The organism is Capnocytophaga sp. CM59, assembly GCF_000293175.1.
In the GTDB taxonomy this organism is placed as follows: domain Bacteria; phylum Bacteroidota; class Bacteroidia; order Flavobacteriales; family Flavobacteriaceae; genus Capnocytophaga; species Capnocytophaga granulosa.
In genome coordinates, this window is the sequence record NZ_ALNN01000015.1 from 115,343 (window position 1) to 173,013 (window position 57,671).

A 57,671-nucleotide genomic window follows, 5' to 3' on the forward strand; every position below is an offset into this window, starting at 1 on the left:
GTACTCCTATTATCCTCTTACATGGGCTTATGGGAGGGCTTAGTAACTTTGATAGTACTATTGAGTTTTTTTCAAAAAAATATAAGGTAATAGCCCCAGAACTACCCATTTATGACTTGCCGTTGCTCTCTAGTACGGTAAAGAGTTTAACCAATTGGCTTACGCGCTTTATCACTTACAAAGAACTAGAGCAGGTGATTCTCTTGGGTAATTCCTTGGGCGGACATATTGCGCTGCTTTACACCAAGCTGCACCCTAGAAAGGTCAAGGGACTCATCCTTACAGGTAGTTCTGGCCTTTATGAGAGCGCTATGGGTGATAGTTATCCAAAGCGTGGTAGCTATGAGTTCATCAAAAAGAAGTGTGAGGATGTATTCTATGACCCTAAAACAGCTACCAAAGAACTGGTAGATGAGGTCTTCGCCATTGTCAATGACCGTACAAAGGTGATCAAAACACTCTCCATTGCCAAGAGTGCTATCCGCCACAATATGGCTAAGGATCTGCCTAATATGAAGACTCCCACTTGCCTTATATGGGGAAAGAATGACCCTGTAACGCCCCCTAAAGTAGCTGAGGAGTTTAGTGAACTACTGCCCAATGCGTCTCTCTATTGGATAGACAAGTGTGGCCATGCTCCTATGATGGAACATCCCGACACTTTCAATGAGTTACTAAACAATTGGTTAACGACTAATAAGTTATAAATATGGAGATCAAACAAGCCTCCTTTGTGGTGAGCAATACACAAGTGGCCAAATGCCCTACGCATAAGCTACCTGAGTATGCCTTTATCGGGCGATCCAATGTGGGGAAATCCTCCCTTATCAATATGCTAACCAACCACAAAGGGCTTGCTAAGACCTCTTCCAAACCAGGAAAAACACAGCTAATCAATCACTTTCTTATCAATAAGAATTGGTATTTAGTAGATTTACCTGGATATGGCTATGCACAGGTGTCCAAGCAATCTAAGAAGACTTTCCAGCAGTTTATTACTGACTATTTCAAGAAGCGCAAGGAATTGGTCTGTGCTTTTGTGTTAGTAGATATACGCCATGAACCCCAAAAAATAGACTTGGAGTTTATGCTATGGTTGGGGGAGAATGCTATTCCCTTTGCTATCATCTTTACTAAGGCAGACAAGCTTGCTCCCAAAGTCATTGAACAACACGTACTTACCTACCAAAAAATCCTCTTAGAGAGTTGGGAGGAGATACCTCCCTACTTTATTACTTCTTCCGAGAGCAAATTGGGAAAAGAGGAGGTACTTGACTATATAGAAAATATCAATCTTTCACTCAACTAAGGCCTGCTATGATCCCTGAAATAGAACAGCAAGACCCCACAACAATTCGACTATTCCAAGAGGAGAGACTCCGAGTGCTTCTACAATACCTCCACGCTCATTCTCCTTATTACCAACGTATATTCAAGGAATATCATATTGATATTAAGGAGATACAAACCTTGGACGACCTCCAGAGACTCCCCACCACTTCCAAAGATGACCTCCAACGTTATAATGATGATTTCCTCTGCGTACCCAAAACAGCCATAGTGGATTATGCTTCTACCTCCGGGACTTTAGGAAAGCCTGTTACTTTTGGGCTTACTGACAAGGACTTAGACCGCTTGGCTTACAATGAGGCTATTTCACTGAGTTGTGCTGGCATTCAAAAGGGAGATGTAGTACAACTGATGACCACTATTGACCGTAGGTTTATGGCTGGACTGGCTTATTTTTTAGGCATTAGAAAACTTGGTGCCAGTATTGTACGTATAGGTGCAGGAATCCCTGAACTCCAATGGGATTCTATAGATTCCTATCAGCCTAAGTGGCTCATTGCAGTGCCTTCTTTTCTACTTAAGCTCATAGAATATGCCGAAAAAACTGATATAGACTATCGCAATTCCTCAGTCAAAGGCGTAATATGTATAGGAGAAACCCTCCGCAGACAAGATTTTTCTGCTAACCTACTCACTCAGAAAATCATGGAAAAATGGCCTGAACTAAAACTCTACTCTACTTATGCCTCTACCGAGATGAGTACCACCTTTACCGAGTGTGAACACCAGCAAGGGGGGCATCATCACCCAGAACTTATTATCACTGAGGTATTAGATGATGAGGGAAAGCCTCTTCCCATGGGTTGCTTGGGAGAACTGACCATTACCACCCTTGGTATAGAGGGTATGCCACTATTGCGCTTCCGTACAGGAGATATGGTTACCCTACACCAAGCACCTTGTTCGTGTGGGAGAAATACACTAAGGGTTAGCCCAGTGGTCGGAAGAAAACAACAGATGATTAAGTACAAGGGAACCACCCTATACCCGCCTGTGCTTATGGACTTACTCACCCAATTTGCCCAAGTGGAGAACTACATCATAGAGATCAGCAATAACGAAATCCTCACCGATGAGATTCTTATCAAAATAGGAACTACCTCCCCTTCCGAGGCACTTCGTGAAGAGATTACCAACCACTTCCGTGCTAAAATGCGCGTTGTTCCCAAAATAGAGTTCCACCCAGTGGAAATCATAGAACAACAACTCTACCCTAAGGGAAGCCGCAAACCTGTGAAGTTTATTGACCACAGAACTTCAATAAAGTAAAAGATAAAAAGTAAAAGGTAAAAAGTTTTCCTGCCTTGCTTGTTTTTTTCCGATATATCTTTTGATCATGAAGTTTTTAATGCGAATCAATAGTAAAAAAACTATTAGCTAACTATCTAAGACGCAATAAATTGCGTCTCTACACATGCGCTGGCTAAGACAATTACTGATAAGCATAGTCTTCTGTAGAGACGCAATTTATTGCGCCTTAACGAATTAGACTATACAATTGTTCTTCTACTATTGATTTGGATTTTTCATCAAAAATAAAAGGGAGTTCTCTTAGTCTGTTTTATTTCTTTTTACCTTTTATTTTTCACCTTTCACAAAGTGTTTCCATACTATAGACCTTATGGTATAATACTGCTGCAAACTAGGGTTTTGTCGTTTGCGATAGAAATGACGAAAATACCTATAAAAGGAAAAGTGTGCCCTTATGATAGCCCAAGTACTTTTGAACTTTCCTTGAAAGAAAAAGCGCGCCCCTGCTACCCCATCTAAGACCATTCTAAGGAAAATGGTCAGTGGCCAATAGGGCTTAGGCAAGTTCTTCAGTAGCATAAAAAGACTGTTGCGAAAGTTTAAATATACTTTTTGTGGACTTCCTTCGGTAAGAGTAGCCCCTCCTAAGTGGTATATCTGTGACTGAGGGGTATAATAGACCTCATACCCCTTATTCTTTGCTCTCCAACAGAGATCTATCTCCTCCTGATGGGCAAAAAAATCTTCGTCAAAACCTTTAAGCTCATCAAAAACAGCTTTTCTTATAAAAAAGCATGCTCCCGAAGCCCAAAAAATAGGAATTTGCTGGTCATATTGTCCCTTGTCCTCTTCTATACTATCAAAAACACGTCCTCTACAATAAGGGAAACCATATTTATCTATATAGCCTCCTGCTGCTCCTGCATATTCGAAATAGTTTTTCTGTTTATAGGACTTTATTTTAGGTTGTAATATACTTATTTCGGGTTGCTGGGCAAAAATTTCTATAGGCGCTTTAAGCCAATGCTGAGTTACCTCCACATCGGAATTAAGTAGGCAATATACATCGGCAGGGATATGCTTTAGCCCCTCATTGTAGCCCTTAGCATAGCCATAGTTTTCAGGATTTTGTACAATTTTTATTTGAGGATAGTGAGCACAGAGGAAAGCAACACTCCCATCGGTAGAAGCATTATCAATTACATAGAGTTCAGCCTCAGTGGAATAAGCTACCACTGAGGGGAGAAACTGTTCCAATAAGTGTTTTCCGTTCCAATTGAGTATAACGACAACCATAGATAGTGACTAATGACTAGTGACTAATGACTAATGAGTAATCATTGACAATTAACCATTAACAATTAAAAATTAACAATTAAAAAAGTGTGTTTTTCCTCCTTATATACATACTGCAAGCGGATATGTTGGTACAAATCCACTATAGACTTTACAATTGCTAAGCCTAATCCTGTGGAGGTACTGTCTTGTTCTCCCTTATGAAAGCGTTTGAATATCTTATCAGCGTCCAAAGGAGTTGGTTTTCCCTCATTGGCAATAGAAAATACGTGTTTGTCTATCTCTATTAGTATTTTCCCTTTGGGATACGTATATTTTATAGCATTTCTAAGGAGGTTAGAGAGGAGAATGACCGCTAAATCCTTATTCATCTCCACTGAGAAAGGTGATTTTTCCGTTATAGAAAGAGTAATTTCCTTGAAAGCTATCAGGTCTTGGTATTCCTCGATAAGGGTACGAAGCAATGAAGCAAAACAGATAGGAGAAACCTCTTCGTATTGTCGGTTTTCTATACGCGCTAAAGTGAGCAAAGACTTATTGAGTGTAGCCATACGGATAAGTGAGGCCTTCGCTCCAGAGAGTTGTTGAAGCTGTGCTTGAGAAAGCGTTTCATCCTCCATAAGCAATTCTAACTTATTGATAGTAATTGCGATAGGAGTTTGTAACTCATGAGCAGCATTGCCTATAAAAGTACGCTGCTGATCAAAAATAGTTTCCGTACGATGCCACATACGCTGGATGGTCTCATTGAGCTGAGCAAACTCTCTCACTTGAGTGGTTATAGGAACTACCCCCTGACGATTGCCCAATTCGTAAGCATTGATGTTATGAAGCAACGTATTGAAAGGCTTCCACACACGCCGAATGAATAACAAATGAATGATATACATACTTACGACTAAGACCAAGTACAACACCCCAATCCCTATAGCTAAATTGGCCATTAAATCATCTTCCTCTACCGTAGAGGTACGTATCTCCAAGGTATAACAACGGTCTTGGTCATCACAAAAACCCGTTTTCAGCACTCGGTATAGCTCCTTTTCATCACCTGAGGGTTCGTAGAGAAACTCATTGTTGATACTATTTTTCTTAGATACCTTACCTTGGGCAGGACGTATTCTAAACTGCCCTATCCCATATTCACTAACAGAGAGTATACGCTCTGGATATTCCTTAGAGAGGGCTATGATTTCCTTTTTCCTATCCTTGAGACCATCATCTACATTGTCATAAACTTCCTCTAAGATAAATATATAAATCACTACTAACCACACTACCATAATAGGTAAAAAAGCCAGCGCTACCTGTCTTAGCGTATAATTTTTTAGAGAAACACTCATTTGCTTAACTCTTTTACTCCTATTTCTCACTATAATAAGCAAATGCTTGTTCTATAAGAGCATCCTCCACTTCTATATTCCACTTAGGTTGTCCTATCGCCTCCAATAGTACAAAATAGACATGGCCATAAGCATTCTTTTTGTCATACTTGAGTAGTTCCTGTATAGCTGCTATCTCTTGAGCCGAGAAATCCTCCTGAGGGAAATAGTCCAAGAGGACTCTCTTTATCTCTACTGTCTTTTCCCAAGGGAAATGCAAGAGCTTATGAGAGAGAAAAGCCGCCAAAATCATTCCAATAGCGACTGCTTCCCCATGCAACAAACGCTTAGAGCGGTGTGCTAAGCAATAAGATTCTATAGCGTGACCCAGCGTATGGCCAAAGTTGAGTATCTTGCGCAAACCTTGTTCCTTAGGGTCTTGCTTTACTACCTGATGCTTAATCACTACCGATTCATAGATAATCTCTTCCAAATCATCAGTGGTCAGGGCGGAGAGCTGTTTCATCTTCTCCCAATAAGCGGGAGACTGTATCAGCCCATGCTTGAACATCTCGGCCAAGCCACTACGAAACTCCTCTTTGGGGAGGGTTGCTAAATAATTCACATCTATCAATAGGAGTTGAGGGTTATTAATTACCCCTATTTGGTTCTTGAGTACGCCCAAATCTACACCCGTTTTTCCTCCAATGGAAGCATCTACCATAGCAAGTAGTGTAGTGGGAACATTGATAAAGTCAATCCCACGCTTGAAGGTAGAGGCAACAAAGCCCCCCATATCGGTAACCACTCCCCCGCCTACATTAATCAGTAAGCTCTTTCTGTCGGCCTCCAAGTCGGAGAGCGTTTGCCAAAGAGAAAGACAGGTATCCAAATTCTTATGCTCTTCTCCTGCTTCTACTTCTATGATTTCTACCTCAAAAGGAAATTTCTGCAAGAATGTATATACACAACACTCATGGGTATGGGTATCGGAGAGAACAAATATCTTAGAATATTTCTTCTCTTTTACATAGTCTGCTAAGTATTTATAACCCTCCTCCGAGAAATAAATGGTATAGTCGGTTGTATCAATTTTTTTCAAATCCATATTCTGTTATTTTAGAATTTTCTGAAAAGCTTCACGTTTTCCATCGCGTACCTGAATAATACCACAATAGACAAAGCCTTCTTTTTCCAAGATATGCTTCATGGCAAGATTGTCATAGTTGGTATCGGCTCGTAGCGAATGGAATCCACGAACAAGGGCGATCTCTTCTGCCTGTTGTATGATATAGCTGGCCAGCCCTTTACCCTTGCCCCTCTCACTCACAGCTATTCTATGGCCTACTATATAGGGATCATCACTGAGCCATGCCCCCTCTATCTTTTGATAGGTAGGCTCACCATCACCACTGATTGCCGCATAAGCCACAATCTCACCAGACTCTTCCACTACATAGGCATAGTGATGCGCTATATCTTGCTCAATAGTTTCCCTAAAGGGATAACCATCTTGCCACTGCTCACTTCCTCTCTGGCGCATGGTTTCTTTAGCATAGAGGATAATTTGCCATATAGCCTCTAAGTCTTCTATCTGTGCTTGCCTAAATAACATATTAGTTTTGAGTTTTGAGTTTTGAGTTTTTTATCCCCAAAAAGGAACTTTTACTGATCGCTGATAACAGACTTCTGGCTACTGCTCTACTTCTCTATTGCTGAGATAGTTACGCCACTTTTCTATACACTGCTGCATATCTTGAGGAATCTCACTATCAAAACGAAGCATCTGTCCTGTGGAAGGTTTCTCCACTCCTAAGGTCTTGGCATGGAGCGCTTGGCGTGGGAGGATCTTAAAACAGTTCTCTACAAACTGTTTATACTTAGCCGAGGTAGTTCCTTTGAGTATCTTGTCCCCTCCATAGCGCTCATCATTGAAAAGAGGGTGACCTATATAGGTAAAGTGGGCACGAATCTGATGCGTACGCCCTGTCTCTAACCGACAGGAAACGAGGGTTACATAACCGAAACGTTCCAATACCTTGTAATGAGTGATGGCCTCCTTTCCCTGGCTTCCGTCGGGGAAGACTGCCATTTGGAGGCGGTTCTTAGGGTGTCTTCCGATATGCCCTGTGATCGTCCCCTCGTCCTCAGTGAGATTACCCCATACAAGAGCTACATACTCCCGCTCACTGGTTTTATTGAAAAACTGTTTAGCCAAGTGGTTCATGGCCTCTTCCGTCTTGGCCACTACCAATAATCCACTGGTATCCTTGTCTATTCGGTGCACCAAGCCAGGGCGGTCAGAACTGTTCATAGGCAAGTGCTGAAAATGGTATATCAGCCCATTGATAAGAGTTCCCTGATAATTTCCATGCCCTGGATGTACTACCAAGCCCGCAGGCTTATTGATAATGATTAGTTCCTCGTCCTCATAGACAATATCCAAGGGGATAGGTTCAGGTACTAACAGATATTCGTGAGGCGGATGAGCAAACATGACCTTAACCTCATCATTGGCCTTCACCCTATGATTGGCCTTCACCGCCACCCCATTGACAAATATATTGCCGTCCTTAGCCGCCTGTTGTACCTTATTGCGGGAAGCATTCTCTACAAAGTTCATCAGGAACTTATCCACCCGTAACGGTTCTTGTCCTTTTCCCGCCTTAAAACTATAGTGTTCGTACAGCTCATCGTCTGTAATCAAATCATCGTCTGCCATTTGTTTTCTAAATTGTTAATTTTGAGTTGTTTCTTAAAACAATACAAGTAATTGATTTTTCAATTGATTATTTATACTTCCTCAATAAAAAGAAAGAGAGTGAAAAAATAATAATATTGAGCGGGATAAATGTAAAAAAATTTATAGCCCCTACTATTATGAATAGAACAATATTCTCAGCTAAGAGACTTATTATATATTCATTTTCAACTAAATCAATATAACCGTCTGAATAAATAATCTCAAAATAAGAATATATAGTGGCTATTATTACCAAAGTAAGCAGGTGCCAACAACTATAAAAAAGTAAATAAAAATATTTTCTCTTTTTTCTATACTCAAATAAAAATAGAAATATGGGAAATAGAATTGATGATACTATCACATAGAGGAAATAAGGATCTCTTTTATTAAAATAATACTCAATATCAGAAGTAATTGTCTCATAGATTAGATAAATTACTAAATTAGATATAGCAAATATACTCCCTAAACATATATTCTTCACCCATTTAGGGTATTTCTTTCCCTGAAGCATAAAAATCATTATCAATTATTCATCACTAAGCATCATTTTTCGCCACCTTTTTCTTGTATTTATATAGTTTTCCAATTCCCTTTTAGCATTTTTCTCTAATGCATGAGCTTCATATTCCTGCATTACTTCCTTTTGGTATCTTGTTTTGAGCTTTACCGAAGGTTCTTTGTAGGTGAATCTGTGTTTTTCATCAGAAATCATAATTGTATCACACTTAAATATACCTTCTCTTGTATTGTCTGCTAAAAGAAATTGGAAGAATGCATCTTTGCGCTTACCTCTTAGGTTCCCTTCAAAGAAAGTCATAAAAAATATACGCCCTTTTCCCTTTTTTCGTTCTCCAAAAAAGAGACTTATCTGTGTATTTCTTTCTTTAGTAGGAACACTTTGCAGCATTTTGCGATATATGGACTCTAATTGGGCTACTTTTGAACTGTCTCCTATCACAGGACTTTTGGCTATAGCTTCAAAATCCTTAGTACAGAAGGCATATACGAAATCGGTAAGTGTATTTTCCCTATATGCCCATTGTTTTTCACCTTCTACATAGAGCTTATAAGTATGTTGGGCAGAAGCTACAAAGGTAAAGGTCAAGAAAAGAGATAAGAATAGTATTTTCTTCATGGTAATATATGTAAAAAACACCAATTGCATTGTACAAACAAATGTAATTGGTGTAAAACAAAAAAGTAGCTCTTTGTTTAGCTTAAAGCATTGATTTTCGCTATGATAGCATTTACTTCTCCTTCAAAGTTCTTAAGAAGCTGTTTGTAGAAAGCTCCTTTATTTTCTGTAGGATGGTTGATTTGCTCAAGGTATTTGTCATAAGTAAGGTAGATTTCCTCTACAATACCTCTTGACTGCTCATTTCTCTTATCGGTAACCAATTCCCAAATAATAAGAGTATCTACCAATTCCCCTAAAACAGAAGCAACATTCTTTTTTAAACGTCTTACGCTTGCCATAAAATTTATTTTTACAAAATTATTTATACTTATTTTCCGAAAAGGACATCCTTCATGGAGAAGACTCCTTTTTTTCCTATAATCCACTCGGCTGCCAATACAGCGCCCAAGGCAAAACCATCGCGGCTATGGGCGGTATGCTTGATCTCAAGTGTATCGACCACACTCTTATAGGTAACGATATGGGTGCCAGGTACATTTTCTATACGTTTGGCAGTAATAGGAATTTTATCCTCGGTAGTCTCTCCTAGCTCCCAACCTACCTTATCTGTCTGCTCTATGATCTCTTGCGCCAAGGTAATGGCCGTTCCACTGGGGGCGTCGAGCTTTTGGGTATGGTGTATTTCCTCTATAGCAACCGCATATTCAGGATATTTTCGCATAAGTTGGGCTAAGGTCTTGTTCAGTTCAAAGAAGATATTCACCCCTATACTAAAGTTGGAAGCATACAAAAAGGCCGCCTCATGCTCCTTGCACAAGGTTACTGCTTCAGGATAGTGTTCTAGCCAACCTGTGGTACCTGCCACTGTGGGCAATCCTAAAGAGAGCGCTCGGCTGATGTTGGCAAAAGCACTCTGTGGCGTACTGAACTCAATAGCTACCTCTGCCACAGAAAGATCATAATCACCTGGGGCATCTACTTTTAGGACAATCTCATGGCCTCGCTCCTGAGCTATACGCTCTATGGTCTTACCCATTTTCCCATAACCTAATAGTGCTATTTTCATCTTTGAGCCTTGCTTTTAATACCCCGCAAAAGTAAGAAAAAAAATACTATGCGGCAAATTTTCTTATCAACAATTATTTAGAATTTTCGTTTGATATGGCGCCAACGGTAAGCTCGTATCCACTTACCTTCTTCAGGAGTTACCAAAAAGGGCTGTTTCTCTTTCTTTGCCTTGAAATACCCTTTCATATAATCCCAGAATAAGCGAAGGCTACGCTTCTTGTAAGCCAGCTTAGCGCTAGCCAAAAACGAGAGCACTCCCCCATAGCGCAAGCGGTAGAACATCCCCCCTTGCATATATTGTGCTTGTGGGTTGTAGCGGCTTGCAGTAGGGCGCAAGTGCTTTACTACCAAGTCCTCCACGACAAGCAACTCCCAACCGTGATACTGTGCTAATAGCTCATCTACTGTGTCCCAACCCATTGCCTCTTTCAGCCCTCCAATAGCCTCGAAACATTCCTTGCGGTAACTCTTCAGTGCGCCACGCAAGTGGTTCTTATTGGTTAGATTTTCCTTGAGCCACTTCCCTTCCTTCTCTATACTACAGACGCCTCCACACATCCCCAATTGTGGGTTTTGGAGGTAGTAGGTCTGTAGCGTCTCTAAATAGTTGGGAGGGAAAATAAGATCTGCGTCATACTTACAGATAATATCCGCCTGCCCCACAAGAGGCAAACCTGCATTGAAGGCTTGTACAATCTTAGCCCCAGGTAGGCGCTGCACAGAGGAGCTTCGGTAGAGGGTTTTCACCTGAGGAAAGCGCCTGCAATAATCGGCCACTATTTCAGCTGTATGATCGGTAGAATTATCATCTATCACCACAATGCTATGGGCAGGGAGCGTTTGCCCCAAGAGACTATCCAAGGTTTGCGCCAAGATGTCTCCCTCATTATGAGCGGGGATAATAATTCCAAAACGTAAATGTTCTTTCAAAACTATGGTAATAGAGTGAAGTTAGGATAAGCAATCAGTTCTTTTTTCTGGTTTTCAAACTGTTCTTTGCTTATGGCACGGGTACAATGTTCATGTAGAAATACCTTATAACCTAAGTTGAGTGCATCTATCATAGAAAAATACACACAATAATCAGCCGCCAAGCCTGCAAAATGGAGTTCGTCCAAGTGTAAGCCTTTTAGATAGCCGTCAAGACCTGTTTCTTTGAGCTTTTGATTGTCAAAAAAAGCGCTATAGCTATCTATATCTGGATTAGTTCCTTTGCGAAAAATTGCATTGATTGCATTGGTTTGTAGTTCAGGGAAGAAATTAGCCCCTTCGCTTCCTTGTATGCAATGAGGAGGCCAAAGGGTCTGCTGGTAATTATCCTTAGTGATAGATTCAAAAGCTTTCTTACCCTCATGAAGCGTAAAGAAGCTAAAATGATTTGCCGGATGCCAATCTTGGGTAGCTATCACATGGGAGAACTGTGGGATAAGGTGATTGACAGGCTCTATGATAGACCTAGCATCAGGAACAGGAAGTTCTCCTGTAATAAAATCATTTTGAATATCTATAAGTATCAATATGCCATTCATCTTGTATAGATTTTTTTTATTTCAAATATGAAGGAAAATTCTGCTTGTAGTCCTATTGGTGAAAAATTGGGTATATAATACCTCTCTGCTATAACACTATAATCCATCGGCTGCTTTCATAAGCATAGCAACTCCCTCCTTATAGAGCTACTTTTTCTTGTTGTATGTTTTGTATTTGGAGAGATAATGAACTCCACATATTGTTATGTGAAATTCATTATCTAAGCTCCTTGTTTAGGCAAGTATAAGTATTAGAGTAATCACTACTCCTGTAAGTGCACCCCATTGGAATCCTATCCAAAACCGTTCTTTATCCTTAATAGTCATAAGATCGTCTAACGAGTTTCCTTGTATTTTTTCAGGAATCTTTCAATAGGGTTTTCACAAGCATCTACCCCTTCTTCGAAGGATTTGAATTGTTTTTTGACCACGAAGCTATCTCCTGGTACATTTACCTTTATTTCCACTATCTTATTTTCTTTGACAGTGGTATTATCTAACTTTAAATAGACATCGGCATCAATAACCCTATCGTAGAAAAGGTCTAATTTGTCCATTTTTTTCTGGATGAAGTCAACCAATTTTTGATCAACTGTAAAACCGACATTGTGTAAATTTACTTTCATAATCTGAAAAATTTAAAATTAGTACTATTTGTTTGTCATCCTCGGATGCGCATTGTTGTATTGTTTTTTTAGCTCTGCTATACTACTATGAGTATAGACCTGTGTAGCCGCCAGCCCTGCATGGCCTAAGAGTTCTTTTACAGCATTAAGGTCAGCCCCATTGTCCAAGAGGTGCGTAGCAAAGGAGTGCCGCAGCACATGCGGGCTTTTCTTCTGCTTTGTTGTGGCACTGCTAAAATACGAATTTATTATATTATACACAAGTTTTGGGTACATTTTTTTACCACTATCTGTCAAAAATAAATATAATTCGTTAGTATCTAATTCCTTACGCATAGACAAATATTGTTCCAAACACACCCTAACCGAAGGGATTAAGGGAATGATACGCTCTTTACTGCGCTTCCCCAATACCTTTATCGTCTGCTGAGAGAAGTCTATATCACTTATTTTCAGTTCTATAAGTTCCGCCCGACGCATGCCTGTAGCGTAAAACAACTCTATAATTGTCTTATTGCGTACTTGGGGGTAGTCCCCGCCCTCTTCTGCCTGAGAGAGTACCGTCTCTATCTCCTTCTGAGAGAAGGGAATAGACACTTTCTTCTGCGTTTTCAGCGGAATATGCTGCAAAAAGGGACTACTACTGATAACTAAGGAGCGTACCAAAAAAGCATAATAAGCCTTCAAAGAAGCTATTTTCCGATTGATAGATCTATTGGTAATACCACTCTCCACCAAGTGTATAATCCAAGAACGAATCAAGGGATAATTCACTTGGGAGAGTTCCACAGTAGCATCTTTTTCCTTAAGGTAAGCAGCAAACTCCTCCATATCAGCAAGGTAGGCTGTTATGGTGTGGGGAGAATACTTCTTCTCCAAAGATAGGTAGTTCTTGAATGTCTCCATTTCCTTTAGAATAAAAAACCACCATTGCGAATAGTACTGCCCAAAATAAGCAAGGTTACCGCAATCAGAGTAACACATAGGATGTGTACCGCCATTTCGGGGAGCTTCTGGATTTGTCCCTTGGCGAGTTTTGGAAGTACCCTTGTTTGGGCACTGATGGCAAAGCAAATGGTCGTGAGTAGCCCAATAATTTTCAGTGATACCACTGTCTCCACTCCTGTAGCAAAGGAAAACCAAGAAGATAGTGGTGCATTCAGGTCATAGGCCATAAAAATACCTGTAATGACCAAAAGGAGCAATGAGGGCATTCCTATAGGCTCATAAGTCTTCTCAAAACGAGAGATAAAGTCAAAATTCTTATGCTTAAGCGCCTTTGGCAAAAAGCCCAAGAGCAAGACCAAATGCCCTCCTACCCAAACAGTTGCACTGATTAGGTGAATGATGAGTAGTATATGATGTTTGTCCATATAACAGCTTATTACTATTTGTTCTTAATAGAAGAGCAAATGTACGAAATAATTTAAGACAAATGAAACTTTTACTCAAAAAAATTCTTCCTTGATTATTAGTCAATTATTTATATCTTTTTCGTATATTTGTCCCTTGATAAGAAATATTCCATTATAATGAACAGACATCTTCTTTTGTTGTTATTGTTTGCTTGCTCTTGGGTAAGTAAAGCCAATATGGCAAAACCATATACAGATGGGACTTCTCATACTTGTCTTATTCTTACCAATGATTGCAGCGTAACCCATGAGAAGATTCTTGCGGAAATCATCAAAGATGATAAGAACTCCTTTAATGATTATATCATCCGCTTTAGGGCAAAATATCATATCTCCTCCCCTAAAGAACAGTCTATGCCACTGCTCTTTATGGCTTCCAACTATCTGAATGACCAGCAAGTTTTTGTAAATGGACAAGCTATCTCCTCAAACTCTATTGACCAAGAACAGGACTATCCTTTTCTGAGAAAAGAAGAAATCATTGACACCCTACAATATTCTGATGGTACTCCTACCCGATACAATACTTATACTAAGTACTATATTTCCTATGATGGAAAAGAAGAAGAAGAGGTAACCCCCTCAGATCTTATCTACTTTACAGCGCCTCTTAAGACAGGAGAGAATGTGATAGAGGTTAGCTATAGTGCTTTCCCTACTACTTTCCGTTATGGGTTTCTTCCCCCTTACCGGTTTGAATACAATTTATATCCTTCCAAATTTTGGAAAACTTTCCCTGAGATAGAGATTGAAATCCACTTTCCAAAGGAATTAGAATTTGAGCAATCCTCTATGGAAAAAGAGGAATATACAGTAAGTGACCAACTTTTTAAGGGAAAGATCAAGGATATTACCTATGGTAACTACTATTGGCGATTTTCTCCTAAACCTTCTTGGTTTGGTCGTATCGTCCTTACAATAAATCCTTTAGGCTTTGGAGCTATTCTCTTTTTAGTTGCCGCAGGGCTGCACATTTATACTATCAGAAAAAAAAGCAAATGGGGCTTATGGTTAGGTGTATTCTTAGCTCCCATGCTTTTCTATGTAGGACTTTTTGCTGCAATCCCTTTTATTGACTGGGTTTTAGGTCGTCCAAGTGATCAAGGATATGTTTTTCTTATAGCTTTCACTTATCCCATTTTTCTTATATTCTATGGGATATTCACTTTTATTTACTACCATCTAAAGAAATCCAAAGGATTTTAGTAATTTTTTCCATAAAAATAAACCTATGAAAAAATTTTTATTTTTCCCATTTCTATTACTCTTAATCGCTTGTCCCAGAAAACAAGCACCACCCCAATTATCAAAGGAGACAGTTCCTCCCCCTGTAGAAGATACCCTCCAATCTCTGTGTAAAATTCCTAAAAATATTGCCTCTTATATAGAAGCCAACCAAGATACTTTTACTCCTATTGACATAGAAAAACGGTTTTCTAAAGAATTTTGGGAATATTACCAAATTCATCAAGAAAGAGGGTGTCCCATCATTTGTTATGGAGATTTTAATACTGACGGTCAGCAAGATGTCGCTCTTATGATTGATTACAAGGGAGTAGGAGACATAACATACCCTGACAATACCCCCTTTTTAGCAATCTTCCACAGCTATGAGACCAAGGTAGAAGATCCTTTTATCATCTATCAGTTAGATAGTTATAAAGAGCATAATCACTCTGTCATCTATGAGCAACCAGAAGGAATTGAATGCTATATAGAAAAAGGCAGGAGAAATGGAAAAGATATTATCAATCTGATACTACCTGAGAAGTCAGGATTTCTAATATACTGGAATGAAGACACTTACCGATACCGATATGTAAATGTCTTAGATGAAATAGAAAACCCCTTTCCCAGAACCACCCTTACTCCAGAGGTAGAGGAGAATTTGTATCAACTCCTAAAATGTGATCATTTCTCGTGGAGAGAAGGATATTATCAAATTCCTGATTATGGCTGTTGGAGTCAAATTCAGCAATTAGGGATGGCAAATGTCATCTTAATTCCACGAACATCTGCCTTTGACACCCATCTTGCTTGGGAGAAAGAACTTCAGAAAGAAGGATATATCAAGGCTTTAGAGAATAGAATCGAGTCCCTATCCCTCGAAGAAATCAAAAAGCACTTTTGCGCTGTTGTCTTTCTGACTAACCCCTACTATTTAGATTATACCCCTTACTTGGATAGTTCTTACAATCCTACTTACCCATACTATGAAGAAACTTTTCTACTAACCAATGGGAAATGGAGCAAAGGAAAAACTTATCTGATAACCAAAGATACAGATACTCAAATATATAAGCAACAAGAAAAATATATAGATAGCTTATCTAAAAGATATCAATCTAAAATAACAAAATAAATACAAAGATATATGTCATTAATCAAATCTATTTCAGGTATTCGTGGTACCATAGGAGGCAAGGTAGATGAGAACCTTACCCCTATTGATGCGGTCAAGTTTGCCGCTGCTTATGGCTATTGGCTCAAAGGACAAAGTGGCAAAGAACACGTCAAAGTAGTCATCGGGCGGGATGCTCGCATCTCTGGCGAGATGATCCAAAATTTAGTGCAATACACTCTTATTGGCTTAGGGATTGATGTAGTTAATATAGGCCTTAGTACTACCCCTACCGTGGAAGTAGCTGTTCCTATGGAAAAGGCCGACGGAGGCATTATCCTTACCGCCAGCCATAACCCTAAGGAATGGAATGCCTTAAAACTCCTCAATAACAAAGGAGAATTTGTCTCTGACCAAGATGGTAAGGCTATTTTGAAAATCGCTCAAGAGAATGATTTTTCCTTTGCTACAGTAGATCACTTAGGTAAGCTCACCCATGATGACCAGTATATTGACCTTCATATAGAAAAGGTACTTGCCCTCCCTTTAGTTACTCCTGAAGCTATCCAGAAAAAGAAATTCCGAGTAGTAGTAGATGCAGTCAACTCCACTGGGGGGATAGCTATCCCGAGACTCTTGGAACGATTGGGTGTAGAGGTTGTCAAACTCTATTGTGAGCCTAATGGACACTTCCCACACAACCCCGAACCACTAAAGGAACATTTGGGTGATATTTGCAAAAGAGTCGTAGAAGAAAAAGCTGATTTCGGTATTGTGGTAGATCCTGATGTAGACCGCTTGGCCTTTATTACTGACAAAGGAGAGATGTTTGGTGAAGAATATACCTTAGTGGCTTGTGCTGATTATGTATTAGGCAAAGCTAAGGGCAACGTTGTCTCCAACCTTTCTTCCTCTCGTGCCTTGCGCGATATTGCTCAAAAGCATGGCGTTAGCTACTCAGCAGCAGCAGTAGGAGAAGTGAATGTCGTTACCGAGATGAAACGCGTAGAAGCTATTATCGGCGGTGAAGGCAATGGAGGAATTATTTACCCTGAGCTACACTATGGGCGAGATGCCTTGGTAGGAGTTGCTTTATTCCTATCCCTTTTGGCAGAGAGAGAAGGCAGTGTACAGCAACTCAGAGAGAGTTATCCTGCTTACTTTATGAGTAAGAACAAGATACAACTGACAGAGCAAATCAATCCTGACCAAATCCTCAAGGCAATGGAACAGAAATATGCTCATGAACAGACCACCACTATTGATGGTCTTAAAATAGATTTTGCCGATAGCTGGGTACACTTGAGAAAATCCAATACAGAACCCATTATCCGTATCTATACTGAGGCAAAAAGCCAAAAAGAAGCCGATGCGCTAGCACATCGCTTTATAGAGGAGATGCAAGCGCTTATCTAACCTAATCCCTTGCTTATGACTATGTACATTACCTTGGCTATCCTTGTGATTGCCTCCGCCTTCTTTATGATGGGAAAGATCCGTTCGGACTTGGTAGCGCTTTCCTCCCTGCTCCTACTGGTACTCTTTGGTATCCTATCGCCAGAGGAAGCCTTATCGGGCTTTTCTAATTCGGTAGTGGTGATGATGATAGGGCTTTTCGTAGTGGGAGGGGCTATCTTCCAAACAGGTTTGGCTAAAATGATTAGCAACAAGCTACTGAAGCTCGCTGGCAAGAGTGAGCTGAAGCTCTTTGTGCTAGTTATATTGGCCACCTCCTTCATTGGTGCCTTTGTGAGCAATACAGGAACGGTTGCTCTGATGCTTCCCATTGTAGTGAGTATGGCCATGAGTGCGAATATCAACTCTTCTCGCCTACTCATGCCGCTAGCTTTTGCCAGTAGCTTAGGGGGAATGATGACCCTTATCGGGACACCTCCCAACCTTATTATTAATGAAGAACTAATAAAGCATGGTTTCCCTTCCCTGACCTTCTTCTCCTTTACCCCTGTGGGACTGGTAGCACTTGCTGTGGGACTGTTATACCTTATTCCTGTAAGCAAACGCTTTCTAAACAAGACTGACCCTCATCAAGAAAGCAAGAAAGACGGCAAATCTCTTTCTGACCTTATGGACGAATACCAACTCTCCAAAGATATCCACTTGGTGATGGTAGGAAAAAATGCTCCTTTTATAGGAAAAACCCTCTTGGAAAGCCATATAGCGGACAAATATGAAGTACATGTAACCGAAATCTTGCGCAAACCAAGCCTTAACAGCTCTATTTTTCAAAATCCTAATCGCGAATTGGCACAAGCCAATACAATTCTCCATGAAGGAGATATCCTCTTTGTACAAGGAGATATTCGCAAGATAGAGGCCATGGCTTGGGAGAAGTCCTTGAGCCTGATAGAAGACAAATTTACCTCTCAAGAAGAGCTAATGAACTCCCAAAAGCATGGGATTGCCGAGGTGCTGATCACCTCCACTTCACGCCTGGTGAATCTGCCTATCAAGAAATCAAAGTTCAGGGAACAATTCTCTCTCAATATCTTGGGTATGCAGCGCAATGAAACCTATATCCTGAAAAACCTGAAAGACCAACGTATTCATTCGGGAGATATACTCTTGGTACAGGGTTCTTGGAAGGACATCGCAAGGCTCAATGACCAACATAGACACCTGATTGTATTGGGACAACCCCTGAAGGAGGCCTCCAAGGTAACCCTAACGTATAAAGCACCTATAGCGGGGATCATTATGCTACTTATGGTAGTGAGTATGATGTTTGATTTTATTCCTATACAGCCTGTAACAGCTGTTTTGGTAGCCTCCTTGCTCATGGTCTTCTCTGGAGCACTGCCCAATGTGGAGGCTGCTTATAAGACTATCAATTGGGAAAGTGTTGTCCTGATTGCCGCTATGCTCCCTATGGCCTTAGCCTTAGAGAAAACGGGGGCTTCGGCATGGGTATCCGAGATGCTTGTAGGCAAGCTGGGCGGCTATAGTCCTTATATTCTTTTGGCAAGTATCTACTTTACCACTTCGCTACTTACCATGTTCATCAGTAATACCGCTACAGCTATTCTGATTGCCCCTATAGCTATGAGTGCAGCCACTAGTATGGGAATCAATCCATTGCCCTTGCTCATTGCCGTATCGGTAGGTGCTAGTATGTGCTTTGCCTCCCCTTTCTCTACACCTCCCAATGCCTTGGTGATGTCGGCAGGGCGTTATACCTTCATGGATTATGTAAAAGTAGGGCTTCCCTTACAGATACTTATGGGAATTGTAATGATTTTGGTACTGCCTATTCTCTTCCCCTTTTAGATAAAGTTAGAGGCTATCCCGCGGGGATAGCCTCTAACCATTTTGAATTAAATATCACTATTTAATATCTTCAAAGTCATCAATAGTGAATGATGATGACGCCTCTTGTTCCTTATGAGAAGAGAATGTTTTCTTGAAATCCTTCTGATGTTTTTCAGAGATTACTTCCTCTCCCTTTTCTTCAAAAACATAAGAAGTCATCTCGTCCAAGATTTCTCTAAAGGCATTAAAATCTTCCTTGTAAAGATAAATCTTATGTTTCTGATAATGGGATGAACCATCATCATGTGTGAACTTTTTGCTCTCTGTTATCGTCAAATAATAATCACCGGCCTTGGTGCCGCGTATATCAAAGAAATAAGTTCGCCTACCTGCTCTTAGAGCTTTTGAGAAAATCTCATTGTTTTCTCCTTCATTTTCATACATATGTTCTATATTTTTAGGTATAATAATTATTTTTACAGTATTGTATTTATTTTATAGTATCATATTCTATGATAAAAATATCTTCGTTTTCTCTCTTAAAATAATAGTGCTCACGTCCAAATTTCTCTCTACCTTCAGGGGTATTAATTTCCTTGATGGCCTCCCTGTCTTTGGCTATTTCCTTTTGGAGAAACTCCTTTTGACGCTTAAGGGATTCTATTTCCTTATTCAGCTTTCTTTGGGAAAGCAAAGAATTGGAGTCAAAGAAAAGCATCCATATTCCAAAAGCAGCGATGCCAATGAAGTAAGCATATTTCTTGATATAGGCCTGAAGATCTATCATTATTATTGGATTCTGTTATGGACAATGGTCTTGACAATATCAATAGCTACCTTGTTATGTCGGTTATTGGGAATAATGATATCGGCATATTCCTTGGTGGGCTCTATAAACTGCTGGTGCATTGGTTTAAGAGTAGTCTGGTATCGGTTGAGCACCTCCTGTATATCCCTTCCGCGCTCGGTGGTATCTCTTTTGATACGGCGAATAAGACGCTCATCGGAATCGGCATGTACAAATATCTTAATATCAAACAAATCTCTCAGATCTGGATGAGAAAATATTAAAATTCCCTCCACTATAATCACCTTACAAGGAGCTATAGGTATCACCTGTGGCATTCTGTTGTGTTCTACAAAGGAATAAGTGGGTTGCATAATTGTTTTTCCTTGCTTAAGCAGGGAGAGATGCTCCCTGAGCAAATCAAAATCCAAGGACTTAGGGTGATCAAAGTTCACCTTGGTTCTCTCTTCAAAAGTAAGGTGTGACAAATCCCTATAATAAGCATCTTGTGAGATGACACTCACCTCTCCTGGTGGTATTTCTTGGACAATCTGATTGACTACTGTTGTCTTACCACAGCCCGTTCCTCCTGTTATTCCTATGAGTAACATTCATTTTAAATTTTTGCAAAAGTAATTATTTTTCTTGACTTGAAAAAATTGTTTTTCTTAAAATATAACCCCTATTAAGGTTAAAAATCGTCCATGAAAAAGTCCTCATACTCTTGCCAAAAACATTCTACTTGTTGCATCTTTTCATTTAAGAACACCATAGCTTGTTGCCAAGTATCCTTATTATAGATACATACCCCTTGCTTCTCTACCCAAATACGTGCTATTTCCTTACCATTCTCCAAGTAATAGTGCTCTTCAAATAGAATTTCAGGTAGGAACTCTGCCAATATGGATTTTAAGGATAGGAATTTATTGTAATATTTTTCTATTTCCTGCTGATCTCCCTCTATATCCATACATACCATCGCCTTTTTATTATCAAAATAGAATTTGAATTGGATAGGTTTCACCTTCGTCCTATACAAAATCCACTTATGAGGGAAAGATTTCCCAAAAGACACCCAAAAATCTTGTCTGAGCTTAGCTGCTTCCTCTTTGCTATACATTTATTGGTGATGATAAGGTTCGTTATTAAGAATAGTAAAAGCCCTATAGAGTTGTTCTACAAAAAATAAGCGTACTATCTGGTGAGAGAATGTCATCCTAGAGAGCGAACACATATTGTTAGCTCTCTGATACACCTGTTGAGAAAAACCATAAGGCCCTCCTATGACAAAGACACACTGCTTAACCCCCGTATTCATAATTTTCTGTAACTGCGCAGAAAACTCTACAGAGGTATATTCCTTTCCTCGCTCATCCAAAAGCACTAAGAAGTCATTGTCTGCTATTTGCTTAAGCAGCAAGACACCTTCTTTGTTTTTTTGTTCTTCTTGTGAGATGTTTTTGGTGTTTTTCAAATCAGGAATCGTCTCTATTTCAAATTTTATATAAAATCGTATTCTTTTCTTATAGTCTTCAATTATTTTTTCTAAAAGGGACACATCTGTTTTTCCTACTACGAGTAATTTTATGGTCATTTTACCTTATTTTTTTCTCATCATCATCCAAAATTCGCTTGATAGCATAGAGATTATGTGTGATTTCTTGAATATCTTCGTCAAAAATTCCCTCTGGGGTAATACGATCTACACGTACCTTCCCATAAGCATGAATGATATAGCCCGATTGGATCAGAAGTCCCACATGAATGATACGCCCCATGTTATCATTAAAGAAAAGCAAGTCCCCTACTTCGGCATCTTCCAAAGTAGCCACATCACCACTTTCAATAATTTCATACTGGGAAACCACCTCTCGAGGAAGAGTGATTCCCATAAGCTTATAGACCATTTGTACCAATGCTGGACTATCAATTCCAAAAGGAGATTTCCCGCCCCATGAATAAGGCGTATTGAGGTATCTCAGCGCTATCTCTACTACATTCTTACGCAACACCTTTCTCTGCACTTCTCCAGAGAAGAGATGTCCCATAAAGGGGGCATTGCTCACGGTAGCCCCTATACAAATGGGTAAGAGATCATATTCTTTATCACTAATCTGCACATAATCCACCATATCTGAAGCATAACGAGGGAGCACTTTCTTGGTTTCCTGGTAAGTAGCTTCGCTTATGGGAGATAATTGTTTGGCATCTATCCAACCTTCATAGTTATCAAAATCAGTACGTACATAACACCAGCCGTCTTCTTCTTTCATTATAAAGCACAATTCTCCGTATAATAACTGAGAAATCTGTTCGCTCTTATGAGAGGCTTCATCTCGCATCGGTACTATACTCAAATGACATATAGCATACATAATTTATTCCTTATAAAGAGTACAATATTACGATATTTTTTCGTATTAAACAAATTTATTGCATAGTAAAAGAAAAGAGGCATGTGGGATTATGCCTCTTTCTCAATAAATATATATAATTGCGTTACATACGGTTCATACTATGCCAACATAGTAACAGGGTTTTCTATGTAAGCCTTCAAGGTTTGCAAGAATTGTGCACCTGTAGCCCCATCTATAGTACGGTGATCGCAAGCAAGGCAAAGCTTCATAGTGTGTCCCACTACAATCTGTCCATCCTTTACAACAGGTTTCTCTACGATAGCCCCTACAGAAAGAATAGCAGAGTTAGGTTGGTTAATGATAGAAGTAAATTGTTCTACTCCGAACATACCCAAATTAGAAACTGTAAAGGTGCTTCCGTCCATTTCAGCAGGTGTTAGCTTCTTGTTACGTGCTTTTCCAGCCAAATCTTTCACTAATACACCTATCTGAGAGAGACTCAAGTTGTCAGCGAACTTAAGTACAGGTACTACCAATCCGTCCTCAATAGCCACAGCTACTCCTATATGTACATGCTTGTTATACACAGTAACATCTCCTTTCCAAGAAGTATTCACTTGTGGATGTTTTCTAAGAGCCATAGCACAAGCCTTCACTACCATATCGTTGAAAGACACCTTAGTATCTGGCAAGTTATTGATTTGGCTACGTGAGGCCATCGCATTTTCCATATCTACCTCAATGGTAAGGTAATAGTGAGGTGCTGTAAACTTAGATTCAGAAAGGCGCTTAGCGATTGTCTTACGCATTTGTGAGTTCTTCACTTCTTCAGTAACTTCTTCTCCTACAGGAACATAAGCTACAGGAGCAGCAGCTTTCTCAGTAGAGGCAGCGGCAGCAGGCTTAGCTGATGGAGTGAATCCTTCTACATCTTTGCGTACGATACGGCCATTTTCTCCACTTCCTTTTACTTCAGATAGGTTGATACCCTTATCCTGAGCTATTTTCTTAGCCAAAGGAGAAGCAAATACACGTCCGTCGGTAGTGGTTGCAGCTGGAGCAGCAGGGGCAGCAGCCGCAGGAGCTTCTGCCTTAGCAGGAGCAGCAGCGGTTGCAGGGGCACTACCACCTTTAGCAGCGGCAAGTACAGCATTTACATCGGTACCTGCAGGGCCTATAATAGCCAATAATGAGTCAATTGGAGCTGATTCCCCTTCTTTGATACCTATATACAATAAAGTACCAGCATAGAATGATTCAAACTCCATTGTGGCTTTATCTGTTTCTATTTCGGCTAAGATATCTCCTTCTTTTACTGTATCACCTACTTTCTTAAGCCAAGAGGCTACAGTCCCCTCGGTCATAGTATCACTTAGGCGTGGCATGGTAACGATCTGTACGCCTTCAGGCATAGCAGCAGCGGGTGCACTTGTAGCAGCAGCGGCAGGTGTCTCAGCAGCAGCTGGAGCAGCAGCGGCAGGCGCAGCAGCTGCACCACCACCTATAAGTGCTGAAATATCTTCACCTTTCTCACCAATGATAGCCAAAAGGGTATCCACGGGAGCGGTTTCTCCTTCTTTTAGACCAATGTATAATAAGGTACCTGAATAGAAAGATTCAAATTCCATAGTCGCCTTGTCGGTTTCTATCTCAGCGAGAATATCACCTTCCTTTACAGTGTCTCCTACTTTTTTGAGCCATTTTGCTACGACTCCTTCTTCCATGGTGTCGCTTAATCGCGGCATATTTACTATTTCTGCCATTTTGTTTTATAATTTATGAGGTAAAAAAGGATAATTTTCTTGTTCGTATACTACATCATACATTACATTCTTTTCAGGGAATGGAGATTCATTAGCGAATTTTTCGCACTCTGCTACCAAGTTCTTTACGCGTTCGTCTATGGCTTCTATTTCAGCATCAGTAGCATATTTCTTTTCTTTGATTACGTCAAGAACTTGAGTGATAGGGTCTATCTTCTTATATTCTTCCACTTCCTCTTTAGTACGATAATGTTGAGCATCAGACATAGAGTGTCCTCTGTAACGATAGGTACGAATATCCAAGAAAGTTGGGCCTTCTCCACGACGAGCGCGTTCTACAGCTTCGTATACCTTTTCAGCTACTGAAACAGGGTTCATACCATCTACAGGTTCACAAGGCATTTCATAACCTAAACCTAATTTCCAAATATCAGGATGGTTAGCGGTTCTCTCCACAGAAGTACCCATAGCATAGTGGTTATTCTCACAGATGAATATCACTGGAAGTTTCCAGTTCATAGCCATGTTAAAAGTCTCATGAAGGGTTCCCTGACGCGTAGCTCCATCTCCCATAAAAGTAAGGACAACTCCCCCTGTCTCATTGTACTTCTCAGCAAAAGCCAAGCCAGCACCTAGGGCGATTTGTCCTCCTACAATTCCATGACCTCCGAAGAAGTTATGTTCTTTTGAGAAAATGTGCATGGAACCTCCCAATCCATGTGAAGTTCCTGTTCCTTTTCCAAAAAGCTCTGCCATAATTCTACGTGGATCTACCCCTAAAGCGATAGGATGCACGTGATTACGATAGGCAGTAATCATTTTGTCTTTCTTAGGGTCAATTACGTGCATACAACCTGCCACAATTGCCTCTTGTCCATTGTACAAATGTAAAAATCCTCTTACTTTTTGTTGGATATAAGCAGAAGCCAATTTGTCTTCAAACTTTCTCCAAAAGAGCATTTCTTCGTACCATTGTAAATACGTTTTTTTATCTATTTTTTTCATTATCAAGAATGAATTTAGTATGCTTATTTATACTTTTCTAGAGTGCAAATTTACGAATTTTAAATCACTTTGCAAAGGTATAAAAACTTTTTTTATTATAGAAATTTTTTTTTTTACTTTTCTTCTCGTCTAAGTAGCAAAATAGCAAAATATACTTCCCAGAAAAGTGCTACAAAGAAAGCAAACATAAAAGAGAGGATCTCCCACTCCCCTACCTTGGGCTGGGAAAGCAGTGGAGGAAGCAGGAATGCTAAGCAAGCCAGCATCTGCAAAAAGGTGAGCACTATAAAGCGATAGCCTATATACATATTCCCTCCTATAGGGAGTAATAGCAAGCCACATACCCCTATAGCACACAAAGAATGGAAGATATAGAATGATTCCAAGGAGAAAAACAATAACCTATTGTAATATACCTCTACTACATAGAGGTGTAACAATAGGAAAACACCCATACAAAACAGTATCCTAAGGATTTGCTTAAGATAAAATAAAGAGGGTTTAGAACCCTCTTTGTTTTTGAATGCTTTCATAAGCCTCTTGTATACGTTTGAATTTCTCTTCAGCTCCTTTACGGATCGCCACATCATTGGTGTCAATACGGTCTGGGTGATATTTCTTAACCATATCGCGATAAGCCTTTTTAATTTCAGCTTCAGAAGCATCTTTACTTACCCCAAGGATGGTGTAATCATCGTCTTTTTCTTGGCGGAACATCGCCTTGACACTCTCAAAATCGGACTGATCTATATTAAGATTTTTATTAATACGCTCTATCAAAGCAAGTTCTGCCTCCTTGATACGGCCATCAAGGCTAGCAATATCAAACAAGAAGTGTATAATAGAAAGACGTGCCTCATAGTTGGTGCGAGCACGCATATATAAGCAGATACGAGTGATCGGCACCTCATTCTGTTTGATTTGGTTGAAAGTACGAAATATATCGTTTGCCTTGTCCTTTCCGTAGAGAGAGACAAACTTATAACGTACATAGTCCAACTCCTTTTGAGTAGGTCCTGTACCATCTGCCTTGATCACTAAGGCACAGAGTGCAAGCAAGTTCAACTCAAAGTCCGAAGGATTGTATCCTCCTTCTATAGCACCTGCTTGTCTTAGATTTACTTGATTGCTTCTGCTTCTCTTAAATAAAGTTAGGCGGAGTAATAATCCCAAACATAGAACAGCTATACCGACCCATATGTTTCTGGTAATCAGGCCGATAACTATCGCCACAATATACTCTAGGTATTTTTCTACAATTCTTGGCATATTCTTTCTTTTTTGAGGGCAAAGATAAAGATTTTATTTTTTATAAACAAATGATATTCTAAATTTTTTTTAATTTTAATTCAATCTCTTCTGTTTAAAAAACTTGCGAAATGATTTGAATAATATTCTCGGATTTCCCCATGGAATAGTAATGGAGCGAAGGTACGCCTGCCTTCTTCAGCTCTATACTTTGGGCAATCGCCCACTCTATCCCGACCTGCTTAACGGCCTCATTGTTCTTACACTTTTCTATTTCCTTAACCAACTCCTCTGGAAAGTCTAAGAAAAAAGCCTGAGGGAGTATATTGAGATGCTTTTTGACACTAACTGGTTTAATCCCTGGAATAATAGGTACATGGATTCCCATTTCGCGTGCCTTAGCTACAAACTCAAAATACTTTTTGTTGTCAAAGAACATCTGAGTAACTACATAGTCGGCTCCATTATCCACTTTTTCTTTGAGTTTTTCCAAATCAAATGTTTTGGAAGGGGCTTCTATATGCTTTTCAGGATAGCCAGCCACTCCTATACAGAAATCCATACCTATATTGGTTTCCAAAGTATCATGTAGATAGACTCCTTTGCGCAAATTATCGATTTGTTTTACAAGGTCAAGGGCATATACATTCCCATTTTTGGTAGGACGAAAATACCTCTCCTCCTTCATAGCATCGCCCCTGAGTGCCATGATGTTGTCTATTCCCAAATAGAAACAATCCACTAGCAGATCTTCTGTTTCTTCCTTGGTAAAACCTCCACAGAGTACATGAGGTACTGTATCTATATTATACTTATGTTGTATAGCCGAGCAGATACCCACTGTACCAGGGCGCATACGAATGAGTTTTTTCTCCAACAATCCATTGGGATGTTCTTTGTAGAGATACTCTTCACGGGAAGTTGTTACATCAATAAAAGGAGGCTTAAACTCCAAGAGAGGCTCTATATTCTTGTACAGTTCCTCTATATTATTTCCCTTCTTAGGCGGGACTATTTCAAAGGAAAATAATGTTTTCCCTTTAGCTTTTGCTATATGATCCGTTACTTTCATCTTGTTTTTTATCTTTTTCTCTAATAATACTCTATCACCCGTTCTGTTATCTCTACAGGGTTTCTATTTATATATTGTGTTCGTTCTACCCAGTTTCCTTTTTCGTCGAAGGTATAGACGAATGTATATTTTTCATCTAAAATACCCTTGCGATATATTTGTTCTTCTGTTACGTTACCATTTTTGGCTCTGCTATAAAGTATATCCCAGTTTTCTTTACCTTTTTTATGATTCTCCTCTACCAAATTATGATTTTTATCATACTTGTAAAAGATTTCTGTGTCTTGTAAGTAATATTCTATCAGATCTCCGTCGTCATTATAAACCACTTTTAATTCAAATTGTGTTTTATTTTGATACAGATGACCTCCTGTAATAACTCCTTTGTCATCATAAGTTGTTAAGAGATAATCTCCATCATTAAAATACATCTTTCCTTCGGTTCTGTTACCCTTCTCATCATATTTATAGGTAAATTTCTTTTCATAGGAATAAATATTATCTTTGTTATAATACACAATTTTAGTAAGATATCCCTTTTGAGTAAATACAGATAAGGTATTTTGTTTATTGTCCTTCTGCTTACGATTTTTAGCATCGTAAGTCTTTACTCTCAGCGTCTTGATGTTTCCTTTAAGCTCTTGGGCTGTCCAATCATTCTTCACACCTATGTTATCTGCATTCGTATTACTCTCTGGGGCTGTATCCATCTCCGAGATTGGTTCCCTTAGCTCTTTGGGGCCTTCTCCATAGGTTATTTCCCTATCGGTTAGATAAATTGCCTTACCATTAAGGTATTCTATACGCTCTGTCCAGTTATTTTTATCATCAAGGGTATATACATAGGTATGATTGGCAATAGTCTTACCATTTTTGTCATATTTTTTCCGCTCTACCATATTTCCCTTATCATCATAGACAAAAGAATACTTATATTTCAGTTGGCCTTCAGCATCATAGATATTAGTTTCTATACATAGGTCTTGGTCATTGTAAGCATTTATTTGTTTTTGTTCCAATTCTCCCTTTTTATTATAGGTTTCTTCCTCAAGGAGTAATTGTTTGTCATTGTAAGAGCGTATTTCTTTTTGAAGAAACACCCCTTGGCCACTATAACTATTAATTTCTACTTCATTACTCTCAGAATCCTGAGTATAGATATACCTTGTTTTAAGTGCGCCGCCTTCCTTAAACTCATTGACCAAAGCGCGATTCCCTTTGGTATCATATCTATATTCATAGTGACGCATAGCCTTGTCGGTAGGAGAGAAAAAGGTCTTTTCTACTTGGTTTCCCTTGTTGTTAAATACCGTAAGGGTATTCTCTCGCTCGGAGGTTCTGGCTTTCTTTTCCACTTGGTTAAATTTCTCAATTACCGAATAAGAAGTCATACGCACTTGCTTTATCTCTCCGTGCAAGTTCTGTTGTTTCAGATCATTATAAATATCTCTCCCTCCACAACTTACAAGAGAGAATGCTATCATAAAAAATAAGATTTTGTTCATATCGGTTAAATTTTCTGCAAAAATACATCTTTTTTCACTATTTGCCAATTTTGTAGAAAAAAATTACTTATCCAAAAAATGGCATTCTTTTTGTACTCGAAGATTATAAATAGACTTTTTGAAAATTTTTACAGATAAAAATAGAATGATAAATCATTGTAAATCAGATTATTAAAGTATTCTATAAAGAGAATACATATAATTTTGCGTTTTATTGGGTATCATCATTAAAAAAATACACTATATTTGTTGCGCTTTTAGAACTAAATAAATTTATATGATAAAAAAATTTTTGCTCCTTGCCTCTTTTTTAGTATTTTCCCCTTGTTTTTCACAGAATGACAGTGCTTTTCAAGATGGGGAATATCTAAAGTTTCGTGTGCGTTATGGCGTTTTCAATGCAAGCTATGCCTCTCTCCTATTGAAAAATAAGGTATATGAGGGTAAAACAGTCTATCACGCTTTAGGGAAAGGAGAGACCACAGGATTAGCCAAATTATTTTTCAAGGTTGATGACACTTATGAAAGCTATTTTGACAAAAATACAGGGAAACCCTACTTTTTTAATCGTGATATATATGAGGGAGGCTATACCAAGAAACTGAATTTCTTTTTCAATTTTGACACTAACAACCTACGTATCAAGAATTTGGAGAATAATGAAGAGAAAAATATGCCTATACAACCTGATATAAAAGATGTTATCTCTACTCTATACTACCTGCGTAATAATCCTAAGATGAACTCCCTGAATAAGAATGATGAAGTGAGCATGGATATGATTTTCGATGATGATGAAGTATACCGATTTCGACTCAAGTTCTTAGGACGAGAAAAAGTAAATACACCACTAGGAGATATTAATACACTCATTTTCAGACCCTTAGTTCAAGATGGGCGTGTATTTAAAGAACAAGAAAGTCTCACGCTATGGATTAGTGATGACCAAAATAAGATTCCCGTCAAGATAAAGGCTAGCCTTAGGGTAGGGTCTTTGGTAGGTGAAATTATTAGCTTTAATGGACTAAAGCACCCAACTACATTAAAAAAATAACTATGGAAAAAGATTTAAGTGATTTAAGGCTTGTCTATTCCTTAGGAGCACTCTTGGAAAAAGACCTCAGAGAGAATCCTATGGAACAATTTCAACAATGGTTTCTACAAGCACAACAATCAGGTACGGTACAAGAGCCTAATGCTATGTCTGTAGCCACCATTGGACTAGACGGCTTCCCAAAAACTCGAGTGGTACTACTTAAGAAATTTACCGATGAGGGCTTTATCTTCTATACCAATTATAATAGTGAGAAAGGAAAAGCCATAGAAGTCCACCCAAATATCTGTCTATCCTTCTTTTGGCCTGCATTGGAACGACAAATCATCATCAAAGGAACCGCTGAGAAGCTCGCGGCCAATCTCTCCGATGGTTATTTCCAATCACGTCCTCGTGGTAGCCAGTTGGGTTCTATAGTATCTGAGCAGAGCCAAGTGGTACCCTCAAGGGAGTACCTACAGGAACAACTCTCTGCGCTAGAGCAAGAAATGGAAGGCAAGCCCCTACAGCGGCCTGCTCATTGGGGAGGTTTTCTCGTACGCCCTGTCTCTTTAGAGTTTTGGCAAGGACGCCCTAACCGACTCCATGACCGTATCCGGTATACACTACAAGAAGATTATGATTGGAAAATAGAGCGCCTGAGTCCTTAAAAAATACTAATTAAACCCAAATTTGGTAGAAAAACATTTTTTTTATTAACAAGTACTCTTTTTTTCTTTTATGTATAATGAAAAATGTGTACTTTTGTGCCGAAAAAATCTATGACTTTATAATATTGACATATGAAAAATTTAGATACTTATATAGAGGATTTGTTATTCAAGCACCAGTGTGTGATCATTCCTGAGTTTGGAGCTTTCGTTTCCAACAGGAAAGCAGCAGAATTGGCCGCTGACAAATCTTTTTCCCCTCCACAAAAAGAATTGACGTTCAATGCTCGCCTTACCTATAATGATGGATTGCTTGCCAAGCATATTTCTGAAGTGGAGCGCTCCTCATATGAGGAGGCTCAAGGATATATCAAGTCCGTAGTTACCACTTGGAAACAAGATCTTAGTCTAGGAAAGGAAATAAGACTTGCCAATATAGGAAAATTCACTAAAGGAACTGATAACAATGTGATTTTCACTTCTTTGTCAAAAGAAAACTACCTTACTGATTCTTTTGGCATGTCCAATGTGGCTGCTAAAGAAATCAACAAGAATGAGACAGGGGTAGAGATCGCCAATCCTATATATGGTAATGACCAGAATAACAAGCCTGGGTTGGTTGAAAACCCCAGTGTGACCCCTGAAGAAGCGGCAGCTGGCAAACCTAAACCCAAAATGCCACTTCCTATAAAATATGCGGCAGTGGCTATTGTAGGCCTTTCAGCTATTGGGTTTGCTATCTATTCCTTCCTCAATAACCAAGAAAATCCTACTGTAGTGGAAGTACAAGCTGATCCTGCCAAGGTAGAGGAACTTGTCAATGAAGAAGTAGCTAAAGCTACCTATGTCCCTGATGTACAGCTAACAGCTACTGCTATACAAGTTACCAAAGACCCTGCTTTGGTAAAAAAACGCAACGAAGAGAAGAAACGAGCTGAAAAAGAAGCTGCTCTTGCAGCTAAAGAGGCTGAAAAACAAGCCGCTCTCGCTGCTAAAGAAGCTGAAAAGGCTGCCAAAGAAGCTGAAAAACAAAATACAGCAAGCACTTCAAACAATACAAGCAGTGGCAGTAGCACGACTAGAGATACAGGTACAAAGGCCTCTAGCGGAAACTTTTTCTTGATTGCAGGAGCTTTCAGTTCCGAAGCCAATGCTCGCAATCGCATCAAGCAACTTAAAAGAGATGGATATAGTAGTGCCACTATGGTAGGACAAAACGAAAAAGGTTATTACTTAGTTGCCTACAAAAGTTTCAGTTCTCGCTCACAAGCTGAAAGTTATATGCCTGAGATAAAGGGCAAAGGATTAAGTACTTGGGTATATCCTCCCGCTAAATAATCCTAACTCAATAAAATAAAAAAGCTATCCTTGATTTGGATAGCTTTTTTATTTATCGGTTATTTATCTTTGTCGTCAGATCAGTGAAGAACTTTCTAAACTGCTTATCGGTCTCATTAAGATTATCTACCGTCTTACAGGCGTGAAGTACTGTGGCATGATCACGCTTCCCTATGAGTTTTCCTATGTTGGCCAAAGAGAGTTTAGTATATTTTTTAGCAAAGAACATAGCCAGTTGGCGTGCCTGCACTACATGTCTCTTTCTAGTCTTGGATTGCAATTCCTCTACTGTGAGCTGGAAGTATTCTGAAACAATCTCTTGGATATACTCCACAGTTACTTCCTTCTTGATATTCTTTACAATCTTATCTACTGCTTTCTTAGCCAAATCAAGGGTAATTTCCTTCTTGTTGAAGAGCGCTTCTGCTACCAAGGAGGTATTGACCCCTTCCAATTCTCGGATATTGGTCTTTACATTCTGGGCTATATAATCCACTATCTCATCGGTCATTTCCACTCCATCGCGGTAGAGAATTGCCTTGAGGATACGTCTGCGCATCTGGTAGTCAGGGGCTTGTAGTTCTGCTGATAGTCCCCACTTAAAGCGAGAGAGTAGGCGCTGTTCCACATCCTGTATATCCACAGGTGCCTTATCAGAAGTCAAGATCAGCTGCTTTCCATTCTGATGTAAGTGGTTAAATATTTGGAAGAAAACATCCTGAGTTCCTTGTTTGGAAGCAAAGAACTGTACGTTATCTATGATAAGAACATCTATCTGTTGGTAAAAATGAATAAAGTCGGTACGGTTGTTATTTTTTGCAGCTACTGCATATTGTTTGGTAAAATCCTCAGCCTCAATATATAAAATTTTCTTTTTAGGATGCTTCTCTTGGATCTCATTGCCAATGGCATGAGCCAAGTGGGTTTTCCCAAGCCCTACTCCTCCGAATATAAACAGCGGATTGAAGGAAGTACCTCCAGGTCTTTCAGTAATGGCCTTACCAGCTGAGCGTGCCAAGCGGTTACTTTCTCCCTCAATAAAGGTATCAAAGTTCTTATTTGGATTCAACTGAGAATCCACTTTTACTTCCTCTATCTCTACCAGCCCTGGTACTATATAAGGGTTATATGCTTGTTGAGGTTTTTGTTTGTACCCCAATACCTCCATACTAGTTGCCTTACGGTTGGAGCTTGGGAGTTGCTCTGTTGCCTGCTCAGTCTTATTAGGATTGTTCTCCATCTTAATATTATAGATGAGCTTAGGGCGAGAGCCTAACTCCTTAGTTAAGGCACTCCAAATTAGGTTGATATAATGATCCTCCAGCCATTCCATGAAGAACATGCTAGGCACCATAATCACCAAGGTATTATCATCGGTCAGCTCCACAGGCTCTATGGGCTTAAACCAAACATCAAATACATCCTTGGATATGTTATCCTTTATAAAGGACAAACAATTTTCCCAAATATTCCGTACATCGGTATTCATTAGTTATAAGAAATTTTATATATTTGCGTTTTAAAAATGAGGGGTAAAATCATTGGGCAAAAATGCAACTTTTTTTTTGAATAAAAAAATTTTTTTGCCCTTTTCCGAAAATTATTATTATCTGATTAATAATCAACTATTTAAAATAAGAAAACATGAACAATTCATTTACTTTTCAAGTACGCACCCGCTATGGGGAAACAGACCAAATGGGGGTTATATATTATGGTATATATCCACAATATTTAGAAATTGCCCGTGTAGAGTGGCTCCGCAGCTTAGGCATCTCCTACAGGGAACTGGAAGAGAAAGGTATCATGCTACCTGTTGCCTCCCTACATATTGACTACAAGAAACCTGCCCTCTATGACGAACTCCTCTCCATTACCCTCACCCTAAAAGAACCTCCTACCTCCAAGATTACTTTCGAGTATGAAATCTTCAATGAGCAACAACAACTCCTTTCCAAGGCTCATACTACCCTTGTCTTTGTAGATAAAAACACCTTCAAACCTATAAAATGTCCATCTTTTATCTTGGATAAAATTAATTTTTAGAGTAAAATTCGTATCTTTGTCCCTCGTTTCACATCAGGAGTGTTCTATCGCCGCTCTACCAAAGCACAAGAATTTGGTTCTCTTTTCTTTAGAGAGAAAAAGCCTTCTAGAAAGCTCCTGCTATAACGATAGGACAAAGATACAAAAAATATTTGAACGCTTCACAAGAAAAAACATTATTTTATGAAAGAAGAAATTCAGATGGATATGGTAAAAATCGCTCAAAAAATACTTACCAATCCTGCTTTCTTGGATAATTCTGAACTCTTAGTCAAAGAATTACAAAAACTCTACGAAAGAGCTTTGGTTTTTAATTTCTTAGAGAAGAATCACCCTGAAGCCCTTAAGAAAAACACCTATACACCTCCCTCCACTCCCCCTCCCTCTGCTATAAAAGAGGAAAAGATAGCCCCCAAGCAAGCCCAAGTGAATACACCTACCAATACATGGGATGAAATTCGCTCTCAAGCTCCTGAAAAAGAGATTATCTTTGAAGAGAAAACCTCCTCTCCTAAAGCACAGAGTGAAACCCCTAAAACTCTCAATGACCGTATAGCTTCCCAGCAATTACAGATAGGGCTGAATGACCGTATTGCCTTTGTTACCCATCTTTTCAACGGAGATATAGAGGCCTATAACAGGGCTATAGCCATGATTAATAACCTACATACCCCTGACGAATGCTGGGCTTTTATCCTTCAGAAAGTGAAGCCTTCTTTCAATAATTGGCAAGGAAAGGAAGAATACGAGGATCGGTTCTTTTATATTGTTTCTAAACGTTTTGGATAATGGGAAAACTTTACTTAATTCCTACCCCTATTGGTAACTTGCAGGATATCACCCTTAGAGCCTTGCAAGTACTTGAGCAGGTTGATCTCATCTTGGCAGAAGATACTCGTACCAGTGGCAAGCTTCTCCAGCACTTTCATATCAGTACTCCCATGCTTGCACACCATAAATTCAACGAACACCAAGCCCTTGAGGGAATCCTTAGAAAGCTCAAGGACGGCCAGCAGCTCGCCCTTATCAGTGATGCAGGTACCCCTGCCATTGCCGATCCAGGATTTTTGCTCTCCAGAGCTTGTATTGCCGAAGGTATCCCTGTGGAAACGCTCCCTGGGGCTACAGCCTTTGTCCCCGCCTTGGTCAATAGTGGATTGCCCAATGATCGTTTCGTTTTCGAAGGCTTTCTTCCTGATAAAAAAGGACGACAAACCCGACTGAAAAACCTTGTGGAAGAGACCCGAACAATGATTTTCTATGTCTCTCCTCACAAGCTCATAAAGACCCTTGAGGAGTTTACCCAATTCTTCGGGGCTGAGCGTAAGGCGAGTATCAGCAGGGAACTTACCAAAATACATGAGCAGACGCTCAGGGGCACCTTGGCGGAACTTTTAGCCCATTTTCAAAGCCAAAACCCCAAAGGTGAGTTTGTTCTAATTCTCTCAGGAAAGGACACAAAATAAGGGGTAAGACCTACAGCCTTACCCCCTTTTTAGCAAATGTGTTTCTATTATGCGTTCATTATTTAGCCTTGCGCATGAACTCCTCTATAGTATCTACCATGGAACTGCTACCACAGAAGAAAGGTGTACGCTGGTGTAGCTCGGTAGGCTCTAATTCCAAGATACGCTGGAAGCCGTTGGAGGCCTTTCCTCCTGCTTGTTCTGTAAGGAATGCCATAGGATTGCACTCATAGAGCAAGCGTAGCTTTCCATTAGGAGACTGAGAGGTAGAAGGATACATATAGATACCTCCTTTGATCATATTTCTATGGAAATCCGATACCAAAGAACCTATGTAGCGAGAGGTATAAGGACGATCATCCTTTTCTTCTTGACAGAACTTAATATAATCCTTCACACCCTGAGGGAATTTTATATAGTTCCCCTCGTTGATAGAATATATTTTTCCTTTTTCAGGGAATTTCATATCGGGGTGAGAGAGGTAGTAACTACCCAAAGATGGGTCTAGAGTAAAGCCATTTACCCCCTTACCTGTGGTATAGACAAGCATGGTAGAAGAACCATATACGATATACCCTGCGGCAACTTGGTTCACTCCTTTTTGTAAGAAATCCTCCAACTGCACTGGGGTACCTTCTGGGGTGATGCGTCGGTAGATAGAGAAAATAGTACCTACGGAGACATTCACATCAATATTGGACGAGCCATCGAGTGGATCTATTAGCACCACATACTTGCTTAACTCAGAGTTTTCTCCGCTTTTGATTTCAATAAAAGTATCGTTTTCCTCTGAAGCAATACCACAAACTACCTCGCGCTGAGAAAGAGACTTGATGAAGGTCTCATTGGCAATAACATCCAATTTCTGTTGTTCTTCCCCTTGTACATTTTGGTTACCTACAGCACCCAATACATTGGCAATACCTGCTTTGTTAATGGCTCGATTGACCATTTTGGAAGCAATTTGCAAACAACTAATAAGTCGTGATAATTCCCCTGTGGAGTACTTAAAATCACGCTGTTTCTCAATGATAAACTCCCCTAAGGTGGGCAGACTTTTTTCTTCTTTCATGTTAATATCTCTTTATTTTAGTACTGCGAATTTACAATTTTTTTTCCATACAACCATGTCATTTATTTAGATTATAACAAATTTAACACTCCTGTTCTTTCAAAATAACTACCTTTGCAACCCTTTAAAAATGGTTTTTATAGATGATTATCGACACACATACCCATCTGTATGTAGAGCAGTTTGATACAGATTATAAGGAGGTTATACAGCGAGCAATGGACGCCGGAGTAGAAAAATTCTTCCTCCCTGCCATAGATTCCTCTTATACCGAACGTATGTTTCGCTTGCAAAAAGCATACCCTAAGCAGATGTATCTTATGAACGGTTTACACCCCTGTAGTGTGAAAGCGGATTGGGATAAAGAACTCGCCCATGTAATCGCTCTGATGCATGCTCACCCTAATACTTTTTATGCTATTGGTGAAATCGGTATAGACCTCTACTGGGACCGTACCTTTTTAGAAGCTCAAAAAGAAGCCTTTCGCCAACAGATTCGCATAGCCAAGAGCTATAAGCTCCCTATTGTGATCCATTGCCGAGAAGCCTTTGAGGAAGTTTTCGAGGTGCTTGAAGGGGAAAAAGATGAGCAATTATTTGGCATATTTCATTGTTTTTCAGGTAATCAACAGCAGGCCGAACAGGCTATTTCCTATGGACTGAAATTGGGTATAGGAGGTGTTGTAACCTTTAAGAATGGGAAAATAGACACCTTTCTTAGTTCTATTGCTTTGGAACACATTGTATTAGAGACCGATGCCCCCTACTTGGCTCCCGTACCTTTCCGTGGCAAACGCAATGAAAGTAGCTACCTTACCTATATCATAAAGAAACTTTCTGAGCTATACAAAGTATCTGAAAATGAGATTATTAATCAAACGACAGCTAATGCCATTGAAATTTTCAAGCCTTGATCGTTTCTTTTCTGATAAATTTTGCGTAACTTTGCACTGTTATATTCAACCGCTACATTTTGACAGATTTTTCTCAAATACGCCCTTTTCATGATAGTGAGGTATCCGAAATATTGAACTATATCAAGGATAACCCGACCATATATCAGCTACTGCAATTTGGCTTTCCCAAGCTCAATGAACAGGAGCAGATAAAGTTATTGCTTTCGTGCAAAAAAATAAGAGATTTTCAGTCAAGGATCATGTATCCTATCATCAAGAGTGCCATTAGTAAGAGCGTTACACAGCTCTCTGACGATGGTTTTGAGTACCTCAACCCTTCTCAGTCCTACTTATTTATTTCCAATCATAGAGATATCATACTGGATACCTCCTTTCTCAATGTATTGCTACATGAAAAAGGATTTAAGATGACTGCCTCGGCCATGGGGAGCAATTTGGTAAATACTCCTTTCCTTTTGGCCTTTGCTAAGCTCAATCGTAACTTTATCATACACAGAGGTTTATCCCCAAGGGAGACACTACAGAAATCCCAATTGGTATCTCAGTTTATCGCTCGCTGTGTGATTGAGAAAAACCGCTCCGTGTGGATTGCCCAACGAGAAGGACGCACCAAGGACGGAAACGATCGTACCCAGCAGGGGGTAATCAAGATGCTTTCCATGAATTGTCCCAAGCAGATGCCTCTGATGACCTATTTCAAACAACTGCACATAGTACCCATGGCCATCTCATACGAGTTCGACCCCACTGATATCTTAAAGATTCCCGCTCTTTTGGCACAACATTATGGAGTGGAATATATTAAAAAAGAAAACGAGGACTATAATAATATAGTACAAGGCTTAGTAGGACAGAAAGGTTGCGTACATATCTCGGTAGGAAAGCCTTTATATGAGGATCTAGACCTTATTGCAGAGCAAGAGAAACACACCAACCGACAGATACAAGCCCTTGTGGAGCTGATGGACGCTAGAATCCATTCTCAGTATAAGCTATTTGCCAGCAACTACATAGCCTATGATTTACTTAACGACATAGAAAGATTTTCCGATAAATATACCGAGAAAGAACTTAGACAATTTGAGAGACGATTAGAGAATAGAAGTAATTCGGAAGGTAACATTTCTCGCAAAAAATTCTTAGAAATGTATGCCAACCCTGTCATTAATAAATTAAAATTATGACTCACAGAACAAAAATTCTCCTCATCTACACAGGAGGTACCATCGGGATGGTAAAGGATTATGAAACAGGTGTGTTACGCCCTTTCCGTTTTGAGAAAATCAAAGAGCGCTTACCTGAACTCTCTCAGCTAGACAGTGATATAAACCACGTCTCTTTTGATCCTCCTATTGATTCGTCGGACATGAACATTGCTCACTGGGAAAGAATCGCCCAAAGTATCAAAGAGAATTACAATGATTACGATGGCTTTGTCGTCCTTCATGGCAGTGATACTATGGGATATTCGGCCTCTGCACTGAGCTTTATGCTAGAGAACTTAGCCAAACCTGTGATCTTTACAGGTTCACAGCTTCCTATAGGTGACCTCAGAACCGATGCCAGAGAGAACCTCATCACCTCTATTCGCTTAGCCAGCCTCAAGGAAAACAACAAACCTATCATAGAGGAAGTATGCCTATATTTTGAATACAAGCTCTATAGGGGCAATAGAACAACCAAGATAGATGCAGAGAATTTTCAGGCCTTTGACTCGCCTAACTATCATATATTAGCCGAAAGTGGCGTACACCTAAAGGTACATCACGAATACCTATACCAAAGAAAATCTCAAGAGGCCTTGCAAGTCTTTACCCAATTTGATCCTCATGTAGCTTTCTTGAAGATTTTCCCCAACATCACCCAACCTATATTAGAAGGTATCCTTAGTATCCCTTCGCTTAAGGGGGTAGTTATGGAGACTTTCGGTTCAGGAAATGCCCCTACCGAAGATTGGTTCTTAGCTACCATAGAACAGGCCATCAAAAGAGGTGTTACTGTAGTTAATATTACCCAATGTATGCGTGGATTTGTGCTTCCTAACAAGTATGAAGCGGGTTCTCACTTTGAAAACATAGGGGTTATCAACGGAAAAGACCTCACTAGTGAAGCTGCTATTACCAAACTGATGTATCTATTAGGAAAGAACCTTGATAGCAAAACACTGAAAATCAAGTACGAAACAGAGATACAAGGAGAAATATCATAAAATTTTATTAAGAAATATTGAGCTATCATTTTTTTGTTGTAATTTAGCGGCTTGTAAAATGATACTTATTTAGAGAGGTGTCCGAGTGGTCGAAGGAGCACGCCTGGAAAGTGTGTATACGCCAAAAGCGTATCGAGGGTTCGAATCCCTTCCTCTCTGCTTTATTTTATTAATTTAATATCCACCTAAAAAATTGAAAAAATGAAAAAAATGTATTCAAAATTAGCCTTAGCCGCGTTGCTTTTCATAAATGTTAGCTCTGTTTTCGCACAAGAAGCTACTCAGAGAAGTGTGAATCAAAGTTTCAAGGAATACTTCATCAAGGGAGGTCCTGCCTACATGGCACCTATCCTTTTGTGTCTTATCATTGGACTTGCCGTTGCCATTGAGCGTATCATTTATTTGACTATGTCCACTACCAATACCAAAAAACTATTGGAAAATGTAGAGGATGCTCTTAAGAATGGTGGAACAGAAGCTGCCAAGGAAGTATGTAGAAACACCGCAGGGCCTGTGGCTTCTATTTTCTACCAAGGTCTTGATCGTGTAGATGAAGGTATCGATATCGTAGAAAAATCTGTAGTTTCTTATGGAGGTGTCCAGATGGGGCTTTTGGAAAAGAACGTATCTTGGATTTCCCTATTTATCTCGATTGCTCCGATGCTTGGGTTCATGGGAACGGTAATTGGTATGATTCAGGCCTTTGAAAAGATCAGCTTGGCTGGTGGTTTGGATGCATCTTTGATCGCTGGAGATATCCAAGTAGCATTGCTTACTACCGTATTCGGGCTTATCGTTGCGATGATTCTTCAAGTATTCTATAACTATATCGTAGCTAAAGTAGACAGCATTGTAAATGATATGGAAGATGCTTCTATCTCACTTGTTGACCTATTAGTAGCTTACAAAAAATAATTACTAACCCTTAAAATCTCTATCCATGCACAAAATATCAAGATTAATAGCGCTTATTTTGGGCGTTATAGGACTTGTTCTTTGCGGTTGGCTTATGGTTAGTTCCGATGAGACCAAGAACAGCATTGACAATTTCCCTATGATAGGTATGTTCGGCGTAGCTTATTTGCTATTGGTTATTGGATTAGTAGTTGTTATTTTCTCTGCTTCCAAGAACATATTATCCTCACCCAAATCAATTAAAAAGACCTTACTCTATGCAGGAGCTTTCTTAGGAGTGATCATAGTATCCTATCCCCTTTCCTATGCATTGTTTGGTTCAGACAGTAACTTCCAGTGGATAAGTGCTGGTATTATGGCAACCTATCTGCTTATACTCATCTCGTTAGTGTCTGTAGTTTTCTCAGTTATCAAAAGAACTTAAAAAATGGCAAGACGTTCAGTACCCGAAGTAAATGCCGGCTCCATGGCAGATATAGCATTTCTTTTGCTTATATTCTTCCTTGTAACGACCGACATCACATCCAATGCGGGAATAGCTGCAAAATTACCGCCTAAAGTTCCCAAACAAGAACAACAAGAACCTCCTATTAACGAACGCAACTTGTTCGTCGTATTAGTTAATAAAAATAATCAGCTTTTAGTAGAAGACCAAATATTGGACATCAAAAATCTTAGACAAAAAGCGGTTGAGTTCTTAGACAATGGAGGCGGAAAAGCCGAAGAGGCTTGTAGCTATTGCCAAGGCAAGCATGACCCAGCTTCATCAGACAATCCTAATAAAGCGGTTATCTCCTTACAAAATGACCGAGAAACCAATTACGAAACTTATATTGCTGTGCAAAATGAACTAGTAGCAGCCTACAATGAGTTACGTGAGAGAGAACGTAAAAGATTGTTCCCCAATGAAGTTACTTACGCAGAGATGGATGCAGAGTTTAACGCTGCAAAAACTCCTGAAAAGAGAAAAAATGAACTAAGACCAAAACTAGAAAAATTGCAAGAACTATTTCCTAGAAAATTGGTGGAAGCAAGTGTAAAAAAAGATAAATAATTTAGAATTATGGCAAAGTTCAACAAGAAAAAAAGTGATGAGGTACCTCCTATCTCAACCGCCTCTCTGCCTGATATTATCTTCATGCTTTTGTTCTTTTTTATGACAGTTACCCAAACTAAAGATGGGGAAATAAAAGTAGCCAATGATATTCCATCGGCAGATCAAGTACAAAAATTAGATAAAAAAGACCCTGTGATCTATGTGTATGCAGGAGAACCTTTACAAAGATATCAAGATAAGTTTGGTAAAAATGCAAAACTTCAGATTAATGATGTGTTTGTAGATGTAGATCAGGTAGGTACACCTATCCTTAAATACAAAGAAGGACTACAAGAGCGATACAAAGATGTATTTATCACCTCCTTAAAGATTGATAAGCATACTAAAATGGGGATCATCGGAGACTTGAAAGAACAGTTGAGAGAGATCAATGCTTTAAAGATTAATTACATAACAAAAGAAGGGAAACCTGCTGTGTTAGGTGATTAATCAAACTTTAGAAAATTGTAGTTTTTATAGTTTATATTATTTTTATAAGAATCCGTGAAATATTTATTTTACGGATTTTTTTATAGATACTTCTTTGTAAATTCTTATACCCAATTTGACTATGAAAATACTTCATACTGCCGACTGGCACTTAGGAAAAAAATTAGACCGCTTCTCCCGTATAGAAGAGCAGCGTGCTGTAATGGGAGAGATTGTACAAATAGCCGATGCCCAAAAGGTAGATGTGGTTATCATCGCAGGAGACCTTTTTGACAACTTCACCCCCAATACCGACGCCATAGAACTATTCTACAAGACCGTTAAGCAACTCTCCCTCGGTGGGCGCAGGCCTGTGGTAGCTATTTCTGGCAATCACGATGCTCCAAAGCTCATCGATGCCCCTGATCCTTTAGCTCGCGAATGTGGTATTTTTCTTATAGGTCAGCCTTTTGCTTTGGTAACCCCTATAGAAACACAAGATTTCAAAATTACCCATTCCTCAGCGGGCTTTATAGAGCTACAACTTGCCTCCTTCCCCTACCCCTTGCGAATTATCCATACTGCTTATGCCAACGAGCCTCGGCTAAGAGAAGAATTGGAAGGAGACAAACAACTGGCTATCAACCAATTCCTATCCGACAAATGGCAAGCTCTTGCACAGGAGTATTGTGATTCCAAGGGGGTAAATATACTCACCGCTCATCTATTTATGAATCCTAAGAATGGTGAACTCTTGGAAGAACCTGAAGGAGAGCGCCCTATCCGTATTGGAAATGCAGACATGATCTACACCAATGCTATTCCTCCCCAAATGCAATATACGGCCTTAGGACACTTACACGGATTCAAGAATATTGGCAGTGAAGAAAAGCCTATTGTATATGCTTCCTCTCCCCTATGCTACAGTTTTAGCGAAGCTGGAGAGCAGAAATATGTGGCTATCATAGAGGCCGAGCCGAATAAGGCCGTACACCTTAGCAAAATACCTCTTACCCAAGGCAAACCCTTAGTAAGGAAGCAATTTGCCTCTATAGAAGCAGCAACCTCTTGGTTAAAAGAAAATCCCAATACTTGGGTGGAGCTAACCCTTGAACTCAAGGAATACCTCAGAGCCGAGGATAGAAAGCGACTATACAACACCCATGAAGGCATCGTCTTTCTAATCCCTAAGTTACTGCTGGATACAGAACATAACCCCTCTGCTGAGTTATCTCTGCAAGATATTAATTTTGAGAATATTACTCCTTTATTTGAAAGCTATTTCAAATACAAGAATGGCGGCATAGCCCCCAATCAGGAAATTCTAAATTTGTTCAACGAAGCCATCAATACCCCTATAGACTAATGTTACCCATATCCCTCACCATTGAAGGAATCTATTCCTATCAGCAAAGACAACATATTGATTTTTCTCACCTTACCAGTGCTGGCTTATTTGGCATCTTTGGTGCGGTAGGTGCTGGAAAATCCTCTATCTTGGAGGCTATCACCTATGCCTTATATGGAGAAACCGAACGCCTAAACAAGGCCGACAAAAGAGGGTACAATATGATGAACCTCAAATCCAACCATATCTATATAGAATTTGAGTTTCTCAATTTTGAGAACCGACAGCTACGAGTGGTCAGGGAGTTCAAGCGCAACTCCAAAAAATTCGAAGATGTAAGAACCCCTACTGTACAGTTTTATGAGAAAGAAGGTAACCAATGGCGCCCCTTGGAGCAAGCCAATCCTCAAGAACTGATAGGGTTGAGCTACCACAACTTCAAGCGTACCATCATCATTCCGCAAGGGCAGTTCAAGGAGTTTTTAGAACTCGGTGCCAAGGATCGCAACGAGATGATGAAGGAAATCTTCAACCTACAGAAGTTTGACCTTTCCGATAATATTGCCAAACTTAAAAAGGAGAATAGCGAAAAACTCAGTTTCAAAGAGGGCGAACTCAAGGGTTATGAGGAAATCCATGAAGAGGCCATACAGATACAAAAGGACAAACTCAAGGAAGAAAAAGATAAACAAAAGTCCCTAGAAACAGAATTCGAGCAGCTAAAGACAAGCTATGAGCACCTCAAAAGTCTGAAATCAGACTTTGAACTTTTAGAGCGTAAGAGAAAAGAGTTTTCTCTACTCCATTCTCAAAAGTATTCTTTTGACGAATTAGAGGAAAAAGTCAATGCGTATGAGAAAATAGAAAAAGTATTCAAAAATTTATTAGATAATAAAGTACGCCTGACAAAAGAACTACAATCTTACATTTATAAAAGAGATACGGAGACCGAAAAACTTAAAGAAGTACAAGACAAATTAGCTTTCATCTCTGAGAATATAAATTCTCTGCAAACGATCTATGAAAAACTCCCTGAGACAAAACAAATAGAAGCCGATTTACAACAAATATTGTCCATATTGCCACTGCAAGAAAAGCTGGCAGAGGAAAAAAGAAGAACTGTAAAAGGTTCTGAAAAAATAGCTGAAGTAGAGAAGGAGCTCAGAGACAAAAAAGAGTTCAATAGCACTATTGAAAATGAAATAGAAATTCTCAAAAAACAACGTATAGACAGCCAATTGCTCTTAGAGATCGGTAATTGGTATGAGAAAAACCAATCATTTTCTGAAAACCAAAACAAACAACAGCAAAAAATTCAGGAAACAACCACACAATTACAAAATATCATAGACGAACTCAGCCATTTTGTACTCTTTAAAGAGGGTTTTGTTCCCAACTACAAAGAAAAAATAACCATTGAAAAGGAATCTATAGAGAAAAAGAAAGACACGCTTCAACAAAAGTGTAACCAACTTGAACTACAGCGGCAACTATCCCATTATACAAAAGAACTTCACAAGGGAAGTCCCTGTCCTCTTTGTGGCTCATTAGAACATCCAAGTGTTGCCCATTTTGAAGACGTCAGTACCGAACTTGCTTCTACTCAAAAAGAGATAAAAGCGCTTGATGCCCAACAAGAACAACTACGACAGTACCTCTTCCAAATAGAAAAGGCCGTAGATAAAAAATATTTTTTCGAAAAACAATTACAATCAGAAAAGGAAATTGCCCAACAAATAGAACAGGAACACTCAGCACACCATGACAAATTCATTTGGAGCGAATTTTCAAAAGAAGATCGTACTGCCTTTGATAAAAAGCGTAAAGAGGCCTTAGCTTTGGAACAACAAATAGAAAATAAAGAAAGCATACGCAAAAAGGGCACCAAAGAAATAGAAGACCTTCAAAACACAATAGAAAAGTACAAAAAAGGATTAGAAAATATCTATAAAGAAATCGCCACTCTTGAGGGACATATAGCCAGCCGAAAGGAAAGTCTCAAAAAGTATGCTTTTGCCGATTATCAAAGCAAAGCACACGCACTGGTTGAAAAAGAATATGAGGAAGTTGTCCGCTCCAATAAGCAAACGGAACAAGCCTATACCTCCCTTACCGAAGAACGAAACCGCCTACTACCACTGTTATCACAATATGAAGCGCAACTAAAAGGCACCTGTGAGCTACTTGAAAAATGGGAAAAGGAACTATCAGATATAGAACATACCTTAGAGAGTACCTTGTCTCAAGAGCATATAAGCCTTGAGGAGGTTAGCCAAATACTCAGCTCCCCCATAGCTATAGAGGAGAACAGGAAAAAGATACAGGATTTCAAGATTCGCTACGAGGTACTTCAAAGACAAATTCAGGACTTAGAAGCCAAATTTGCTCATGTATCCTTTGACCCTAAGGCCTTTGCCGAGATTGAAAGGCAATACACGCTCAAGCAGCAGGAAGTAAAGGCGCTTCACGAGCAATGTATAAGAATCACCAGCGAACTGGAACGTATTACCCAGGCTTTGGTTACCAAAAAGGAACTGCTCAAGTCGGTAGCTGCCCTTAGCACTCGCCAAGAACATATCAAACTCTTGGAAAATATCTTCCGAGGACAGGGATTTGTACAGTACATCTCCTCCATCTACCTCCAACAGCTCTGCCAACATGCCAATGAGCGTTTCCAAAGAATGACACGAGGACAATTGAGCCTGCAAATCGGTGAAAACAATGAGTTCGAGATCATAGACTACCTCAATGAAGGAAAGAGCAGAAGTGTAAAAACACTCTCAGGAGGACAGGCCTTTCAGGTATCTTTAAGTTTGGCCTTAGCTTTGGCCGAAAGTGTGCAAAGTGAGGCAAGTGCCGATAAGAATTTCTTCTTTATTGACGAAGGTTTCGGCACCCAAGATACGGAATCAGTGAATATTGTATTTGAGACCATGGCTAACCTGCTCAAGGATAATCGTATCGTGGGAATTATCTCCCATGTAGAAGAACTCAAGGAACGTATTCCTATGTCCCTGACCATTACCAACGATCCTGAAAAGGGGAGCCTTATTAGTTGTTAGTTTTTAGTTATTAGTCACTTTTTAATAATTAATAATTAACCATTGACAATTAAATAGTGTCTATTTGTCAGTTATATCTTTACAAAAAATTAAAAAAACATGGCTTTTAAAGAAATTGAACGCAAATTCTTAGTCAAAAATACCGATTTCATAGCACAAGCACACAGAAGTACCCCTATTGTGCAGGCTTTTCTGAATACTGACCCCTTAAGAACAGTACGTGTACGTCTTAAAGGAGAAAAAGGCTACCTCACTGTCAAGGGAAAAAGTGAGGAGAATGGTATCAGTCGATTCGAATGGGAAAAAGAAATCACTCCTACCGATGTGCATGCCCTATTGCCCCTATGTGAACCCTCCCCTATTGAGAAAACTCGCTATGAGGTATGGGTAGGTGAGTCGCTATACGAAGTAGATGTCTTTCATGGTGAAAATGAAGGACTTATCGTCGCTGAAATAGAACTTACCGATGTGGCACAGGCCTTTGAAAAACCTGATTGGTTGGCAGAGGAAGTTACCTCAGATGCCCGCTACTATAACAGTGCTCTAAGCCAACACCCTTATAAACATTGGAACATATAAGCAGATACTGACAATTTGGCATATTTCGCCAATTGGCACACTTTATGCTTAGAGAGAAATAGATTTACAAAAATAAATGAATATGAGTGTAAAATTAAAACCGTTAGCTGATAGAGTGCTTGTGGAACCAGCACCAGCTGAAACTACAACCGCCTCTGGTATTATCATTCCTGATACTGCTCAAGAAAAACCTCAAAAAGGAAAAATCGTAGCTGTAGGAGCAGGAACCAAAGAAAATCCTATCACTGTAAAGGTAGGAGATACTGTTCTTTATGGAAAATATGCAGGTACAGAACTAAAATTAGAAGGTAAGACTTACCTTATTATGAGAGAGAACGATTTGTTAGGTATTTTAGAATAATCTAAATATAACAAATTATGTTCTACACTTTACAACTAAATGCAAAGTTACAACCTTTTGACAGACATGCTCTAGAGGACATTATAGATGAGTTTCTCTCCAAAGAAGATCTAGGAGAAACCTCAGGTGGTGGTACTCTCATGTCCAAAGAGGGAGAAATAGAATACTGCAATATAGAAATCTCTCTCAATGATACTGCCAATGCAGTGGAGAAATTACTACAAAAGTTAGAAGATATTGGTATCCCAAAAGGCTCTAAGCTATATAATGAGAATTTCTCCCAAGAAATAGGCTCTTTAGAAGGTTTAGGACTTTATGTAAATGGTACTGACTTACCTAAAGAAGTATATGAGACTTCTGATATCAATGTAGTTTTTGACACTGTCTGTGAAATTTTAAAAGATGTTTTGGTACTAACTTCATATCATGAAGGCAGTAAAGATACAGCTTTGTATTTCTATATAAAAGGAAATTTTGCAGAAGCCAAAGAACAAATTAAGGATTTTATAACTACCTATCCCTTGTGTGAAAAGTGTAGAATTGTTCAAATCGCTTAAATAATTAAACTTAATAATTTAAAAAATAAAAAACATGGCAAAAGATATAAAATTTGATATTGATGCACGTGACGGCTTAAAAAGAGGGGTTGATGCGCTCGCTAATGCCGTAAAAGTAACCCTCGGCCCTAAGGGACGCAATGTAATTATTAGCAAATCCTTCGGTGCTCCTACCGTTACCAAAGATGGGGTTACTGTAGCCAAAGAAGTAGAACTTGCTGATGCACACGAAAATATGGGTGCTCAAATGGTTAAGGAGGTAGCTTCCAAGACCAATGACCTCGCTGGTGATGGTACTACTACCGCCACTGTATTAGCCCAAGCTATTGTACGCGAAGGTCTTAAAAACGTAGCGGCAGGTGCCAATCCTATGGATTTGAAACGCGGTATTGACAAAGCAGTGAAATCTATCGTAAATGAATTGGCCAAACAAAGCCAAAAAGTAGGTGACTCTATCGATAAAATCCGCCAAGTAGCCGCTATTTCTGCCAACAATGACGAGACTGTAGGAGAACTCATCGCCGATGCCTTCTCCAAAGTAGGTAAAGAGGGTGTTATCACCGTAGAAGAAGCCAAAGGTACTGATACTTATGTAGATATTGTAGAAGGTATGCAGTTTGACCGTGGTTACCTTTCTCCTTACTTTGTAACTAACTCTGAGAAAATGACTGCCGAGTTGGATAATCCTTTTATCCTTCTATATGACAAGAAAATCTCTACCATGAAGGATTTGCTTCCTGTATTGGAGCCTGTGGCTCAATCTGGCAAGTCACTCCTTATCATCGCTGAAGATATTGATGGGGAAGCCTTAGCTACCTTGGTAGTGAACAAATTGCGTGGTGCCCTTCGTATTGCTGCTGTAAAAGCGCCTGGTTTTGGAGACCGTCGCAAAGCCATGCTTGAGGACATCGCTATCCTTACAGGTGGTACTGTCATAGCTGAAGAAAGAGGCTTTACCCTTGAAAATGCTACTATTGACATGCTTGGCCGTGCCGAACGTGTAGCTATTGACAAGGACAACACCACTATCGTAAATGGAGCTGGTAAGAGCGAAGAGATCCAAGCCCGTGTAGGACAAATCAAAGCCCAAATTGAAGTTACTACTTCTGACTATGACAAGGAAAAACTCCAAGAACGCTTGGCCAAATTGGCAGGTGGAGTGGCTGTCCTCTATGTAGGAGCACCTTCCGAAGTAGAGATGAAAGAAAAGAAAGACCGTGTAGATGATGCCCTTCACGCTACTCGTGCTGCCGTAGAAGAAGGTATCGTAGCTGGTGGTGGAGTTGCTCTATTACGCGCTAGAAATGTACTAGCTAAGATCAAACCTACCAATGCTGACGAGGCTACAGGTATCCAAATCGTGTTCAAGGCTGTAGAAGCTCCTTTGCGTACTATCGTAGAAAACGCTGGTGGCGAAGGCTCTGTGGTAATTGCCAAAGTATTGGACGGCAGAAACTCTACAGGATACAACGCCAAGACAGAACAATATGTAGATATGTTCCGTGCTGGTATCATTGACCCTAAGAAAGTAACCCGTGTAGCTTTGGAAAATGCAGCTTCTGTAGCTGGTATGATCCTTACCACCGAATGTGCTTTGGTAGATATCAAAGAAGATACCCCTGCTATGCCTCCTATGGGCGGCGGCATGCCTGGCATGATGTAATTGTATCATAATAAATATTTTAAAGAAACCCGCCCCAAACAGGCGGGTTTCCCTTTCTATTTTTAACAAAGGATTCACGATAACAACGCAGAGGATTCGAAAAAATATACTATTTTTGTCCAAGAAACTCACTTCCTTTTCCCTATGTATTTAATCTTTGATACTGAAACAACTGGACTTCCCCGCAACTATAATGCACCACTCTCCGATAGTGCCAACTGGCCGCGTGCTGTACAAATCGCTTGGCAACTACACGATGCTCAAGGTACTCTTGTCGAGCATAAGGACTTTTTAATCACCCCTGACGACTTTACCATTCCCTACGATGCAGAACGTATCCATGGGATCTCCACAGAGCTGGCTGCCAAAGAGGGCGTGCCTATCCAACAAGTATTTGAAGAATTTGAAAAAGCACTGAGCAAGACTCAGTATATTGTAGGACAAAATATCAGCTTTGATATCAATATCATGGGAGCTGAGTTCTACCGCTATGGGGTAGCTACTCGTCTTGGGGAACTTCCTGTTTTGGACACCTGTACCGAAATTACTGCGGAACTCTGTAAAATAGAAGGGGGTAAGGGAGGTAAGTTCAAGTACCCAAGTCTTACTGAACTCCATCAGTTTCTCTTTGGCACTCCTTTTGCCGAAGCCCATAACGCCACTGCCGATGTGGAGGCGACTGCTCGCTGTTTCTTTGAGCTAATCCGCCGAGGCGAGGGCTTTACCACCAGCCAAGTCTCCCATGAGGCTATGGCACTTATCCAAGAGAAGTATACCGCTCCTATAGCACTTTGGGGGTTACAGCATATCAACCTAAAGGCAGCCTCTGAAAAGCTCAAAGCCCAAGAGAAATCCACAGCTCTGTCCTCTACCGAGCTGGCTGAAAACCTTGCCCTACTAGAGACTGCTCCCTTTGCACACCTGCACAACCACACTCAGTTCTCTGTCTTGCAATCCACCGCCTCTATTGCTGATTTGGTCAAGGCCACTACCGAAGCGCAGATGCCTGCTGTAGCACTAACCGACCATGGCAATATGATGGGAGCTTTCCACTTTATCAAAGAAGTATCTAAGTATAACAAAGAAGCTAAAGCCAAAAACGCCCAAGCTCAAGAGGAGGGAAAGCCCGCTCCCCTACCCATTATCAAGCCTATTATAGGTTGCGAATTCTATATCTGTGAAAACCACTTAGACAGAAGCAAAAAGGACAATGGCTACCAAGTAGTCATGCTCGCCAAGGACAAAGAAGGCTATCAAAACCTTATCAAGATGGCTTCTATCGCCTATACCAAAGGTTTTTACTATGTACCTCGTATTGACAAAAAGGTAGTAGAGCAATATAAAAAGAATATCATTGTGCTTTCAGGGAACCTATATGGTGAAATCCCTTCTAAAGTCTTAAATCAAGGCGAAAAACAAGCTGAAGAGGCACTCCTATGGTGGAAGAACCAATTCGGAGAGGATTTTTATATAGAACTCATCAGGCATGGCCAAGAAGATGAAGACCGTGCCAATGCGGTACTGATACAATTAGCGCAAAAACATGGGGTCAAATTGGTTGCAACCAACAATACCTACTACATCAACCCCAAAGATGCCAACGCTCATGACATTCTGCTCTGTGTCAAAGACGGAGAAAAGCAAGCTACCCCTATCGGACATGGGCGCGGCTTCCGCTATGGGCTGCCTAATGAACAGTATTATTTCAAATCCTCCCAGCAGATGAAAGAATTATTCAAGGATATTCCCCAAGCTATTCTTTCTATTGAGGAGATTATAAACAAAATAGAACCCTATGAGCTAGCACGCAATATCCTCCTCCCTAAGTTTGACATTCCCAAGGAGTTCCAAGTGGAGGATGATCCTACTGGAAAAAAGGGAGAGAACAAATACCTTCGTCATCTCACCTACTTAGGCGCCGAAAAGCGCTATAAGGAACTTACCGACGAAGTACGCGAACGCCTTGATTTTGAGCTTTCTATCATAGAAAAAACAGGCTACCCTGGCTACTTCCTTATTGTGGAGGACTTCATTACTGCCGCACGCAATATGGGGGTCTCCGTAGGTCCTGGACGTGGTTCTGCGGCAGGCTCAGCTGTGGCTTATTGCTTGGGTATTACCAATATAGACCCTATCCAGTACGACCTGCTTTTTGAACGTTTCCTCAACCCTGACCGTGTGAGTATGCCCGATATTGATATTGACTTTGAAGATGATGGGCGTGGCCGTGTCCTGGACTATGTGATTGAAAAATATGGAGCAAACCAAGTTGCACAGATCATTACCTATGGTACCATGGCTGCCAAATCCTCCGTACGTGATACAGCTCGTGTGTTGGACTTGCCGCTAAAGGAGGCTGACCAAATAGCCAAACTGATTCCTAATATTTCTCTTAAAAAAATCTTTACCTTTGACGATGAAAAACTTAAAGAAACTGTAGGAAGTGACTTGCCAAAAGTACAGCAACTCAAGGAGATTGCCCAGGGCGATGACCTCTCGGCTAAAACTGTTCAGCAGGCTTGTATCTTGGAGGGTTCTGTACGTAATACAGGGGTACATGCTTGTGGAGTTATCATCACTCCCGACGATATCACCAACTTCGTCCCTGTGGCCTTGGCCAAAGACTCCGACCTCTTTATCACTCAGTTTGACAACTCCGTGGTAGAGAGTGCTGGCCTATTGAAAATGGACTTCTTGGGACTGAAAACGCTCACCATCCTCAAGGATGCAGTGGCTCTTATCCAAAAACGACACGGATTTGAGTTAGACATAGATCATATTCCCTTGGATGACAAGCCTACTTATGCCCTTTTCCAGCGTGGAGAAACCATCGGGATATTCCAATACGAGTCCCCTGGTATGCAAAAATATATGCGTGAGCTTAAACCTACCGTCTTCGCCGACCTGATCGCCATGAATGCCCTCTACCGACCAGGACCTATGGACTATATCCCAAGCTTTATTCATCGCAAACAAGGCGTAGAGCCTATCACCTATGACTTGGCCGATATGGAGGAATACCTCAAAGACACCTATGGTATCACCGTATACCAAGAGCAGGTAATGCTCCTTTCTCAGAAATTAGCTGGATTCACCAAGGGAGAAGCCGATAAGCTGAGAAAGGCCATGGGGAAAAAACTCAAGGATGTCTTGGCCGAGATGAAACCTAAGTTTATAGAAGGTGGTGGCAAAAAAGGCCACCCTGCCGACATCTTAGAGAAGATTTGGAAGGACTGGGAGTCCTTCGCTAGCTACGCCTTTAACAAATCTCACTCCACTTGCTACGCATGGATTGCCTACCAAACAGCCTACCTGAAGGCCAACTACCCTGCCGAATACATGGCAGCGGTACTCTCTAACAATATGAATGATATTAAGTCCATCAGCTTTTTCCTTTCCGAGTGTAACCGTATGGTTATCAAGGTACTCAGCCCCGATGTGAATGAATCCGAATACAAGTTCACCGTAAACAAAGACGGAGCGATTCGTTTTGGTATGGGAGCCATTAAGGGATTGGGCAAGGCTGCGGTGGATACCATCGTAAAAACTAGAGAGAAAGGCCCTTACAAGTCTGTTTTTGACATGGCCAAGCGTATAGATCTCAAGTCGGCTAATAAGAAAGCCTTTGAAAGTCTCGCCTTAGCGGGAGGATTTGACTCCTTCCCAGGGGTACACCGTGCCCAATTCTTCCACCAAAGCCCTTCGGAGAATATGAACTTCCTGGAAAAAATCATTCGCTATGGTGCCAAATCACAAGAGAGCGCCCACTCCATACAGTTAAGCCTTTTCGGAGATAGCCCAGAGGTGCAAATCCCCGAACCCAAAATGCCTGAAACAGAGCCTTGGAACTCCTTAGAGGAACTCCGCCGAGAGAAAGAAGTAGTAGGGATCTATATTTCACGCCATCCCTTGGACATGTTCAAGTACCAATTGGACTACCTATGCAACCGAAAAGCAGCCGAATTTACCTCCAACTACGAAGGTATGGAGAACCAAGATGTACGTTTTGGAGGAATGATTGTCAAGATGGAACACCTCACCAGCAAAAACGGGAAAGGCTGGGGTGCTTTCACCATAGAAGACTATAGCGGTACGGTCGATTTTCGTATCTTTGGCGAAGAATACCTAAAATTCCGCCCTTTCCTTTCCGAAAAACAGTTTGTTTTCATCAAAGCCCATATCAAGGGAGGCTATACCACCCCCGACGGACGCACCTTTGGCCCCAAGATTGTTTTCACCCATATCGGTTTCTTAGAAGATGCCCTACAAGAGAATATAGACAAGCTACAAATGGCCGTAGAACTCCCCCAAGTAAATGAAGAGACCCTTTTTTTCGTAAAGAACCTATCTCAACACTTCAAGGGGAGCACCCCTTTTAACTTTCTGATCATAGGAAAAAGCAAAGAACAAGAAAAGGACATAGAACTCCCCATGAATAGTCACAGTACTAAGGTCAAGGTATGCAAAGAGTTCTTTGATGCACTCTCCAACACCTCCTTTATCTATCGTCTGAACAACGAACCTCGTTGGCTGAACCTTGCCATAGAAGCCCCTGACACCATGACCTCCGCCGATGAGGAAGTCCTCAAACTCATGGAAGAAGTAGAAATAGATTAACAACTATTTAAAATTTAACAATTGTAGTTGATAAAATTAAAATATTTTTGTTATCTTTGTGCGCTGAAGAAACTATTTTCCTTATCTAAAAAGTATTTTTGTCTTAATTAAGCTATAAGATTATCCCATTCATCAAAAGATATTAAAGATTTGGAAATTTAACAAGAAGATTATGGCTATAGAATTTTATGCCCTAAATGGAAAATCTCTTTATATAGATTATGAGGCTTTTGAAAAAAGTGTACATCAAGTACTTGACTATACCTGTCCTAATGCAAAAATATATCTCTTTAATAGATTCCCTATTCCTATATCAGATATAATAGATATAGATCTATTACTTGTAATTATTGTTCCAAATAAAAAAGATAGTTACTATAGAATTAACGAGAATAGTCTTTTTAAAAATCAAATCATTCCTGTTAAGTTTATTGATAAATATATAGATAAAGAATTATATAGTTCCATTGAAAATAATGATCTTATATTTGTTACCAAGAGAGACGAAGTTAATTATGTTAAAATTGATTTTCAAAATGAACTTAAGAAGTTAAAAAGTGGAATAAGAGAATACTTAACACAAATATTTAGAGAGGAGAATATCATAGGTAAAGAAGATGATGTTTATATTCCTTTTCATATTGTACAGATAGTAAGCTCAAGATATAGATGTATTACTACCAATTATTTATTAGGAGCCTCTTTTGACTTTCATATGTTAGATGAATATTTTAAGAAAAATACACAAGAAACATATTTCTGCTCTATAAAAAAATGGTCTCAGTTGGGAGCTTATGAAGTAGTTCCTTTTGATATTGAAAAAATTGTAGACAGAATATCAAAAGATAGTGAATATGGCTACCTCACAAAAAGAAAAATAGAAAATATTGTAAAACAAAGAGTCAATCTCTCAACTGTTGAAAAAGAAATAGGAAATAAACTTATTATTGTAGAAGGAAAAGCAGGAAATGGAAAGACAAATAGATTATTAACCATTGCTTATAAACACCTTATAAAAGGAGAATATATTCTATTTTTATCTTATAACAAATTATTAGTAAATGATATCCGTAAGACATTTCAAAGTATACTAAATGCAGAAAAAGAGTCTAAGAATGGCCTTTTTGCAACGACTACTTTTCATTCCTTTTTCTTTGATTTATGTAGAAAGACTGGTGTTATTAGGTTAGAAAAGGATAAGAGATATGAAGAAAACAAAAAGAGATATGAAGAACTTGTAAATATATTAGAAAAAAGTATGTCAAAAGTATCTGATATATTAAACTCCTTGCGATTAACTGATTTTGATAAAGAAAATTTAAAAACTTATTTCCAAAATCGTGATGACTTAGACTCTGTTATTAAGGATTATGCTATAGATTATATCAATTCTGATGATAGGAGTATAGAAATATTTATAAAGAATATACAAGAAGACTTAGCAGATCTTTTTCTTTCTAATAAGCAAGATAATGATGGATATTTATTTAATAATGACTATGAATATTTTTTACGAAAACTCTATGAAGTACTTAATAACACCTCCGAATTCTATAAAGAATATGATGTAAGAAATAAGAAAGAACTGTTAGAAACGTCTTTAAATCTTAATAACGAAAGTGATGAAATTAGTTTTAGAGCCTTCTCAAAACACATTGAGGATATAAAGAATCGATTATCTATGAAATATGAACTAATATTTGTAGATGAGGCTCAAGATTGTTACGAATATGAAAAAGAAATTCTTATAGCACTTTTTGAAGAAGGAAAAATTATTGTTGCTAATGGAGGAGAAGAGCAGTTAATAAGATATCCTGAACTTTGTGATTGGAGAAAGATAAAAACAAAAACAGGATTCAAAACGACAAACTTCCAATTACACAAACCTGTCATACAAACATCAACAAAAAAAGATCCCATATCCATATCTTATAGAAGTAAAGAAGAGGTAATTAGGTTATGTAATTTCTTTGCAAACAAGATAAATATAGAATTTAAATTACATTCTCTCAATGAAGAAGTTGCTCCTAAAGAATATATTGATCGTGGTGAAATAATTTTTGATTTTAGAAGAAATCCTGATATTCTATCTATCTATAATCAGTTAAAAGAAAAAGCTTTTATTAATGGTTATAAGCCTTATGAAAGTATACTAACACTCATAACCCCAGAAGATGAACAAGAGGAAAATTCAGAAGGAGTTTCACACAAAAATAAAACCCATATTTATGAAAATAACTATGTAAGTACTACTAACATAAAGGAGAAAAAAGGAAGTTGGGAATATCTCAAATTATTAGAAGATAATGGATACCAATGTTATAATGGTACAAAAAGCAAACATTTACCTTTCGATTTTGATCATACTCGTATCATACATTATGAATCTTGTAGAGGATTGGAATCTTTTGCTGTATGTTGTTTCCGTTTAGATACTTTTTTTGATGGAAAATATGAAGATGAAAATGCTGAGAGAACTTTATTAAATAAAAAGAGATATAATAATCAAGACCTAACTAATGAAAAACGCAAACAGATATATGCAACAAATTGGCTACTAATGGCTCTAACAAGAGCTATAGATACTCTATATATACAGATAAATGATAAAAATTCATATATTGGAGAGTTAGTCTGTGAATATATTAAGATAAATAAAAACAATAAGAATATTAAGGTATATGAATAATCTAAAATATATATTATTATGAACCAAACAGCAAGAATAGAAGAATTTTTCAGTATGTTTAGAGGAGGAACAGAAACTCTTAAACAATACATCATCTATCAAAAAAAGTTTACTGATGGAGAAGAAGCTATTATTGAGAAAAAAAGAAATGAAATAATAGAAAGGAGAATTGAAGCTTACCGAAAAGATTATGAAGAAAACAAAGATAATCCTGAAAGAGAAAGGCAATTACAAGAAATATCAGATAAAATAGAGGAACTAAGCAAAGAATCCGAGACTGCTTTTTTAAAACCAGAAGTACAACTTCTATATCAAAAGTTAGTTATGTTACAAGGAGAAGGCGAACATCTAATTGAAAGTGAAGATTTTTTTGAAGATGATCCCGAAGAATTAAATATCTCGTCTTTTATGCTTATACAAAATAACTTTACTTTGGTATTGATATATTCCTTTTTTGAAAATCAACTAAAGAGACTTTGTAACATTTTAGGGGAAAATGCCCCCATTCATTATT

The 57,671-nt window shown here is 39.3% G+C and carries 56 protein-coding genes and 1 tRNA gene (2 of these 57 running past the window's edge); 30 read left to right on the forward strand and 27 right to left on the reverse strand.

Features of this window, described 5'->3' with window-relative positions:
- The 3 genes in view from HMPREF1154_RS04845 to HMPREF1154_RS04855 are tightly spaced (at most 8 nt apart) and all read left to right on the forward strand, a layout consistent with a single transcriptional unit that may run on beyond the window.
- Positions 1 to 707: the 3' portion of an alpha/beta fold hydrolase gene (locus HMPREF1154_RS04845; RefSeq protein ID WP_009641493.1), read on the forward strand. Its footprint begins 58 nt before the window's first position; the window shows 707 of its 765 coding nt (coding positions 59–765); its start codon lies off the left edge, out of view; it ends in the stop codon at positions 705 to 707.
- Positions 708 to 709: 2 nt separating this feature from the next.
- Positions 710 to 1,309 (forward strand): ribosome biogenesis GTP-binding protein YihA/YsxC, encoded by a 600-nt coding sequence (gene yihA, locus HMPREF1154_RS04850; protein ID WP_009641515.1) that lies wholly within the window; start codon positions 710 to 712, stop codon positions 1,307 to 1,309.
- A gap of 8 nt (positions 1,310 to 1,317) precedes the next feature.
- Entirely contained in the window at positions 1,318 to 2,619 is a 1,302-nt protein-coding gene (locus tag HMPREF1154_RS04855) for a phenylacetate--CoA ligase family protein (protein ID WP_009641428.1), read from the forward strand.
- A gap of 309 nt (positions 2,620 to 2,928) precedes the next feature.
- On the opposite strand, the gene HMPREF1154_RS04860 is transcribed toward HMPREF1154_RS04855, so the two are convergent.
- From HMPREF1154_RS04860 to HMPREF1154_RS04925, 13 genes are all read right to left on the reverse strand, one after another.
- Positions 2,929 to 3,897, reverse strand: a complete 969-nt coding sequence (locus HMPREF1154_RS04860) for a glycosyltransferase family 2 protein (protein ID WP_009641353.1) — start codon at positions 3,895 to 3,897, stop codon at positions 2,929 to 2,931.
- A gap of 65 nt (positions 3,898 to 3,962) precedes the next feature.
- Complete coding sequence (locus HMPREF1154_RS04865) at positions 3,963 to 5,240, reverse strand: sensor histidine kinase (protein WP_009641339.1); 1,278 nt, start codon at positions 5,238 to 5,240, stop codon at positions 3,963 to 3,965.
- Between the two features lie 19 nt (positions 5,241 to 5,259).
- Positions 5,260 to 6,327, reverse strand: coding sequence for a 3-dehydroquinate synthase (gene aroB / locus HMPREF1154_RS04870; protein ID WP_009641438.1), 1,068 nt, complete (start codon positions 6,325 to 6,327; stop codon positions 5,260 to 5,262).
- Between the two features lie 6 nt (positions 6,328 to 6,333).
- Entirely contained in the window at positions 6,334 to 6,834 is a 501-nt protein-coding gene (locus tag HMPREF1154_RS04875; protein WP_009641413.1) for a GNAT family N-acetyltransferase, read from the reverse strand.
- Between the two features lie 78 nt (positions 6,835 to 6,912).
- A complete protein-coding gene (locus HMPREF1154_RS04880; protein WP_009641518.1) occupies positions 6,913 to 7,941 on the reverse strand; it encodes an RluA family pseudouridine synthase in 1,029 nt (342 codons plus the stop codon).
- Between the two features lie 553 nt (positions 7,942 to 8,494).
- The gene (locus HMPREF1154_RS04890) at positions 8,495 to 9,103 is read right to left on the reverse strand and encodes a hypothetical protein (protein WP_232211970.1); all 609 of its coding nucleotides are present in this window, start codon (positions 9,101 to 9,103) and stop codon (positions 8,495 to 8,497) included.
- Positions 9,104 to 9,180: 77 nt separating this feature from the next.
- A complete protein-coding gene (locus HMPREF1154_RS04895) occupies positions 9,181 to 9,444 on the reverse strand; it encodes a hypothetical protein (protein ID WP_009641364.1) in 264 nt (87 codons plus the stop codon).
- 29 nt (positions 9,445 to 9,473) lie between these two features.
- Positions 9,474 to 10,172 carry a 4-hydroxy-tetrahydrodipicolinate reductase gene (dapB, locus tag HMPREF1154_RS04900; protein WP_009641480.1) on the reverse strand — a complete coding sequence of 233 codons (699 nt, stop codon included), beginning with the start codon at positions 10,170 to 10,172 and terminating at the stop codon, positions 9,474 to 9,476.
- A gap of 77 nt (positions 10,173 to 10,249) precedes the next feature.
- Positions 10,250 to 11,104, reverse strand: a complete 855-nt coding sequence (locus tag HMPREF1154_RS04905) for a glycosyltransferase (protein ID WP_009641433.1) — start codon at positions 11,102 to 11,104, stop codon at positions 10,250 to 10,252.
- Between the two features lie 2 nt (positions 11,105 to 11,106).
- Positions 11,107 to 11,703 (reverse strand): bifunctional nicotinamidase/pyrazinamidase, encoded by a 597-nt coding sequence (gene pncA, locus HMPREF1154_RS04910; protein WP_009641488.1) that lies wholly within the window; start codon positions 11,701 to 11,703, stop codon positions 11,107 to 11,109.
- A gap of 335 nt (positions 11,704 to 12,038) precedes the next feature.
- Complete coding sequence (locus tag HMPREF1154_RS04915; protein WP_016419460.1) at positions 12,039 to 12,329, reverse strand: HPF/RaiA family ribosome-associated protein; 291 nt, start codon at positions 12,327 to 12,329, stop codon at positions 12,039 to 12,041.
- Positions 12,330 to 12,353: 24 nt separating this feature from the next.
- Positions 12,354 to 13,235 carry a tyrosine-type recombinase/integrase gene (locus HMPREF1154_RS04920; RefSeq protein ID WP_009641457.1) on the reverse strand — a complete coding sequence of 294 codons (882 nt, stop codon included), beginning with the start codon at positions 13,233 to 13,235 and terminating at the stop codon, positions 12,354 to 12,356.
- 5 nt (positions 13,236 to 13,240) lie between these two features.
- Positions 13,241 to 13,702 (reverse strand): hypothetical protein, encoded by a 462-nt coding sequence (locus HMPREF1154_RS04925; protein ID WP_009641516.1) that lies wholly within the window; start codon positions 13,700 to 13,702, stop codon positions 13,241 to 13,243.
- Between the two features lie 219 nt (positions 13,703 to 13,921).
- Here HMPREF1154_RS04925 and HMPREF1154_RS04930 point away from each other — a divergent pair, with 219 nt between their 5' ends.
- From HMPREF1154_RS04930 to HMPREF1154_RS04945, 4 genes are read left to right on the forward strand one after another with little or no spacing between them, the layout of a single operon-like run.
- The gene (locus tag HMPREF1154_RS04930; RefSeq protein WP_232211971.1) at positions 13,922 to 14,950 is read left to right on the forward strand and encodes a hypothetical protein; all 1,029 of its coding nucleotides are present in this window, start codon (positions 13,922 to 13,924) and stop codon (positions 14,948 to 14,950) included.
- A 25-nt stretch (positions 14,951 to 14,975) separates the two neighbouring features.
- Positions 14,976 to 16,106, forward strand: coding sequence for a hypothetical protein (locus HMPREF1154_RS04935; RefSeq protein ID WP_009641522.1), 1,131 nt, complete (start codon positions 14,976 to 14,978; stop codon positions 16,104 to 16,106).
- Positions 16,107 to 16,118: 12 nt separating this feature from the next.
- Positions 16,119 to 17,501 carry a phosphoglucosamine mutase gene (gene glmM, locus HMPREF1154_RS04940; RefSeq protein ID WP_009641397.1) on the forward strand — a complete coding sequence of 461 codons (1,383 nt, stop codon included), beginning with the start codon at positions 16,119 to 16,121 and terminating at the stop codon, positions 17,499 to 17,501.
- 21 nt (positions 17,502 to 17,522) lie between these two features.
- The gene (locus HMPREF1154_RS04945) at positions 17,523 to 19,370 is read left to right on the forward strand and encodes an SLC13 family permease (protein WP_009641508.1); all 1,848 of its coding nucleotides are present in this window, start codon (positions 17,523 to 17,525) and stop codon (positions 19,368 to 19,370) included.
- A 57-nt stretch (positions 19,371 to 19,427) separates the two neighbouring features.
- On the opposite strand, the gene HMPREF1154_RS04950 is transcribed toward HMPREF1154_RS04945, so the two are convergent.
- The 12 genes from HMPREF1154_RS04950 to HMPREF1154_RS05005 all read right to left on the reverse strand — a co-directional run bounded on the left by HMPREF1154_RS04950 (position 19,428) and on the right by HMPREF1154_RS05005 (position 29,068).
- Complete coding sequence (locus tag HMPREF1154_RS04950) at positions 19,428 to 19,796, reverse strand: PUR family DNA/RNA-binding protein (protein WP_009641406.1); 369 nt, start codon at positions 19,794 to 19,796, stop codon at positions 19,428 to 19,430.
- Between the two features lie 46 nt (positions 19,797 to 19,842).
- Positions 19,843 to 20,139, reverse strand: coding sequence for an FtsB family cell division protein (locus HMPREF1154_RS04955; protein WP_009641486.1), 297 nt, complete (start codon positions 20,137 to 20,139; stop codon positions 19,843 to 19,845).
- A 2-nt stretch (positions 20,140 to 20,141) separates the two neighbouring features.
- Positions 20,142 to 20,750, reverse strand: coding sequence for a uridine kinase (gene udk, locus HMPREF1154_RS04960; RefSeq protein WP_009641529.1), 609 nt, complete (start codon positions 20,748 to 20,750; stop codon positions 20,142 to 20,144).
- An 80-nt stretch (positions 20,751 to 20,830) separates the two neighbouring features.
- Complete coding sequence (locus HMPREF1154_RS04965; RefSeq protein ID WP_009641424.1) at positions 20,831 to 21,259, reverse strand: DUF4268 domain-containing protein; 429 nt, start codon at positions 21,257 to 21,259, stop codon at positions 20,831 to 20,833.
- Positions 21,260 to 21,733, reverse strand: coding sequence for a 23S rRNA (pseudouridine(1915)-N(3))-methyltransferase RlmH (gene rlmH / locus HMPREF1154_RS04970; RefSeq protein ID WP_009641455.1), 474 nt, complete (start codon positions 21,731 to 21,733; stop codon positions 21,260 to 21,262).
- A 1-nt stretch (position 21,734) separates the two neighbouring features.
- Positions 21,735 to 22,514 carry a C40 family peptidase gene (locus HMPREF1154_RS04975; RefSeq protein WP_016419452.1) on the reverse strand — a complete coding sequence of 260 codons (780 nt, stop codon included), beginning with the start codon at positions 22,512 to 22,514 and terminating at the stop codon, positions 21,735 to 21,737.
- Positions 22,515 to 22,654: 140 nt separating this feature from the next.
- Positions 22,655 to 24,259 (reverse strand): 2-oxo acid dehydrogenase subunit E2, encoded by a 1,605-nt coding sequence (locus tag HMPREF1154_RS04980; RefSeq protein ID WP_009641492.1) that lies wholly within the window; start codon positions 24,257 to 24,259, stop codon positions 22,655 to 22,657.
- 6 nt (positions 24,260 to 24,265) lie between these two features.
- A complete protein-coding gene (gene pdhA, locus HMPREF1154_RS04985; RefSeq protein ID WP_009641390.1) occupies positions 24,266 to 25,264 on the reverse strand; it encodes a pyruvate dehydrogenase (acetyl-transferring) E1 component subunit alpha in 999 nt (332 codons plus the stop codon).
- A 113-nt stretch (positions 25,265 to 25,377) separates the two neighbouring features.
- Positions 25,378 to 25,797, reverse strand: a complete 420-nt coding sequence (locus HMPREF1154_RS04990; RefSeq protein WP_232211972.1) for a hypothetical protein — start codon at positions 25,795 to 25,797, stop codon at positions 25,378 to 25,380.
- On the reverse strand, positions 25,766 to 26,533 hold the full coding sequence (locus tag HMPREF1154_RS04995; protein WP_034566943.1) for a tellurite resistance TerB family protein: 768 nt from the start codon (positions 26,531 to 26,533) through the stop codon (positions 25,766 to 25,768). Before HMPREF1154_RS04995 ends, HMPREF1154_RS04990 begins: the two co-directional genes overlap by 32 nt.
- Positions 26,534 to 26,627: 94 nt before the next feature.
- Positions 26,628 to 27,584 carry a methylenetetrahydrofolate reductase [NAD(P)H] gene (gene metF, locus HMPREF1154_RS05000; protein WP_009641476.1) on the reverse strand — a complete coding sequence of 319 codons (957 nt, stop codon included), beginning with the start codon at positions 27,582 to 27,584 and terminating at the stop codon, positions 26,628 to 26,630.
- Between the two features lie 20 nt (positions 27,585 to 27,604).
- The gene (locus HMPREF1154_RS05005) at positions 27,605 to 29,068 is read right to left on the reverse strand and encodes a sugar-binding protein (protein ID WP_232211973.1); all 1,464 of its coding nucleotides are present in this window, start codon (positions 29,066 to 29,068) and stop codon (positions 27,605 to 27,607) included.
- A gap of 298 nt (positions 29,069 to 29,366) precedes the next feature.
- Here HMPREF1154_RS05005 and HMPREF1154_RS05010 point away from each other — a divergent pair, with 298 nt between their 5' ends.
- The 3 genes from HMPREF1154_RS05010 (at position 29,367) to HMPREF1154_RS05020 (ending at position 32,131) form a co-directional block, all read left to right on the forward strand.
- Positions 29,367 to 30,143 (forward strand): DUF3108 domain-containing protein, encoded by a 777-nt coding sequence (locus HMPREF1154_RS05010; protein WP_009641375.1) that lies wholly within the window; start codon positions 29,367 to 29,369, stop codon positions 30,141 to 30,143.
- A 2-nt stretch (positions 30,144 to 30,145) separates the two neighbouring features.
- Positions 30,146 to 30,793, forward strand: coding sequence for a pyridoxamine 5'-phosphate oxidase (gene pdxH / locus HMPREF1154_RS05015; protein WP_009641395.1), 648 nt, complete (start codon positions 30,146 to 30,148; stop codon positions 30,791 to 30,793).
- A 132-nt stretch (positions 30,794 to 30,925) separates the two neighbouring features.
- A complete protein-coding gene (locus tag HMPREF1154_RS05020) occupies positions 30,926 to 32,131 on the forward strand; it encodes an HU domain-containing protein (protein WP_009641519.1) in 1,206 nt (401 codons plus the stop codon).
- A 52-nt stretch (positions 32,132 to 32,183) separates the two neighbouring features.
- Here the strand turns inward: HMPREF1154_RS05020 and dnaA are convergent, their stop codons facing one another.
- On the reverse strand, positions 32,184 to 33,620 hold the full coding sequence (gene dnaA / locus HMPREF1154_RS05025) for a chromosomal replication initiator protein DnaA (RefSeq protein WP_009641524.1): 1,437 nt from the start codon (positions 33,618 to 33,620) through the stop codon (positions 32,184 to 32,186).
- A gap of 155 nt (positions 33,621 to 33,775) precedes the next feature.
- On the opposite strand from dnaA, the gene HMPREF1154_RS05030 reads away from it, so the two are divergent.
- From HMPREF1154_RS05030 to rsmI, 3 genes are all read left to right on the forward strand, one after another.
- A complete protein-coding gene (locus tag HMPREF1154_RS05030) occupies positions 33,776 to 34,177 on the forward strand; it encodes an acyl-CoA thioesterase (RefSeq protein WP_009641514.1) in 402 nt (133 codons plus the stop codon).
- Between the two features lie 183 nt (positions 34,178 to 34,360).
- A complete protein-coding gene (locus tag HMPREF1154_RS05035; RefSeq protein ID WP_009641501.1) occupies positions 34,361 to 34,966 on the forward strand; it encodes a hypothetical protein in 606 nt (201 codons plus the stop codon).
- Complete coding sequence (rsmI, locus tag HMPREF1154_RS05040; RefSeq protein ID WP_034566945.1) at positions 34,966 to 35,643, forward strand: 16S rRNA (cytidine(1402)-2'-O)-methyltransferase; 678 nt, start codon at positions 34,966 to 34,968, stop codon at positions 35,641 to 35,643. The genes HMPREF1154_RS05035 and rsmI overlap by 1 nt, the downstream gene beginning before the upstream one ends.
- Before the next feature lie 58 nt (positions 35,644 to 35,701).
- On the opposite strand, the gene fbp is transcribed toward rsmI, so the two are convergent.
- Positions 35,702 to 36,715 (reverse strand): class 1 fructose-bisphosphatase, encoded by a 1,014-nt coding sequence (fbp, locus tag HMPREF1154_RS05045; RefSeq protein ID WP_009641452.1) that lies wholly within the window; start codon positions 36,713 to 36,715, stop codon positions 35,702 to 35,704.
- Positions 36,716 to 36,858: 143 nt separating this feature from the next.
- Between fbp and HMPREF1154_RS05050 the strand changes: the two genes are divergently transcribed.
- The 17 genes from HMPREF1154_RS05050 to HMPREF1154_RS05130 form a co-directional block, all read left to right on the forward strand.
- On the forward strand, positions 36,859 to 37,629 hold the full coding sequence (locus tag HMPREF1154_RS05050) for a TatD family hydrolase (protein ID WP_009641485.1): 771 nt from the start codon (positions 36,859 to 36,861) through the stop codon (positions 37,627 to 37,629).
- Positions 37,630 to 37,688: 59 nt separating this feature from the next.
- Entirely contained in the window at positions 37,689 to 38,816 is a 1,128-nt protein-coding gene (locus tag HMPREF1154_RS05055) for a 1-acyl-sn-glycerol-3-phosphate acyltransferase (protein WP_009641409.1), read from the forward strand.
- Entirely contained in the window at positions 38,813 to 39,841 is a 1,029-nt protein-coding gene (locus HMPREF1154_RS05060) for an asparaginase (protein WP_009641338.1), read from the forward strand. The genes HMPREF1154_RS05055 and HMPREF1154_RS05060 overlap by 4 nt, the downstream gene beginning before the upstream one ends.
- Positions 39,842 to 39,912: 71 nt before the next feature.
- Positions 39,913 to 40,000 (forward strand) — tRNA-Ser (locus HMPREF1154_RS05065).
- Between the two features lie 42 nt (positions 40,001 to 40,042).
- Complete coding sequence (locus HMPREF1154_RS05070) at positions 40,043 to 40,756, forward strand: MotA/TolQ/ExbB proton channel family protein (protein WP_009641404.1); 714 nt, start codon at positions 40,043 to 40,045, stop codon at positions 40,754 to 40,756.
- 25 nt (positions 40,757 to 40,781) lie between these two features.
- Entirely contained in the window at positions 40,782 to 41,180 is a 399-nt protein-coding gene (locus tag HMPREF1154_RS05075; protein WP_009641467.1) for a membrane protein, read from the forward strand.
- A gap of 3 nt (positions 41,181 to 41,183) precedes the next feature.
- On the forward strand, positions 41,184 to 41,810 hold the full coding sequence (locus HMPREF1154_RS05080; RefSeq protein WP_009641358.1) for an ExbD/TolR family protein: 627 nt from the start codon (positions 41,184 to 41,186) through the stop codon (positions 41,808 to 41,810).
- A gap of 9 nt (positions 41,811 to 41,819) precedes the next feature.
- Positions 41,820 to 42,302 carry an ExbD/TolR family protein gene (locus HMPREF1154_RS05085; protein ID WP_009641427.1) on the forward strand — a complete coding sequence of 161 codons (483 nt, stop codon included), beginning with the start codon at positions 41,820 to 41,822 and terminating at the stop codon, positions 42,300 to 42,302.
- Positions 42,303 to 42,423: 121 nt separating this feature from the next.
- Positions 42,424 to 43,647, forward strand: coding sequence for a metallophosphoesterase family protein (locus HMPREF1154_RS05090; protein ID WP_009641366.1), 1,224 nt, complete (start codon positions 42,424 to 42,426; stop codon positions 43,645 to 43,647).
- Positions 43,647 to 46,691, forward strand: coding sequence for an AAA family ATPase (locus tag HMPREF1154_RS05095; protein WP_009641437.1), 3,045 nt, complete (start codon positions 43,647 to 43,649; stop codon positions 46,689 to 46,691). Before HMPREF1154_RS05090 ends, HMPREF1154_RS05095 begins: the two co-directional genes overlap by 1 nt.
- Before the next feature lie 99 nt (positions 46,692 to 46,790).
- Positions 46,791 to 47,270, forward strand: coding sequence for a CYTH domain-containing protein (locus HMPREF1154_RS05100; protein ID WP_009641348.1), 480 nt, complete (start codon positions 46,791 to 46,793; stop codon positions 47,268 to 47,270).
- Between the two features lie 82 nt (positions 47,271 to 47,352).
- Complete coding sequence (gene groES / locus HMPREF1154_RS05105) at positions 47,353 to 47,631, forward strand: co-chaperone GroES (protein ID WP_009641430.1); 279 nt, start codon at positions 47,353 to 47,355, stop codon at positions 47,629 to 47,631.
- 17 nt (positions 47,632 to 47,648) lie between these two features.
- On the forward strand, positions 47,649 to 48,188 hold the full coding sequence (locus tag HMPREF1154_RS05110; protein ID WP_009641412.1) for a hypothetical protein: 540 nt from the start codon (positions 47,649 to 47,651) through the stop codon (positions 48,186 to 48,188).
- A 34-nt stretch (positions 48,189 to 48,222) separates the two neighbouring features.
- Entirely contained in the window at positions 48,223 to 49,851 is a 1,629-nt protein-coding gene (gene groL, locus HMPREF1154_RS05115; RefSeq protein WP_009641442.1) for a chaperonin GroEL, read from the forward strand.
- A gap of 144 nt (positions 49,852 to 49,995) precedes the next feature.
- Positions 49,996 to 54,468 (forward strand): DNA polymerase III subunit alpha, encoded by a 4,473-nt coding sequence (gene dnaE / locus HMPREF1154_RS05120; protein ID WP_009641432.1) that lies wholly within the window; start codon positions 49,996 to 49,998, stop codon positions 54,466 to 54,468.
- Positions 54,469 to 54,640: 172 nt separating this feature from the next.
- Positions 54,641 to 57,157 carry a UvrD-helicase domain-containing protein gene (locus HMPREF1154_RS05125; RefSeq protein WP_009641448.1) on the forward strand — a complete coding sequence of 839 codons (2,517 nt, stop codon included), beginning with the start codon at positions 54,641 to 54,643 and terminating at the stop codon, positions 57,155 to 57,157.
- 18 nt (positions 57,158 to 57,175) lie between these two features.
- Positions 57,176 to 57,671, forward strand: the 5' portion of a protein-coding gene (locus HMPREF1154_RS05130; protein ID WP_009641435.1) for a hypothetical protein. Its footprint extends 365 nt past the window's final position; 496 of the gene's 861 nt are visible here — the first part of the coding sequence; the start codon lies at positions 57,176 to 57,178; its stop codon lies beyond the right edge, outside the window.

Coding starts and splice junctions, on each gene's coding strand:
- dnaA (WP_009641524.1), bottom strand. CDS start 33,620: ATGAATACCGATGTACGGAATATTTGGGAAAATTGTTTGTCCTTTATA.
- rsmI (WP_034566945.1), top strand. CDS start 34,966: ATGGGAAAACTTTACTTAATTCCTACCCCTATTGGTAACTTGCAGGAT.
- HMPREF1154_RS04995 (WP_034566943.1), bottom strand. CDS start 26,533: ATGCCAAGAATTGTAGAAAAATACCTAGAGTATATTGTGGCGATAGTT.
- HMPREF1154_RS05070 (WP_009641404.1), top strand. CDS start 40,043: ATGAAAAAAATGTATTCAAAATTAGCCTTAGCCGCGTTGCTTTTCATA.
- HMPREF1154_RS05090 (WP_009641366.1), top strand. CDS start 42,424: ATGAAAATACTTCATACTGCCGACTGGCACTTAGGAAAAAAATTAGAC.
- HMPREF1154_RS04950 (WP_009641406.1), bottom strand. CDS start 19,796: ATGTATGAAAATGAAGGAGAAAACAATGAGATTTTCTCAAAAGCTCTA.
- HMPREF1154_RS05085 (WP_009641427.1), top strand. CDS start 41,820: ATGGCAAAGTTCAACAAGAAAAAAAGTGATGAGGTACCTCCTATCTCA.
- HMPREF1154_RS04860 (WP_009641353.1), bottom strand. CDS start 3,897: ATGGTTGTCGTTATACTCAATTGGAACGGAAAACACTTATTGGAACAG.
- HMPREF1154_RS04935 (WP_009641522.1), top strand. CDS start 14,976: ATGAAAAAATTTTTATTTTTCCCATTTCTATTACTCTTAATCGCTTGT.
- HMPREF1154_RS05125 (WP_009641448.1), top strand. CDS start 54,641: ATGGCTATAGAATTTTATGCCCTAAATGGAAAATCTCTTTATATAGAT.
- HMPREF1154_RS04930 (WP_232211971.1), top strand. CDS start 13,922: ATGGCAAAACCATATACAGATGGGACTTCTCATACTTGTCTTATTCTT.
- HMPREF1154_RS04980 (WP_009641492.1), bottom strand. CDS start 24,259: ATGGCAGAAATAGTAAATATGCCGCGATTAAGCGACACCATGGAAGAA.
- udk (WP_009641529.1), bottom strand. CDS start 20,750: ATGTTACTCATAGGAATAACAGGAGGAACGGGCTGTGGTAAGACAACA.
- HMPREF1154_RS04990 (WP_232211972.1), bottom strand. CDS start 25,797: ATGAAAGCATTCAAAAACAAAGAGGGTTCTAAACCCTCTTTATTTTAT.
- aroB (WP_009641438.1), bottom strand. CDS start 6,327: ATGGATTTGAAAAAAATTGATACAACCGACTATACCATTTATTTCTCG.
- dapB (WP_009641480.1), bottom strand. CDS start 10,172: ATGAAAATAGCACTATTAGGTTATGGGAAAATGGGTAAGACCATAGAG.
- HMPREF1154_RS04915 (WP_016419460.1), bottom strand. CDS start 12,329: ATGAAAGTAAATTTACACAATGTCGGTTTTACAGTTGATCAAAAATTG.
- HMPREF1154_RS05060 (WP_009641338.1), top strand. CDS start 38,813: ATGACTCACAGAACAAAAATTCTCCTCATCTACACAGGAGGTACCATC.
- glmM (WP_009641397.1), top strand. CDS start 16,119: ATGTCATTAATCAAATCTATTTCAGGTATTCGTGGTACCATAGGAGGC.
- HMPREF1154_RS04945 (WP_009641508.1), top strand. CDS start 17,523: ATGTACATTACCTTGGCTATCCTTGTGATTGCCTCCGCCTTCTTTATG.
- HMPREF1154_RS04890 (WP_232211970.1), bottom strand. CDS start 9,103: ATGAAGAAAATACTATTCTTATCTCTTTTCTTGACCTTTACCTTTGTA.
- groL (WP_009641442.1), top strand. CDS start 48,223: ATGGCAAAAGATATAAAATTTGATATTGATGCACGTGACGGCTTAAAA.
- HMPREF1154_RS04880 (WP_009641518.1), bottom strand. CDS start 7,941: ATGGCAGACGATGATTTGATTACAGACGATGAGCTGTACGAACACTAT.
- HMPREF1154_RS04920 (WP_009641457.1), bottom strand. CDS start 13,235: ATGGAGACATTCAAGAACTACCTATCTTTGGAGAAGAAGTATTCTCCC.
- HMPREF1154_RS04855 (WP_009641428.1), top strand. CDS start 1,318: ATGATCCCTGAAATAGAACAGCAAGACCCCACAACAATTCGACTATTC.
- HMPREF1154_RS04955 (WP_009641486.1), bottom strand. CDS start 20,139: ATGATAGATCTTCAGGCCTATATCAAGAAATATGCTTACTTCATTGGC.
- HMPREF1154_RS04965 (WP_009641424.1), bottom strand. CDS start 21,259: ATGTATAGCAAAGAGGAAGCAGCTAAGCTCAGACAAGATTTTTGGGTG.
- HMPREF1154_RS05005 (WP_232211973.1), bottom strand. CDS start 29,068: ATGATAGCATTCTCTCTTGTAAGTTGTGGAGGGAGAGATATTTATAAT.
- dnaE (WP_009641432.1), top strand. CDS start 49,996: ATGTATTTAATCTTTGATACTGAAACAACTGGACTTCCCCGCAACTAT.
- HMPREF1154_RS05095 (WP_009641437.1), top strand. CDS start 43,647: ATGTTACCCATATCCCTCACCATTGAAGGAATCTATTCCTATCAGCAA.
- HMPREF1154_RS04895 (WP_009641364.1), bottom strand. CDS start 9,444: ATGGCAAGCGTAAGACGTTTAAAAAAGAATGTTGCTTCTGTTTTAGGG.
- pdhA (WP_009641390.1), bottom strand. CDS start 25,264: ATGAAAAAAATAGATAAAAAAACGTATTTACAATGGTACGAAGAAATG.
- HMPREF1154_RS05050 (WP_009641485.1), top strand. CDS start 36,859: ATGATTATCGACACACATACCCATCTGTATGTAGAGCAGTTTGATACA.
- HMPREF1154_RS05080 (WP_009641358.1), top strand. CDS start 41,184: ATGGCAAGACGTTCAGTACCCGAAGTAAATGCCGGCTCCATGGCAGAT.
- HMPREF1154_RS04865 (WP_009641339.1), bottom strand. CDS start 5,240: ATGAGTGTTTCTCTAAAAAATTATACGCTAAGACAGGTAGCGCTGGCT.
- pncA (WP_009641488.1), bottom strand. CDS start 11,703: ATGAATGGCATATTGATACTTATAGATATTCAAAATGATTTTATTACA.
- HMPREF1154_RS05035 (WP_009641501.1), top strand. CDS start 34,361: ATGAAAGAAGAAATTCAGATGGATATGGTAAAAATCGCTCAAAAAATA.
- HMPREF1154_RS05110 (WP_009641412.1), top strand. CDS start 47,649: ATGTTCTACACTTTACAACTAAATGCAAAGTTACAACCTTTTGACAGA.
- HMPREF1154_RS05030 (WP_009641514.1), top strand. CDS start 33,776: ATGAACAATTCATTTACTTTTCAAGTACGCACCCGCTATGGGGAAACA.
- HMPREF1154_RS05010 (WP_009641375.1), top strand. CDS start 29,367: ATGATAAAAAAATTTTTGCTCCTTGCCTCTTTTTTAGTATTTTCCCCT.
- HMPREF1154_RS04925 (WP_009641516.1), bottom strand. CDS start 13,702: ATGGACAAACATCATATACTACTCATCATTCACCTAATCAGTGCAACT.
- pdxH (WP_009641395.1), top strand. CDS start 30,146: ATGGAAAAAGATTTAAGTGATTTAAGGCTTGTCTATTCCTTAGGAGCA.
- HMPREF1154_RS05020 (WP_009641519.1), top strand. CDS start 30,926: ATGAAAAATTTAGATACTTATATAGAGGATTTGTTATTCAAGCACCAG.
- HMPREF1154_RS04875 (WP_009641413.1), bottom strand. CDS start 6,834: ATGTTATTTAGGCAAGCACAGATAGAAGACTTAGAGGCTATATGGCAA.
- metF (WP_009641476.1), bottom strand. CDS start 27,584: ATGAAAGTAACGGATCATATAGCAAAAGCTAAAGGGAAAACATTATTT.
- groES (WP_009641430.1), top strand. CDS start 47,353: ATGAGTGTAAAATTAAAACCGTTAGCTGATAGAGTGCTTGTGGAACCA.
- HMPREF1154_RS05100 (WP_009641348.1), top strand. CDS start 46,791: ATGGCTTTTAAAGAAATTGAACGCAAATTCTTAGTCAAAAATACCGAT.
- HMPREF1154_RS05075 (WP_009641467.1), top strand. CDS start 40,782: ATGCACAAAATATCAAGATTAATAGCGCTTATTTTGGGCGTTATAGGA.
- rlmH (WP_009641455.1), bottom strand. CDS start 21,733: ATGACCATAAAATTACTCGTAGTAGGAAAAACAGATGTGTCCCTTTTA.
- fbp (WP_009641452.1), bottom strand. CDS start 36,715: ATGAAAGAAGAAAAAAGTCTGCCCACCTTAGGGGAGTTTATCATTGAG.
- HMPREF1154_RS04975 (WP_016419452.1), bottom strand. CDS start 22,514: ATGTATGCTATATGTCATTTGAGTATAGTACCGATGCGAGATGAAGCC.
- yihA (WP_009641515.1), top strand. CDS start 710: ATGGAGATCAAACAAGCCTCCTTTGTGGTGAGCAATACACAAGTGGCC.